Origin of the sequence: Sphingomonas sp. ERG5 (assembly GCF_000803065.1) — a bacterium.
Taxonomy (GTDB): domain Bacteria; phylum Pseudomonadota; class Alphaproteobacteria; order Sphingomonadales; family Sphingomonadaceae; genus Sphingomonas.
Genome location: NZ_JSXI01000082.1, coordinates 1 through 42,274, shown reverse-complemented (window position 1 = coordinate 42,274; position 42,274 = coordinate 1). Strand labels below are relative to the sequence as shown.

Genomic DNA, 42,274 nt, shown 5'->3' with positions numbered 1-42,274 from the left:
GGCATCGCCCATCGCTGACGGGGGCAAAGAGTCGACCGGATCTTCCATCTGTGCCTCTTGTTCGGCCGTCACTGGCAATCGGTTACATCCCGGCACCTGTATCGGCTAACGTCATCCGGTTGACCAGTAATCGAACGCGGGGAACCACATCGGGATGCCGGAGCAATATTTCTATCAGCCCGAACAGGGTCATGGCCTAGCCCATGATCCACTGAACGCGATCGTCGCGCCCCGGCCAATCGGCTGGATCAGCACGGTGAGCCCGACCGGCGTGCGCAATCTTGCGCCCTATTCCTTCTTCAACCTGTTCAGCTACCGCCCGCCGATCATCGGTTTCTCCTCGACCGGCTGGAAGGACAGCGTCGCCAATATCGAGGCGAGCGGCGAGTTCGTGTGGAATCTCGCCACCCGACCGCTGGCCGAGGCGATGAACGCCACCTCGGCGGCGGTGGCGGGTGACGAATTCGCGCTGGCCGGGCTGGAGACGGCACGGTCGCGCCTGGTCGCGCCGCCGCGCGTCGCGGCCAGCCCGGTGGCGTTCGAATGCCGCCTGACTCAGTTGTTGAGGCTCGAGAACAAGGACGGCGATGCGCTCGACCAATGGCTGGTGCTGGGTGAGGCGGTCGGGATCCATATCGATGCGGCATTGATCGACAATGGCGTCTATCAGACCGCCCGGGCACAACCGATCCTGCGCGGCGGCGGCGCGGGGGATTATTTCGAAATCACCGAAGCGCAATTGTTCCGGATGCGCCGGCCCGGCTGAACGCGGCCATAAGGCGCGCCGGTTCGATATCCACGCGGGCCGATAGGGGGAGAAAGAGGATTCACGCGGAGGCGCGGAGACGCAGAGAGTGGTTATGGTGACGTCAGGGCATTTTCGGAGAACAGCGCATCGGACGACGTGGCGTCATGATCGGCGCGAGAGCAGCGAGCATAACATCCCTGCGCCTCCACGCCTCCACGCCTCCGCGCGAACCTCGATCCTGCGCTGAGGGTAGCGATACGTGGCGGCTAGAGCGGTTTCGAGCTGGGTTGATCCACTACCCCCGTTCGCCCTGAGCCTGTCGAAGGGCACTTACAGCGCATGGGCTTCGACAGGCTCAGCCCGAACGGAGGGGGCGATTCCACCCAAGCCGAAGCCGCTCTAGCCGACCTTTGCACGCCGTCGAAGCGCACCGATTGTCCGAAAACCGAGCGCAACGAAATACACGATCGGGCAGATCATCAGCAAAAGCATTGCCGGAATAATCGCACGCGCGGACAATGGGTCCACATCCTGTTCGCCTGCCGCAAAGAGCATGAGATCAGTAGCGGCTAGAAAGATGGCGTAGATCGCCGGCGCCACGGCAAGATGCAGGATCCACCCGTGGCGCGATCGCTTTGCGAGCAGCCAGAAGGAAATGGCGCATGTCGCGGGACTGATCGTGACGACGATGTAACCGGCAAACCAGCAGGCAAACATCGATACCGATAGCCTTTCGTGGAAGAAGCCGATGATGCCGTTGGTCTGCGACCTCTCAATGAGGAGGTAGCATGCTGCTGTCGCAGCGACGCCAAGGCCGATCAGGTTCCGAGTCCGCATGCCGCCTCCCGTTGCTCGCCGACTCTCGCTACTCGGAAAAGGTCTCAACCATAAGCGCGCCAGAAGAACACGGCGGTGGTGATTGCCGTCACCAACAGAGTCCAGACCCGGATCACCGCCGGCGGCAGCACGCGCCCGAGCCGTGCGCCGAGATAACCACCAGCGACCGCACCCGCGAGCATCGGCAGGCACAGCAGCCAGCGCACCATGCCAGTGGCGACGAAGATGATCGTCGCCGCCGCATTGGCGGTGGCCAGCATCAAGGTGCGCGGCGCGGCCAGGCGATGCGGCTCCGCACCCGACAGCAATCCCCAGGTCGCGGTCATCATCAGGCCCACGCCACCACCGAAATACCCGCCATAGATGCCAAGCAATGCCTGCGCGCCGATCAGCGTCTTCGGTCCGATGCTGATCCGGTCGGCCAGCGCCGCCGCGCCGCGCTTGCCGAACGCCAGCGCGACGGTCGCGAGCAGCAACAGCCAGGGAATGACCACGTCGAACACCCGGGTCGGCGTCGCGACCAGCAACAGGCTGCCGGCGACGCCGCCGGCAAAGGTGATGCCGGTCAGCAGCCGGATCGACAGGCCCGACAACGGCTGCAGCCCGTCGCGATAGGCCCAGGCGCTGGCCATCGCGCCGGGCTGCAGCGCGACATTGCTGGTCGCATTGGCGATCGGCGAGGGCAGGCCAAGCGCGATCAGCGTCGGCATGGTCGCGAAGGTGCCGCCACCGGCGAGCGCGTTCATCGCGCCGCCGATCAGGCCGGCACCGGCGGCGAAGGCCAGGTCAGCGAGAATCACGGGTGAGCTACCCCTTCCATTCGCCCTGACCATGTCGAAGCTCGTCCTGAGCTTCGCCGAAAGGGGCGGTTCTTCTCACCAGCCTAGATAGAAAAAACCGTGCTTCGACAAGCCTGGCTCGAGCTTCGTCGAGAGGCTCGGCACGAATGGAGATGAGCTGAATCAGTTACCCGAGCGCGGCGAGCTTTTCCTCGGCCTGCCGGTCGAGTTCGGCGCGGCTCTTCTTTTCCGACGCGGTCTTGAGCTGGCCGCAGGCTGCATCGATGTCGCGTCCGCGCGGGGTGCGCACCGGCGCGGAAATGCCCGCCTCGAAGATGATGTTCGAAAAGCTTCGGATCCGCTCCGGCGTCGAACATTCGTACGGCGCGCCGGGCCAGGGATTGAACGGGATGAGATTGACCTTGGCGGGCAAGTCGTAATGCTTGATCAGCCGGACCAGCTCGCGCGCTTCGGCGTCGCTGTCATTCTTGTCCCTGAGCATGACATATTCGAACGTGATGCGCCGCGCATTGTTGGCACCGGGATAATCGGCACAGGCCTGAAGCAATTCCTCAATGCCGTATTTGCGGTTGATCGGCACGATCTCGTCGCGCACTTCCTTGGTCACGGCATGGAGCGAGACGGCGAGATTGACGCCGATCTCAGTCCCCGCGCGCGCCATCATCGGCACCACGCCCGAGGTCGACAGGGTGATGCGGCGCTTCGACAGCGCGATGCCGTCGCCGTCCATGATCAGCTTCAGCGCGTCGCGCACCGCATCGAAATTATACAGCGGCTCGCCCATGCCCATCATCACGATGTTGGTCAGCATGCGCCCCTCGGGCTGGCTTGGCCATTCGCCCAGGCCGTCGCGCGCCAGCATGACCTGGCCGACGATTTCGGCCGGGGTCAGGTTGCGCACCAACCGCATCGTGCCGGTATGGCAGAAGCGGCAATTGAGCGTGCAGCCGACCTGGCTCGACACGCACAAGGTGCCCCGATCGGCATCGGGGATGAACACCATCTCGTAATCCTGGCCATCGTCCGAGCGCAGCAGCCATTTGCGCGTGCCGTCGGTCGAGACCTGCGCCTCGACCACTTGCGGGCGGCTGATCACGAAGCGCTGCGCGAGCCAGGGCTGCATCGTCTTCGAGATATCGGTCATCAGCGCAAAGTCTGTGACGCCGCGATTATAGATCCAGTGCCACAGTTGCTTGGCGCGCAGCTTGGCCTGTTTCGGTTCGAGCTGCGACGTCTCCAGCGCCATGCGCAGGTCGAGCTTGGACAGGCCGAGCAAGTCGATTCGGCCATCGCTGCGCGGCACGAAGCTGCGCGGCACGGGCACGGGGTCGATGTGCCCGGGAATGGACATGAGGGTCGTCGCGGTGTTCGGCATGGCGGCGATGTAGTCGAAAACACCGGCAATTTCCAGCCTTGGCGCCGCTGCGCCGCAACGACCCCGCCGGGCCCTAGCGTGCGATGCAGCCCAGCGCCGTCAATGTCGCGCCCACCGCCCGGTCAAGCGGGGTGTGCGGCTCCGGCCCGATCGCCGCGATCAGGGCGGCATTGTCGAGCGCGACGGGGTGCTCCCAGAACGGCTTCATCTCGATCAGCTCGCGCATCGTCGGGTTGAACGGCGCGATCAGCGGCAACAGCATCCAGGGCAGGCGCGACGGCTTGAGGCCCGGCCGGCCCGCCGCACGGGCAATCGCCCGCGTGATCGCGGTGCCGTCGGCATCCCAGGTGCCGGCGAAATGATAGCGGGCAAGGTCGGGCAGCGACGCCTCCACGTCGAGCAGCCGGGCAAAGGCCTCGCCGACATCGGGCAGATAGGCCCAGGCATGGCCGGCACCGCGCTTGCCCGGATACAGGATCGACCGCACCGGCTGGCCCGGCTTGACCATGCCTTGCGAGAACCAGTTATTGCCGGGTCGCGGCCCGAAGAAATCGCCGGCGCGCAGGATGATCGCCCGCACACCCGATTCGGCGATACGCTGTTCCATCGCGACGCGGATCGCCCCCTTGCGGGTCGCGGCATGTTGTGGCGACTCAGGCAAGGCCACCGGCGTGGTGGCGGGATCATAATTGTAGATCGTGCCGGGCAAAGCGAGCCGTGCCCCGGTCGCCCGCGCGGCGGCGATGCTATTGTCGAGCATCGGCAGGACGAGTTTCGCCCAGTCACGATAGCCCGGCGGGTTGACCGCATGGACGATCGCGTCCGCGCCCTGCGCCGCCGCCATCACCGCGCTGGCATCGAGCGCATCGCCCTGCACCCACTCGATTCCATCGCTCGTCGCCGGCGCACGCCGGGCAAGCCCGCGCACCCGCCAGCCATGCGCCAGCAGCGCCCGTGCCGTCTCGCCGCCAACGCCACCCGTCGCACCCAGCACCAGAACAGTCTTCGTCATGATCGTCTCCATCGCGTGATGACGACGATATCGGCATGTGCATGGCTAAAATAAATTGCCTATCAATGATCATCGCCCTATCATAAAATGATGAGCATGGATTTTGCCGCCGAGGATGACTGGGAACGCCACCGCGCCTTTCTGGCAGTGCTGCGCGAAGGGAGTTTGGCGGGGGCGGCGCGATCGCTCGACCTGGCCCATCCGACCGTGCGGCGTAGAATCGCGGAGCTGGAACAGCGACTCGGCGTGACCCTGTTCACGCGCGCACCCGACGGGCTACGGCCGACCGATGTCGCACTGTCGCTACGCGATCCCGCCGAGGCAATGGCGCTCGCCGCGGCCGCCTTCACGCGCACCGCGCAAACCCGCTCCGGCGAGATTGCCGGCCTGGTCCGGGTCTCGGCCAGCGATATCATTGCGGTCGAAGTTCTGCCGCCGGTCATTGCCGAACTGCGTCGCAGCCACCCGGCGCTCAACATCGCGTTGTCGCCGAGCAACCGGAACGAGGACCTGCTGCGGCGCGAGGCCGATATCGCGGTGCGCATGGTCCGGCCGGCCCAGGATGCGCTGGTCGCGCGGTATATCGGCGCGATCGAGCTCGGCCTGCATGCGCGCGCCGAGGTGCTCGACGGGCACCGCTTTCCCGAAACGCTCGACGATGTGCGGGCGATCGGCCTGATCGGGGTCGAGACCGACAATGCGGTCCTGCGCGGCCTGCGCGCTCAGGGCATCACGCTCAGCTCGGCCGATTTCACCTTCCGCACCGACAGCGATCTGGCGCAGCTCACCGCGATTCGCGCCGGGGTCGGGATCGGCGTGTGCCAGGTGCCGCTCGCCGCGCGCCCGCCGCATCCACCCCTGATCCGCGTGCTGCCCGAGATATTCAGCGTCGATCTCGATACCTGGGTGGTGATGCATGAGGATCTGCGGACTTCGGCTCCGGTCCGCGCGGCCTTCGACGCGCTGGTCGTCGGGCTGAACGCCTATCTCGCGCAGCCGAGCGACGCGGCATCGATTGCGGTCGCCGCGCCGCGCAACGCGTAGACATCGGCGAACGGCGCGCCGCCCTTGCTCAGCGTCTCGACGCTCATGCTGCGCCCCGACCGGATCGCGGCGACCACCGCGGCATCGGTGCGCTTGTCCGGCGCCCAGGCATCGGCATTGCCGGCGACCAGCGCGAAGCGGCGCTCGCCGACCGACAGCGTCACACGCGCGCGCGGATCGCGCTCACGGCTGAGGCGGATGTGCAGTTGATTGCGCGCGCCCTGCCCCGGCCAGGTGGCGATGCTCGCAAATGGCCGCCAGCGCGCCGCACCGCCCGCCTGGACCGGCTGGGCGATGGCATAGCAGCGCCGCGGCGAGGGGTCGCTGAACGCGCCCCAGCGATCGAAGATGCCAAGCGATTCGCGCGCACCGGCCTGAGCCGGCACCGGGCCGGCCACCAATGTGAGGAGAAGCAGCGCGCGCTTCATGCCGGCGCGTGACCGGTGCCGAGATGGACGATCGTCTCGACCCCTTGCTCGATCATCGTCACCGACCCTTGCGGCAATCCCGGCAACGCCGGCGCGCCGAACCCGGCGATCCGCGCCGCGCCGGTCATCACGCCCCGCATCACCCGGCTCGAGATACCGTGCATGATCACCAGCCGGTCGCCCGGATCGCGGCTGGTTTCGTCGAGCCAGCCGCCGACTCGCGCGGCGATTTCGGGATAATGTTCGCCATCGGGCGCGGAGATCAGCAAGCCCGAAGCGCGATCGAACACCGGCCCGACCTCGGCGATGACATCGGCATAATAGCGCCCGCCCCAGCCGCCCATGCCGATCTCGACCAGGCGCGAATCGGTTCGCGCGCCGTGCCAGTCGAGTTCGAGATGCTCGGCGATCACCGCCAAGGTCTGCAGCGCACGGCCGGTCGGCGACGCCCATAAGGACAGCGCCGGCTTCGCCCCCAGTGCGGCGCGCAAGGCCCGGCCCATTTCGTCCGCCTGGGCGAATCCGGCCCGGGTCAGGGGGGTATGCGGGTGATCGCCCTGCAATCTTTGCGCGGCGTTGAACACGGTTTCGCCGTGCCGCGCGACAAAGTCGCGACCCGATCGCCGGGAGAATGGTGCTGCCTTGGAATTCATCGCCCGCCATTCAACCCCGTGTGGCGCAAAAGCAACGCTTTTCCGTGTTTATCTGAGGTTCATGCAAGTCCGAAAGAGAGCGCCTATCTGAGCACTCCCGCCCGGGTTTTTGGACGGGAAGACCAATGGAGTATGGTAATGCGTAAGTTAGTTCTCACCGCCGCCGCCAGCGCGCTGGCACTCGGTATCGCTGCCCCCGCTTTTGCTCAGGACGGGCCTGCCGAGACCTTCACCGGCCCCCGCGTCGGCGTGATCCTGGGCTATGACAAGCTTCAGCCGGGTCGCGGACCCGATTCGGACATCGACAGCAAGCACAAGGCCGACGGCCTGCTTTATGGCGGCGATATCGGTTATGACGTGGCGCTTGGCAGCCTGGTCATCGGCGCCGAAGGCGAAGTGACCGGATCGACCTCGAAGGCTTCCAACAACCCGATCAACGCGGCAGCGCTGGGTTATGGCCGGGTCAAGGCGGGTCGCGACCTGTATGCCGGCGTGCGCGTCGGTTTCCGCGCGACGCCAAGCACGCTGATCTATGCCAAGGGCGGCTACACCAACGCCCGGCTCGACCTGACCGCGAACAACGGTACGGTCACCACCGGTCAGCACTTCAACCTTGACGGTTACCGTCTGGGCGCCGGTGTCGAGCAGGCACTGACCGCCAAGACCTATGCGAAGATCGAATATCGCTATTCGAACTACAGCAAGGCGCGGTTTGAATATGCCAATGGCGCCAACACCAACAACTTCGATGTTGATACCGACCGGCATCAGATCGCAGTGGGCGTCGGCTTCCGCTTCTGAACCGGCCCGCCCGGCTTCGGGCGGTTTCCACCAAAGTCGATCAGATCGAACCCTCCCGCCCCCTCTTTTCGAGGGGGCGGGAAGAACTCAGGGAGTTCCAGTTATGCGTAAACTCGTTCTCGCTGCCGCGGCCAGTGCGCTGGCGTTCGGTATCGCTGCCCCCGCTTTGGCCCAGGACGGGCCGCCCGCCGAGGCCCCCTTCACGGGTCCGCGCGTCGAGGCGCTGGTCGGCTATGACAAAATCAATGCCGGTTCGGACATCGGATCGAGCGACGGCGTCGCCTATGGCGGCGCGATCGGGTACGATATGCAGTTCGGCCGTGCGATCGTCGGCATCGAAGGCGAGCTCACCGGCACGACCACCGATGCGCGCGCCGAAAATTTGCTTGTCGCGGGCGACCGGCTGCGGCTTGACGCGGGCCGCGATCTCTATGTCGGCGGACGCGTCGGCATCGCCATTTCGCCGCTCGCCCTCGGTTATGTGAAGGCTGGCTATACCAACGCCCGGCTCAACGCCCGCTACCGGAACGGCAATACCACGGTCGAGGACAGCGACAATCTCGACGGATATCGGCTCGGCGCCGGTCTGGAATACAAGGTCGGTCCGACCACCTATATCAAGGGCGAGTATCGCTATTCGCACTATGGCGAGCTGGCCGGCTACGACGTGGATGTCGATCGGCATCAGTTTCTGGCGGGCGTCGGCGTCCGCTTCTGAGAGTCTGTTCGAAACTCGCGAAAGAGCGCGTTTCGAAGGCGGTACCAGCCCGCGCCCCCTCCCGGCCATCCACGGCATATCCGGAATGGGTGGCCGGCAGGCAGGAGGAGCGGGCCAGTACCGCCAAAATGCGCCCCGGCGCATTTTCAAACGGACTCTGAGGAAAACGCCCTGTTTCAGGCAGTAAAAGGGGTCGGAGCGCTTGCTCCGGCCCCTTTTATCGTTAAGGAATAGACTCGGCTAATTGCCCCCGGCTCTGAACGCTCGGTGGGAAGGAAATTGGGCGGCGGCCCGGGGGATTTACGATGAAGGCGACGATCGAACGCGCGACTCTGTTGAAGGGCCTCAGCCACGTCCAGTCGGTGGTCGAGCGGCGCAACACCATTCCGATCCTGTCCAACGTCCTGATCGAGGCGACCGCCGAAGGCGGGCTCAAGCTGATGGCGACCGACCTCGACCTGCAGATCAACGAGACAGTGGCGGCGGCGGTCGATCAGCCCGGCGCGACCACCGTATCGGCGCACACCCTGTTCGACATTGCGCGCAAGCTGCCCGAAGGCAGCCAGGTCAGCCTTGCCGCCGCCGAGGGCAAGCTGACGATCATGGCGGGCCGGGCCAAATTCCAGCTCGGCACGCTGCCGCGCGACGATTTCCCGGTGATCGCCGAAGGGGAGTTGCCGGTCAGCTTCGAGCTGCCCGCCGAAACGCTGAAGCAAATCATCGACAAGACCCGCTTCGCGATCTCGACCGAGGAAACGCGTTACTATCTCAACGGCATCTTCTGGCACGTATCGGACGACCCGCTGCCGGTGCTGAAGGCGGCCGCGACCGATGGCCACCGCCTCGCCCGCGTCACCATGCCGCGCCCGGACGGCGCCGAGAGCATGCCCGACGTGATCATTCCGCGGAAGTGCATCGCCGAACTGCGCAAATTGCTCGAGGAAATCGACGGCTCGGTCGGCGTCTCGCTGTCCCCGACCAAGATTCGCTTCGACCTCGGCCAGGCGCTGCTGACGTCGAAGCTGATCGATGGCACTTTCCCCGATTACAGCCGCGTCATCCCGACCGGCAACGACAAGATCCTCAAGATCGACCCGCGCAGCTTCGAAGAAGGCGTCGATCGCGTCTCGACCATCGCGACGGAGAAGACCCGCGCGGTGAAGATGGCGCTCGACCGCGACAAGATCACCCTGTCGGTGACCAGCCCGGAAAACGGCACCGCCGCGGAAGAAGTCCCGGGCGAATATGCCGCGACCAGCTTCGAGATCGGCTTCAACAGCCGCTATCTGCTCGACATTCTCGGCCAGCTGCACGGTGACACGATCGAGGTTCACCTCGCCGACGCCGCCGCTCCCACGCTGATTCGCGAAAATGACAAGTCGTCGGCACTGTACGTATTGATGCCGATGCGGGTGTGAGTTGGTGCACAATGCCCGGCTGGCGACGATAAGGCGTTTCTGCTCGACCATTTTCCAAAGGCAGCCCCTTTCTCCGGCGGTTTCAGCCGGTGGTGCGGCAATCGTCTTTTTCCTGTTTGCGCTTGCCCTGCGCAGTCCGCAATTCGGCAATCCCGTTGTCCAGATCGACGACCAATTCTATCTGCTGGTCGGCGACCGGATCTGGCATGGCGCGGTGCCCTATCTCGACATCTGGGACCGAAAGCCGATTGGCCTGTTCCTGATCTATGCGGCGATCCGATCGCTCGGCGGCGACGGGGTTATCCAATATCAGATCGTGGCGACGCTTTTCGCGGTCGTCACCGCGATGGTCATCCGTCGCATCGCGCTGCGTATCGCAACGCCGTTCGGTGCGCTGGGGGCGGGTCTTGTCTATCTCGCGGCGCTTGGCGTGTTCGGAGGCGATGCCGGACAATCACCGGTTTTCTACAATCTGTTCGTGGCATGTGCGGCGCTTGCGACCGTCCGCGCGGTCGAACGCGGGATGATAAGCCGCTCCGCGCATATCTGTGCCGCCGCGGCGATGCTGTTGATGGGCGTCGCCATCCAGATAAAATACACCGCCTTATTTGAGGGCGGCTATTTCGGGCTCATCCTGGTCTGGGCCGCGTGGCGTGCCGGCACCGCGCCGCTTCGGCTGTTGCCGCTTGCCGTTGGCTGGATCGCGCTTGCCGTTACGCCGACCCTGGCGGTGTGGATCGCATATGCGGTTGCGGGGCATGGCGAAGCCTTTGTCTTTGCCAATTTCACCTCGGTTTTCCTGCGCCAGGGTGACCCGGCGGGCGATGTCATCAAGCGAGTGTGGAAGATCAGCATTCGCCTCCTGCCCTTGGCGGCGGCGGCAGTCATTGGTTTAAGCTGGCGCTCCCGCCCAGGCGTGGTCGAGGCAAATCCGCTGCTCATCGTCCGCGGCTGGCTGATCACCGCCATTCTCGCCTTCGCTGCCTTTGGCACCTATTTCGATCATTATGCACTCCCCATGCTCGCGCCCCTCGCCGTCGGGGCCGCGCGGCTTCTTGGACCGGCGGGGCAATCCTCGCGCAGGAAATCATGGCCCGCGCTTGCGCTTGCTTTCCTGCTGATCTTCTTCTCCGGCCTTACCTTCAGCACGATCGCCGAAAATCAATACAGGCGCGGAAACGGGCAGCAGGTGCGGCAAATGGCCGCGTCCATTGCCCCCCGGCTGGCCGGCTGCCTGTACGTTTATGACGGCGAACCGGCATTGTACTCCTTGACCGGATCCTGCCTGCCGTCGCGATGGTCCTTTCCCGACCATCTCAACAACATGCATGAGGATGGCGCGATCGGGATCGATACGCTGGCGGAAACTCAAGCCATCATGGCTCGCGCTCCACGCATCGTGGTGTCGAGCGCAGCACCGATCGTCACGACCAATATGCGCACCTGGGCCTTTCTACAGGAGAGGTTGCGGCGCGATTATCGCCGCATTGCGACCTGGCAAGTGGGACGGCAGACGCGGGTCGTTTATGAACGGCGTGGGGTCGTTGACCAATCAGCCGTGCAATCGCGCGGCGGCGCGACGAATTGACAGATGGAAACCGGCCCACCCAGGCGGTGAGCGCGACGTGTCAGTATTGACGCAGGATCGGATGAGGCATGAGCGTGAGGGATGGGGTGCCCGTTGACGAGTTCCTGGTGGCGAATCGACCAATGAAGGACGCGCTCCGCCGGGCCGAGGCGGCTATGGGGTCACCGGGCCTATGGGGCGGCATGCTGCTGCTGCTGGCGGCACTGGCGATCCGCGCCATACAATTCGGCAATCCGGTGATCGATTTCGACGAGCAATTCTATTTGCTGGTGGGCGACCGGATTCTGCACGGGGCGGTGCCATTCGTCGATATCTGGGATCGCAAGCCGGTTGGCTTGTACCTGATCTACAGCGGTGCGCGCCTGCTCGGTGGAGACGGCGTGATCGCCTATCAATTACTCGCCACCGCAGTCGCCGCCGGCACGGCATGGCTGATTGCGCGCATCGCCGGGCGGATTGCGCCTGCGCCCGGTGGCATCGTCGCCGGCCTGATCTATTTGATCTTCCTGTCCGCAAATGGCGGCGATGGCGGGCAGGCTCCGGTATTCTACAACGCATTGACCGCGCTCGCCGGGCTGGGTGTGGTGCGCGTGATTGAGCGCCCGCACTTCGATCGCTGGTCCTTCGCGACAGGATGCGCCGTCATGGCGATCCTGGGCGTCGCGATTCAAGTCAAATATACCGTGGTGTTCGAAGGCATATTCTTCGGCCTCGCGTTGATGATCACCGCTTATCGCAAGGGATGTCCGCCGGTCCTGGTCCTCGGCGCCACAGCCATATGGGTCATGCTCGCGCTTCTCCCCACCGGGACCGCATTTCTATGGTATTGGTGGCATGGCGATAGCGACGCGTTCATGTTCGCCAATTTTCAATCGGTGTTCATGCGCGTATCATCGACGGGAGATGATCTGAGCCGGAGAGTGCGGCGCATCCTCGTCCGCACGGTGCCGATGGCACTCCCGGCGATCGCCGCCTGTCTGTACGCCCGCAAGGCTCGCAACGAAAACGGCACGCAGGATGTCCAGCGTTTCGTGACGTGCTGGGTGATCGTCGCACTGGCGGCAGTGATTGGGTTCGGCACCTATCATAACCACTACGCATTGCCGCTGCTCCTGCCGCTCGCCATAGCCGGCGCGCATTTCTATTCCCGCTGGTTCTTCACCATCCGCTGGCCGAGATCGCGCCGGACGCTGGTCATCCCCGTCGCCGCGCTGGTGGCGCTGGCCGGCATTTTGCTGGCCTGGCATGATATTTCGCGCACGCGCCGGTATCGCGGCACGGCCGAGCCGACCTATGCCGCCGCCAATTTCATGAAATCGCGGATGAAGGGCTGCATCTTCGTCTTCAACGGCGACCCGATATTCTATCAGCTGACGCAAAGCTGTTTGCCGACACCTTTCGTCTTCACCACGTTGCTGAGCGAAACCCGCGACGCGGAGACGCTCGGCATCGATCCGATGCAGGAACTCAGGCGCGTGATGGCGAGCCATCCCCAGTTCGTCGTGACGCATGACGGATTTCCGTTCAGCGAAGCGAAGCCGGATGCCTGGGCTTATATGAAGACGGTACTCGATCGCGATTACCGCCTGGTGCGACGCTGGCATACCGGGTCAAAGTACCGGCTGATTTATCAGCGGCGCGATGACGGGAGTGATCCGACAGGCGCCAGACATTGAATTCGACGCCGGCAGCCGCGCCACGCCGCCGGACATTCCCGACCCGTTGCGCGAGAACATGATCGAGGCCCATCCCGACGACGCGGCAGCGCCGGGAATGTCCACTCTCCGGTACGTTACGAGCTGATGCCGTTGCGGTGGTGACGCGTCAGCCGATTCGGCGTTCGATGACCAATCGGCGCGGCGGATTGATATAGGGAAACAGCCATGGCCCCTGCAGCACCGTAACCTGCCGCCATTGTCCGGGCCCGGGCGGCTTGACGATGAAGCGAACCTGCAATGCGCCGATCGGCGTCGGAGCGCCACTGATCTGCGCCTGACGGCCGGCCAGAATGGCGGGAAACGCCATCCGCTTGGCGTCCTCGCGCGCGATGTGCAGCACGATATCAGGATGCTGCTTCAACCAGGGCAAAATCAGTTCCGCGTCCTGCGGACGATAGGGTGACAGCAGGATGGTCAGCGTGCCGGTAAAAATGCCCAGCGCGAGCATGATGCGCCGAATAAGTCGCGCCTTGCGCTCCTCCATCGGCTGCCCGGCGATCAGGGCCACCGCCAGTGTCGCGGCATAGACGGCGAACAGATAATAGCGCGGTTGCGGCCGGATCGTCAGCAGCCAGGTGACCGTGACGTAACAAGCGAGCGCAATGCCGAACAGCCAGGGCGCGGCGCGCGCCGCCAGCGTATTCGGCAACGGGCGGGTCGACCGCGCCCACCACAGCACCAGCCAGGCAAGGAACACCAGAGCGAATGTGGGCGCCGCCAGAAAGTTAAGGATCGGATCAATCGTCCAATGGATCACCACTGGCCCGACCGGCACCCAGCGCGACGCGAGATCCAGATTGAGATAGCTGCGCCCGTGATAGATGCCGCCGATCAGATGCGCGCTGTAAATGCCGGTGTGCGACTGATCGACCATCAAACGGTAGAACGGCTTACCGGTCAGTGCCCATAACCACACCGTATCGATGGCGATCACCGGCACGAAGCCGAGCGCGAAGGCGAGAATCGTCGACCGCCGCGCATGGCCGCGCAGCCAGGCATAGCCATAGACGAGCAACAGGCAGGCGGACGTCTCGCGCGTCAGCAGCGCCAGCGCGAGCGCCGCGCCGGACAGCGACATCAGCGCGACACCACGGCGCCCGCCGTCACGCCCTTCCCAGAAGGCCCATAGCGAGATCGCCCCGAACGCCAGTTCGACGATCTCCGGCCCGGCATTGGTCGCGGCGATGTGAAACACGGGCATGGTGAGCGCAATGGCCAGCCAGATCAGCGCGCTGCGCAAACCCGCGACGCGCGTGACGAACACGGTCGTGACGGCAAACAGCAAATCGCCAAACAGCCGGGGCACCAGTTGCAGCGCGTCCATCGTGATGCCGTAGTGGCGGAACGATGCGACGATCGCGATGATCAGCGGATGGCGCAACGACCAATGCGTGGTCCCGGCATGCGGGCCGTGGATGATCCATTGCAACGCCGTCTCGAGATAACGCTGTTCGTCCGACGAGCCGCCGAAATAGCCGGTCGGACGCAGCCGGAACGACAAATCGGCGAGCACGAACGCGGCCAGTGCCAAAACTGCGAGATGAGAGAGTCGCGTGACGCGGGAGTTGGAGGGCAGCAGCGTGATTTCCAGCATGGGACCGGTGGTGATTTGACCACCCGTACATTTTTTCCGGCTCCTGACTAGGCTTGGCCCGTCAGACCGGCCCTTGACAGTCGCAGTGGCAGATCTTACTAACACTCTTGTCAGTAAGGATCGAATCGATGGCAAAACTTCCTCCCTTCCCCGGCACGACCGGTCGCCGCGACTGGCGGACCGCGTTCGACGCAATCCGCAAGCTGCTTTCCAATGGAGACGACACCACTCAGGTTTTCCGCATTATGCGCGCGCTGAACGTCGGCAATGCGCCGATGAACTATGCGCGCTTCATCGCCACCGAAGAGGGTGGCCGGATGGCCTATGAGCGGATCGAACTGGCGCAGCGTTTCACCGACCAGGCGTTCGTCGCGAGCTTCGCACCGGGCACGGTCGGCGCTGCCTATCGCCATTTCCTCGAGACCACTGGCTATTCGGCCGATGGCCTGGCCGAGATCAGCAAGATCAACCGCGAAGAGGATATGCCGCACCCCTATGCCTGGTTCGGGCGGCGGGTGCGCGATACGCACGACATCTGGCACGTCCTGACCGGCTATCAGGCCGATGAAAGCCTGGGTGAAGCCGCGCTGGTGGCCTTTTCCTATGCCCAGGTCGGCGGGCTCGGCTGGGCGTTCATCGGTGGCGCCGCCGCACTCAAGAGCCTCAAGGTGACCGGCAATACGCTGTTCGCCAAGGCCGTGTGGGAAGGCTATCGCAATGGCCGCAAGGCGAAATGGATTTCCGGCGAGGATTATCTCAAGCTGCTGCACGAGCCGATCGATGCGGCGCGGGCGCGGCTCAACATCGTGACGCCGACCGCATATCTGCGCGCGCAACGCGAACTTGGCGCCGAGATGGCCTCCTATCTCAGCGCGCCGAAGACCGGCAAGCCAGTCGCCGAGCCGGAGCGGATCGCCGCCTGACGACTTGTCCGGGAAGTCGCCCTCTCACGGCTTCCCGGACAAACTCTGCTCAGAGTCTGTTTGAAAATGCGCTGAAGGCGCATTTGGCGGTGCCAGCCCGCTCCCCCTCCCGGCCACCCACAGCGTATCCTGAATGGGTGGCCGGGAGGGGGAGCGGGCTGGCACCGCCTCTAAAATTCGCTCTTTCGCGAATTTTCAAACAAACTCTCAATCGCGCTCGGGCACCGGCACGTTGAAGCCGTTGAGCGTCATCGACACCAGCGCGTAAAGGCCGACGAGATAAATCAGTTCGTTGGCGCCGTGCTGGCCGAAAGTATCGACGGCAAGCCGATAGCATGGCTCGGGCAATACCCCGCCATTGACCAGCGCGAATGCCACATCATAGGCGACGCTTTCAGTATCGCTGAGATCGACCGGCTTGATGTTGGCGCAGAGTTCTGAAAGGCGCCTGGCCGGCATCTTTTCGCGCTCGGCGACGGCGATATGCGCATAAATCTCATAGGCCGCATCGAAATGCGCACCAGTGACCAGGATCGCGACCTGTCGCGCTGTGTCGGGCAGGGTCGCCTGCATCGACATCGCCTTGGTCAGATCCCATACCGCCTTGCCGATCACCGGTTCGTGCAGCCACGGATTCCACGGGCCGATCAGCGCACCATCTGAATCCACGGTCTTGAAATCATTGAAGTTGGACGCAATTCCCGCCTTCATATCTTCGTAAAGCGGCTTTTGGGCATCGGTCAGATCGGCGGGCGGGATGAGCGGCAGGCGCATGAAAATCTCCAGCTGTTTCAGGGAAGACAGATCGCGATTCCCGCGCGATGCCGCCGGAGCGATCGACGCGGGTTTTCGTTCCATCGGTCCGCTTGCGAAAATCGCAACCGACGATTGCGTTTCGCGCTAAGGCATTGGGCGATCATGCTCGCTCGCCTCGTCCTGACCGATTTTCGCAACCATGCCGATACCGTGATCGCGCCAGGGCCGGGCTTCGTCGTGCTGACCGGCGAGAATGGCGCGGGCAAGACCAATGTGCTCGAAGCGGTATCGCTGCTCGCCCCGGGTCGCGGGCTGCGCCGCGCGCCGCTGGGTGAAATGGCGCGACAGGGCGGACCCGGCGGCTTCGGCGTTGCCGCCGATCTCCGTTCTGCCGGTGACGGCGACATCCAGATTGCGACCGGCACTCAGCCCGCCGCCCCCGAGCGCCGCATCGTTCGTGTCCAGGGCGCCCCTACTGCCGCGACGGCGCTGTCGGAGTGGCTTGCGATCCTGTGGCTGACCCCGGCGATGGATCGCCTGTTCGTCGAACCGGCGAGCGAGCGCCGCCGCTTTCTCGACCGGTTGACCCTCGCACTCAACGCCGGCCATGCAGTGCACAGCAACCGCTACGAAGCGGCGATGCGCGCGCGCAACCGACTGCTCGCCGAGGAAAGCCCGCCCGATCCCGATTGGCTGAGCGCGCTCGAAGCACAGATGGCCGAGCATGGCGCAGCGATCGATCTGGCGCGGCGCGACACCGTCGCTTTGCTTGGCATCACGCTGGCCGATCAGCCCGAGGGTCCCTTTGCGCGCGCGGGGCTCGCGCTGGAGGGCTGGACCGGCGGCGGGGACACGCTTGCCGTCGATCTCGCCCGTGGACGCGCCCGTGACGCCGCCGCCGCGCGCGCCCTTGCCGGCCCGCACCGCACCGACCTTGCCGTCACGCATCTCGGCAAAGGCCAGGCCGCCGCGCTTTGTTCGACCGGCGAGCAAAAGGCGCTGCTGCTTGGCCTGATCCTCGCGCATGCCGATCTCGTTGCCGCGCGCACCGGGCTTGCGCCGATCCTGCTGCTCGACGAAGTCGCGGCGCATCTCGATCCGGTGCGCCGTGCCGCGCTGTTCGAGCGCCTCACGGGCACGGGACAGGTGTGGATGACGGGGACCGAAGATGCGCTGTTCGCCGCGCTCGGTCCCGACGCGTTTCGCATGACGCTGGGCGGCGACGCTCGCTGAACCCAGCCTTTCGGCGCAACTCACGCGCCGTTCAAGCGCCTCCTGCCATCTGAGCCGCATCGGCGGGGGCCAGGAGACGAATGATGACCAAGTTGAACAAGCCGATAATCACCATCGCCGCTGCAGCCGTCGCGCTGATTGCCGGCGCCAGCCCTGCTTTCGCCCAGGACCGCTGGGATTGGGGCGGCGGGCGTCATGGCGACCGCGAATACCGCCTGATCGGCGCCGGCGTGCCGATCCTCTATCCCGAACTGCGCGGGACCAATCGCGGTCGCGCCTTTGTCATGCGCAATTTCGATTTCAATCGCGATGGCCGCGTCAATCCGCGCGAAGCCGAGGCCGCCAACCGCGCCTTTGCCAGCGTCGCCGGCCCACGCCGCGACCGGTTCGACTGGGATCGCCGCGACCATGTCGTGGTGATCGAGGAGCGCGGCCATTGGGACCGTGGCGCGATGCGCGGCTACGGATTCCGCCAGACCGCGCGCGGCGCGACGCTGCGATTGCAGGAAGACGTGCTGTTCAAGACCGACAGCGCGGTGCTGCGCCCGGGCGCGATCGACAAATTGCGACCGCTTGCCGATTATCTCCGCTCGGAACGCGGCGTGCGCGTCGCGATCGACGGCTATACCGATTCGCGCGGCACCGATGCGCATAACCAGGACTTGTCGGAGCGTCGCGCCGACAGCGTGCGCGCCGCGTTCGACGACATGGGCGTGACGCGTGCTCGCTTCTCGGTGGTCGGACATGGCGAGGCCGATCCGGTCGCGACCAACGCCACCCCAGCCGGCATGCGCCAGAATCGCCGGGTCGAAGTGACCCTGCTTGGCCAGCGTGCGGCCAGATTCAGCAATATCGATTAAAATCAACGAGTACCGGTTATCCGTTTTGATCGATCGGTATCCCGGCGAATTGCAACGAATCAAGTCACGGAACTTCCGCACTTCGGGGTTCGTTACGTCGTCGCATGAGAATTTCTGGAGAAGAGTTATGCGTAACTATTCGATGATGACACGCGCACTATGCATATCAGTGTTGCTACTTTCAACCGCCACGCCTGCTTTTGCTCGTGGCAAGACCGATCGCGCTCATGAAGCGATCGCCGCAGCCAAGGCGAAAGTCGATGCGGCGAACAAGCTGGGCGCGTCGGGCGAGGTGCCCCGCCTTCAGGCTCAGGCGCAAGCCGCGCTGCGCAGCGCCGAGGAAGACCTTGCCGCCAAGCGCAAGGATCAGGCGATCGCCGAGGCCAATCGCGCTTCCGAGCTTGCCGATACGGCGATCGGGCTGTCCGAGCGCAACCGCAACGAAACGGTGAATGCCGAACGCGCCGCGGCGGCCGATGCACAACAGGAGGCCGCAGCCGCCAATGCCCGCGCCCAGGCCGCGCAACAGGACGCCAATGCCGCCGCAGCGGATGCCGCTGCCGCACGCGCTGCGCCCGCGCCGACCCCGATCGTGATCGCGCCTGCGCCGCCCGCGCCGACCACCACGACGGTCACCACCGAAACGGTCAAGAGCCCCGCGGCAACGACCGTGGCACGCAAGAAAGTCACCGTACGCAAGCCCGTCCGCCACGTCGTGAAGCGCGCGGGCGCGACCGAGAAGACCACCACAACGGTGACGACCAAGACTGAATAGAAGTCTGTTTGAAAATGCGCCGAAAGCGCATTCGGCGGCCTGATCCCGCGCATCCCGGCGATGCCGGGCGCAGGCCGCCATTTTGCTTCCGTTTCCGAGAGTGAATCCCTATATACTCGGTATGGCAGAAGACCCCAACAAGAACGACTATGGCGCTGACTCGATCAAGGTCCTGAAGGGCCTCGACGCAGTGCGTAAACGCCCCGGCATGTATATCGGCGATACCGATGACGGTTCCGGCCTCCACCATATGGTGTTCGAGGTCAGCGACAATGCGATCGACGAGGCATTGGCCGGTCATTGCGACCGGATCGACATCACGCTCAACCCCGACGGATCGGTGTCGGTCGAGGATAATGGCCGCGGCATTCCGACCGGCATCCATAGCGAAGAAGGCGTGTCGGCGGCCGAGGTCATCATGACTCAGCTCCATGCCGGCGGTAAGTTCGAGAACACCTCCGACGACAATGCCTATAAGGTGTCCGGCGGACTGCACGGCGTCGGCGTGTCGGTGGTCAATGCGCTGAGCGAATGGCTCGACCTGACGATCTGGCGCGACAATGAAGAGCATTATATGCGCTTCGCCTTTGGCGATGCGGTCGCGCCGCTGAAGGTGGTCGGCTCCGCCAACGGCAAGAAGGGCACCAAGGTCACCTTCTTCCCCTCGCCAGCCACCTTCAAGATCACCGAATTCGATTTCGAGAAGCTCGAGCATCGCTATCGCGAGCTGGCCTTCCTCAATTCGGGCGTGCGCCTGTTCCTCAACGACGCGCGGCACGAGGAATTGAAGGCGGTTGAACTCTATTATGAGGGCGGCATTGCCGCGTTCGTGAAATATCTCGACCGCAACAAGGTCGCGCTGATGCCCGATCCGGTCGCCATCTCCGGCACCCGCGACGATGTCACGATCGACGTCGCGCTGGAGTGGAACGACAGCTATTACGAGAACGTCCTCGCCTTCACCAACAACATCCCGCAGCGCGACGGCGGCACGCACATGGCCGCATTCCGCGCGGCGATGACGCGCACGCTGAACAATTATGCCGAGAAATCGGGTCTCCTGAAAAAGGAGAAGGTCACGCTGACCGGCGACGATATGCGCGAAGGCCTGACCGCGATCGTCTCGGTCAAGCTGCCCGATCCGAAGTTCAGCAGCCAGACCAAGGACAAGCTCGTCTCGTCCGAAGTGCGTCAGCCGCTCGAAAGCCTGATGGCCGACAAGCTGGCCGAATGGCTCGAGGAGAATCCGGCGCACGGCAAGGCCATCGTCGCCAAGATCATCGACGCCGCGGCGGCACGCGAAGCCGCCAAGAAGGCGCGCGAGCTGACCCGGCGCAAGGGCGTGATGGACATCGCGTCGCTGCCCGGCAAGCTGGCCGATTGCCAGGAGCGTGATCCGGCCAAGTCGGAACTGTTCCTGGTCGAGGGTGACTCGGCCGGCGGCTCGGCGAAACAGGGCCGCGACCGGCATTTCCAGGCGATCCTGCCGCTTCGCGGCAAGATCCTCAACGTCGAGCGCGCGCGGTTCGACCGCATGCTGTCAAGCCGCGAAATCGGCACCTTGATCCAGGCGATGGGCACTGGCATCGGCCGCGACGATTTCAAGATCGAGAAGCTGCGCTACCACAAGATCGTCATCATGACCGACGCGGACGTGGACGGCGCGCATATCCGCACGCTGCTGCTGACCTTCTTCTACCGCCAGATGCCGGAGATCATCACCGGCGGGTACCTCTACATCGCCCAGCCGCCGCTCTACAAAGCGACGCGTGGGCGCAGCGAAGTGTACCTCAAGGACGACAACGCGCTCGACGAATATCTGGTCGAGAATGGCGTTGCCGCGACAATGCTCGACGGCGCCGCCGGCGGCACGCGCTCGGGCGCCGATCTGCGTAGCCTGGTCGATCATGCGCGGCGCATGCGCACGCTGATGCGCTATGTGCCGCGGCGTTACGACGCGACGATGGTCGAAGCGCTGGCGATGGGCGGCGCGTTCGACCCGAACGCCGCGCGCGACGACCGCCTCGCCACCGTGACCGTGGTGACGGCGGGGCTCAACGCCGCCGACCCCGAGGCACGCTGGTCAGTGCGCCTGACTGACGATGGCGGCATTCATTTCGAGCGCATCTGGCGCGGCGTGACCGACCATCACATCATCGAGGCGGCGTTCATCGGTTCAGCCGAAGCGCGCAAGCTTCATGCGCTGGCGGTCGAACAAGCCGAATCCTATGAACAGACCGCCAAGCTCGTCTCGAACAAGGCCGCAGCCGCGCAAGCCGAAGCAGAGGCCGCGAGCGAAACCGATGAGGATGACGACGCACCGCCGGCCGCGCTGGGCAAGGGCGAGACGATGGTCGCACGGCCGAGCCAGTTGCTCGATGCGATCCTGCTCGCCGGGCGCAAGGGCCTGTCGATCCAGCGCTACAAGGGCTTGGGCGAGATGAACGCCGATCAGCTGTGGGAAACCACGCTCGATCCGCAAGTCCGCTCGATGCTTCGTGTCGAAGTCGACCAGGCCGATGTCGCCGACGAGATTTTCACCCGGTTGATGGGTGACGTGGTCGAACCGCGCCGCGAATTCATCCAGGAGAATGCGCTCAGCGTCGCCAATCTCGACGTCTGAGTCTTTCGGTCAGGCGGGATCGTCGTGGGTCGCGGTGCGGCGCGCGGCGAAATGCTGCTGGATGCGCCAACCGGCGTCATCCAGCACCTCGTTGCGCCAGGTGAAGGCGTCGCGTTCGATCGCGTCGAAGGTCCAGCGCATCGCCGGCTGGTCCCCGGCGAGCGTCTCCAGCACCACCGTGTCGCCGACGCGCCGCGCGGTGAAGCGGCGAACATAATTGTGCATCGGGCCGACCCACAGCGAATGCCACACGCCAAGCGCCGCATCGAAATAGCGGAGGCTCGTGCCATATTCTCCCTCGCCGGGTCGCGTCACGCGATCGGAGCGCGGCGGCCATAGCCAGACATCCTGAATCGCACGCCCCTCCAGGACCCAGGAGAAATGCCATTCGCCACGTTCCTGCCGCACCGTCTCCCCGCCGCTGTCGAGCCAGGTGATCAGCAGATCCCAGGATCCGATCAGCGGTGCGAACAGGCGATGCTGGGGCGGTATGTCGGGATGCGGCCCGTCACTGATCAGCACGGCGGCAAAGAGCGGATCGGTCGAGACGTGAGTCATCTTATATCCCTAGACTTCGATCGGGATCGCCAGGCTCCGCTTCCCCACACCAAGCGCGACATTGGTGGTGAAGCGGCGGACATTGGGATTCTCGGCGATCAGCCGGCTCATCAGCGCGTCATAGGATTCCACATCGGGCGCGGCGACGATCAGGATGAAGTCGGCGCTGCCGGTGACATAGAAGACTTCCTGGACATGCGGGTCGGCGTTCAGCCATTGCCGCAGCCGGGCGATCAGTTCGGGGCGTTCGCGTTCGATCTCCAGCGCCACGACGAAGAAGGTCGGCTTGCCGACCCGCAGCGGGTCGATCACCGCGACATTGGCCAGGATCACCCGATCCGCCTTGAGCCGTTTGAGCCGGCGCAACACCGCCGAGGCGGACAGGCCGACCTGCTCGGCGAGAGTCTCGGTTGCCATATCGGCGTCGTGCTGAACCAGCGACAAAAGCTTGCGGTCGAACCGGTCGAGCGATGAGATTCGCGTCATGACGGCGGTTTAGCACCGAATAACGCCGTTATCGCGCAAATTTGCCGCGAACTTTGCCGAATTCCGGCATTGGGCTTCGCTATTCTCCGGGTATGGAACATCCCACCTCCGCCGGCATCATCGCGGCACTCGACACAATCGATCGCGTCTTTCTGTCGACGCCGCTGCGCCGATCGCCCGCGCTCGACGCCGTGCTTGGCGCGACGCTGATCCTGAAGGACGAAACGGCCAACCCGATCCGCTCCTTCAAAGGGCGCGGCACGAGCCATTTCGCCGCACGCCTCGCGCAAGAGGCACGACCCGCCGGCGGCCTGGTCTGCGGGTCGGCAGGCAATTTCGGCCAGGGCCTCGCCTGGGCAGCGGGACGCCATGACCTGGCGCTGACCGTCTATGCCGCAATCAATGCCGTCACCACGAAGATCGATGCGATGCGGCGGCTCGGCGCCGATGTCCGTCTGGCGGGAAAGGATTTCGACGCCGCCAAGGAAGCCGCGCAAGCCTGCGCGCAGCGCGAAGGACGCTTGCTCGTCGAGGACGGCGCCGATCGCTGGATCGCCGAAGGTGCCGGCACGCTGGCCCTGGAAGTGACACGTAACGCCGGACCGATCGACGCGATCATCGTCCCACTGGGCAATGGCGCGCTGGCGTCGGGCGTCGGCACATGGATCAAGCATGCCACGCCGCAAACCCGGGTTGTGGCAGTGGCAGCGACGGGAGCACCGGCCATGGCAGACGCGGTTCTGGGTCGCGTCTCGACCGGCACACACCGCGCCGACACCATCGCCGACGGCATCGCGGTTCGCGTGCCTATCCCCTATGCGGTCGACTGCGTCCGGGCAGTGGTCGACGATATCGTCTTTGTCGATGACGATGCGATCCGCCAGGCGATGGACCTGCTGCGCGAGCATCTCGATCTGATCGTCGAGCCCGCCGGTGCCGCCGGTCTCGCGGCGCTGATCGCCGATCCGACGCGCTGGCGCGGTCAGCGCGTCGCGGTGCCGCTGTGCGGCGGCAATGTCGACCACGCCTGACCGACCTCCTCCTCCCAGCAGGAACCAATCATGATCGACCATATCGAACTCCGGACGAGCCAGCTCGACGCATGCCTGCGCTTCTACGCCGATGCGCTCGCGCCACTTGGCTACACGCTGCGCGTCGATGGGCCGGTCAAAGGGTTCGGCGACGGTACGACGCTCGACTTTTTCGTCGGCGAAGGCGAGCCATCGGGGTCGGTGCACTTCGCCTTTGCCGTGCCGGATCGCACGACGGTCGACAGCATTTATGAGGTCGCGCGCGCATATGGCCATGGACTCGATCGGGCGCCCGCGCTCGCACCACATATCCATCCGAATTATTACGCCGGCTATTTGCGCGATCCGGACGATCGCCTGATCGAATTCGTCTGCCAGAAGGCGGAGTAGCGCGCCCCTTCCCCCGCGCGGGACGTTCGTGCCGTGACGGTGACCGTTCATGCTTTCCGATGGACGCGCGCAGGCAGGCGATTATCATCACCCCGTAACGAATGCCGTACAGGACTGCCATCGACGGCAGCGCAGCGGCCGATACAGGAGAGAGATGATGACGGCAGCGAAGCTTGCTGGTGCGGCTCTGGCCGCCCTGTTGATCGCCACCACCGGCAGCGTGCCGGCCGATGCCAAACAAGCGGCGGCGCAGGGACGCAAGGCCGGCGCCGAAGCGCAAATCGCCAAAGCGCTGGCCGATCCCGCGCGCGCCGATCAGGCGACCGATGATGCGCGGCGCAAGGCGGCCGAAGTATTGGCCTTTTCCGGAGTGAAGCCCGGTGACCGGGTGATCGATTTCCTGCCCGGCCAGGGATATTGGACGCGCATCTTCACTGGCGTGGTCGGACCCAAGGGCCATGTCCTGGCGCTGTGGCCGGCGGCGGCGGCGAAATATGCCGAGAAGCCCCTGCCCGAGCTCAAGGCGCGCAATCTCGCCAATGTCACCGCCGAGTTGCAGACCGCGGCACTGCCGACGGTCGACCAGCCGGTCGACCTGTTCTGGACCGTGCAGAATTACCATGACATCCCCAACAAGGGGGTCGGCGAAACGGGCCTGAACGCGTTCAACGCCGCGGTGTTCAAAACGCTCAAGCCCGGTGGCGTCTATATCGTGATCGACCATGCCGATGCCGCAGGCAGCGGCATGACCGGCACCGAGACGTTGCACCGCATCGATCCCGCGGTGGTCAAACAACAAGTGCTGGCGGCGGGCTTCAAGTTCGAGGGCAGTTCCAACGTGCTCGCCAACCCCGCCGACGATCACAAGGCGAAGGTCTTCGACCCGGCGATCCGCGGCAGGACCGACCAGTTCGTCTTCAAGTTCCGCAAACCGCGCTGATCCGCCGGTCACAGAAAGGGCTCTTTCGATGAAGACGATGATCCTCACCGCATTGCTCGCCGGCAGTGCGCTGGCCGGTTGCGGCCCCGCCGCCTCGCCCGCCAATGACTTGGCGGCTACATCGGCAAACGACACGGTGCCGGCCACCACGCTCCCGGCCAACATCGCCGCCGCCGCCGCCGACCCTGCACGCGGCAACATGGCCGTGACCGATGCGGCGCGGCATGGCCCGGAAATCCTCGCCTTTGCCGGGGTGAAGAGCGGCGACAAGGTGATCGACCTGATCCCCGGCGGCGGATACTGGACGAAGCTGTTCGCCAAATCGGTCGGTCCGTCGGGCCATGTCTATGGCATCTGGCCTCAACCCTATGCCGCCGAGGCACGGACCAACGTGGCCGATTACCAGAAGCTTGGCACGACGCCCGACTTCGCCAATGTCAGCGCTTCGACTCAGCCGGCGACGACGCTGACCGCAGCCGAACCGGTCGACCTGGTCTTCACCGCGCAGAATTATCATGATTATCCCGACAAGTTCATGGGCTCGCTCGATCCGTCGGTATTCAACAAACTGGCCTTTGCCGCGCTCAAGCCCGGCGGGACGCTGCTGATCATCGACCATGCCGCCGCTGCGGGATCGGCGATGCGCGATACCGACACGCTGCACCGCATCGACCCGGCGACGGTCAAGGCTCAGGTGGTCGCGGCCGGATTCGAATTCGTCGGCGAAAGCGCACTCCTCGCCAACAAGGCCGACAATCACACGCTGGCGGTGTTCGACAAGGCGGTACGCGGCAAGACCGACCAGTTCATCTACAAGTTCCGCAAGCCGGGCTGACACAACCTGGACGCTGTCGGTTGAAGGGGCCTGTACGAGGATCAAAAGCCATGATTCCCGGCGCCTCCTTTTCCAGAGGAGCACAGGCCTCTCCCCGGAGAGGCCCAAAGGCGCGGCTTGCGTAAGGATCTCTCCACGAACGATGCGCTTGACGCGCCGTTCGATCTCCAACCACCCCCTCGAAGCGGCCTATATACGTCTGTGATTCACCCGATGAGTGGCCGCTAACGATCGAGTCGTAGGCATTGCCGAATGCGCTCAGCTTGTCTGGGAACCGCCGATCGTTCACCTTCGATGGATGAGCGATGGGGAATATAATGGTGGTACGACCGCCGGAAGCAAATGGGGCTGTGCGACGGCGACAATTATCGCTGCACCGCTATTCTTTTGCCTGATGATCGCTGACGCACTCGGCGACTGCACACCGGACACAGCATGCAAGAAGGGATTTCTGCTCTTTGTTTTAGCGCCTACAATTATAACTGCCGCCGCGCTGTTCATCACCGTTCGGTTTATCGTGAACTGGCTCCGTCGATCCTCGGATGGCAGCGAATAGCGACCGCGCGGGCGACATAATATAGGGACACAATACTAATTAACCGGTGCTGCCGGACGATAGCGCCATAGGCCATGGCGCAACTCGCTCGCATCGCGATTCCCGATGTCGCACATCACATCGCGCAAAGTGCGCATCGACTACTCCGGCGGGCAGGATTGGATCGAGCGGCAAGAGTGACGACCGACCGAGTGCTGAGTCTGCGGAAACGCGAGCCGAGCCTAAAGTTTAGTATTGTGTCCCTGAAAATACGGTCGTCCCGGGCTGCTTTACGTTTGCCTGAAATCAGACATCATTTAAGGTTGAACATGTCGACTTAAATCGGGGGATGGGATTGCCTACGAGCTACGAGAGGCTTCTCATCTCCCGATTTCTGATTCCGGGTGCGGGTGGGCGCCTGGCTCTGCTCATTGCCGCGATCGGGTTCGCAGGGGTGACTATCGGTGTCGCCTCACTAGTATTGGTCGTCAGCTTCATGAACGCCGCCGAGGCCCGATTGGCTGGTCAGATCGCCTCCGTAGACGGCCACATCTTTGTCACTGGCCGAGGGCACCGGATTGAGCATCCAGCCCGGCTGGAACAGAGGCTTGCCAGGATCGATGGCGTGGAGGCGGCGACAGCGACGCTGGACAGCACAGGCTTGATTACGGCCAACGGGAGATCATTCGCCGCTGATCTGCAAGGGCTCGACCCGTCCAGGATGACGACGAGTCCGCTGTTCCAACGCAAGGCGGCAATCGTCTTCGGTAAAGCGCCTGTTCGTCCTGCGACCCTTGCGATTGGCAGCGACCTGGCGGCCCGCCTTGGCGTCGGCATCGGAGAGCATGCGGCGATCACCTCGATACGACATGATGGTGAGATTTTCACCGTCGCCAACTACGACTTCATCGTATCGGGCATAGTCAGCACAGACGTTTACACGTTCGACAGCCGGCGGGCGATCATGCCGGTCGATGACCTTAGCATGATACTCGGTACAAAGTCCGCGGCCACCAGGATCAACGTCAGGCTCACAAATCCGGACACGCAACATGTCGTAGTCAAGGCGATCCAGAATATCCTCGGTGACGGCTACAGGCTGACGACCTGGCAAAGCATGAATAGCGTGCTGTTCTCGGCTTTGAAGCAGGATCGCCTCGCCATGACCATCATCATCTCCATGGTCACGCTTATCGCCCTGTCGAACATTCTGTCTTCGATGGTCATGCTCGTCCGTTACAAAGCGCGTGAGATAGCGATACTTAGAACCATGGGCATGTCGAAAAAATCGATCGCCAGGGTTTTTGTCGGAGTGGGCGCTGCGATCGGACTTGCAGGAGAGGCCGCCGGCCTCGGCGTGGGATTGACCCTCAAAGCTGCCAAGGACCCAATCACGCAGGCGCTTCGCACGCAGATCGCGCATCCATCGGCAGAACTGGACGTCATGCTGTCCCTGCCGCTTGCGATCTCAGGAGGAGAAATCACCTGGATTGTGGCGCTGGTTTCCTCTGGCGTGCTGCTGAGCACCCTCTATCCGGCAGTTCGAGCCGCAGCGATCGATCCGGCTTCTGTGCTGAGGCACACCTAAGCCCTGGACGCTCACAAAAGTGGCAGCTCTTGATACGGGGACACAATACTAATTAGCCCAAAGTTTAGTATTGTGTCCCCGAAATGGCGACGCAAGGTGCCGGGCTGCTGACCACCGCCTCCGGACAAGGCGGCTAGATCGTCAGCGTCAGGATCGGCCGGCTCCACCTCGCCTTGATCGTCGGAGCCTTCGTGCCCGTGACGATCGCGCCCATCGCCTGATAGAAGCCGACCGATGGCGGGTGGGAAACGATCTTGATGGCAGCGATGCCCCGCCGCTTCGCTTCGCCTGTCATGTGCCGGAAAAGCATCAAGCCCAGGCCACTGCTCTGCGCGCTATCCGCTACGAACATCAGATCTAGCTCCGGCTCCCCTTCGAGGGTCAAGCTGTAGAAGCCACATGTTTCACCGTCTCGCTCGGCGACGTGGAAAACGCCCTGCTCGATCTGCGAGGGTGTGATCGCATAGCCGTCGAGGATACTCGCATAGCTTCCGCGATAGGCGGCCGAAGCGTGCATCAATTCGGTAAGTGCTTCCGCATCTTTGGGGATAGCAAGGCGGATTATCGTCACCGCCCCCGCGTATCACCACCGCCACTCTCCTACAATTAAGAGCCATGCCGGCGGCGGGCAGATCTTACCGATTGGGGATGGCGATCAGGAAACTTGCGCTGTCTGATTGGTATATTCTCGGAAAACGGGGAGCGACCCGAACGGACTTTTCAGCTCAAATCGCGAATGCGCTAGTTGAGCGCCCCGCGCAGCGTGGCGCGAACGCCGCGATGGCCAGGGTCATATTCGACGATCGTCTGCAGGCTCTGCGCCATTGCGCGGATCAGTTTGGTGCCGAGACCCGTACCCCGTGCCGGCCCGTTCTCGACCATGCCGACACCATCATCCTCGACCGCGAGCAGGAAATGCTCGCCATCGTCCCGGCTGAGCGCGATCCGCACTTCGCCGGCGCGTCCCGGATAGGCATATTTGCACGCATTGCTGACCAGTTCGGTGACGATTACGCCCAGTGACACCGCGCGGTCGGTCTTCATGCGGATCGGGTCAGCGGCAAGCGACAAGGTGCGCGGCGCGGCATTGCTCGACCAGGTTTCGCCCAGCTCCTCGACCAAAGCGCCGAGATATTCCTGCATGTCGACGCTCTCGACATCGTTCGACGTATAGAGCCGCCGATGCACCTGCGCGATCGCCGCGATGCGACGCTGCGTGTCCTCCAACGCGTCGCGCGCCGCGCCGTCGTCGAGCGCGCCAGCCTGCAGCCGTACCATTGCCGACACCAGCTGCAGGCTGTTGGCGACGCGGTGATTGACCTCGCTGAGCAAGGTTTCGAGCCGCGCATTGCTGGCGCGCAACTGCTCCTCGGCCGCTGCCTTGCCGCGCTCGAGCGCGGCGCGCTCAAGGACCTGGCCAAAGGCGGAGGCAAGCAAGTCGAAGAAATCGCTGCCGATCGTCTTCACGACATAGTCGGCCGCCCCGGCCTTCAGCGCGGCGACCGCGATCCGGCCCTCTTCCGATCCGGTGACGTAGACGACCGGAGGTGCTGCCGGGAGCGCGCGAAGCTTCTTCAGCGTCTCCAGCCCGTCCATCCCCGGCATGTAATGATCCACCGCGACCAGATCAAAGTCCTGCGCGCCGACCAGCGCCAGCCCCTCGGCACCGCCCTCCGCCAGCGTGACGGCATAACCGCGCCGCGTCAGCGACCGCGCGGCAAGCGTGCGCAAGCCAGCGTCATCGTCGATATAGAGAACCCTGACCGGTTCGGCGGTCGACACGCTGGAGGTCAAGCGTGGCCCTCGATATCCGGCACCTGAATGACCGACAGGAACAGCCCGAGCTGGCGGATCGCCTGAGCGAAGCTTTCGTAATTGACCGGTTTGGTGATGTAGACATTGCAGCCCAGATCATAGCAGCGCTGAATCTCGACCTTATCGTCCGTGGTGGTCAGCACGACCACGGGCGTACGCTTCAACGCCGGCTCGCTTTTGATCTTGGCCAGAATGTCGGTGCCGCTCATGTCCGGCAGGTTGAGGTCGAGCAGCACCAGCGCCGGGCCGTTGAGCGCCGGGCCATTGGCATCGTTGAACAGATAGTTCAGCGCGCTCGTCCCATCGGTGAAGTGGGTGATATCGTTGAGAATGCCCGCACGGCGGATGTTCTTTTCGATGAGGCGGGCATGGCCCTCATCATCCTCGATCATCACGATACTGACGGAGCGATGGTCATTCATGAGCGATTATCCTGTGGGTCGGCAAGAGTGAGCGGCAAGGTCAACCGGAAGGTCGCGCCTTTGCCAAGGTCGGAAGCAACATCGATGACCCCGCCAAGCCGGTAGGCCAAAGCGCGGACATGGGCGAGCCCGATCCCTTCGCCCGGCTGGTCCTGATGACCCGAGCGGCGAAACAGGTCGAACACGCGCTGATGATCGCCAGGCGCTATGCCGCGACCATTATCCTCGATTTCATAGCTGACGCGATGCCCGTCGCTCTTGCCGCGAACCGCGATCCAGCCGGGACGCGCGGGATCGAGATATTTGACCGCATTCTCGATCAGATTGGAGAAGATCTGCTCGACCGCCAGGCGGTCGCTGATGATTTGTGGCAATTCACCCTCCACGCTCAGCGTGGCGCCACGATCATCGATCATGTGCTTCAATGATCCGCCGATCGTCTCGACCATCGCATTCATGTCGAGCGGTTCGGGTGCTATCACGCGACGGCCTTCACGCGACAATTTCAGGATCGCATTGATCAGCCGGTCCATCTTCTGAGTCGAGGTACGGATGAACCCGATCGCTTCGGGCAGATCCTCACGCGCCGCCAATCGCGCCTCTTCGGTAACGATCTCCGGCGCGCTGGCCTCGGCGCGGTCGATCAGGTCAGTGATCGCAGCGGTCGCGGCATCGAGTTCGGCGGTGAAGCCCATCACATTGACCAGCGGGCTGCGCAAATCATGGCTGACGATGTAAGCGAAGCGCTGAATTTCCTCATTGGCGCGCGACAGATCGGCAGTGCGGTCGGCGACCAGCTCCTCGAGCGAATCCGCGAAGTCGCGCAGGACGTCGCGCGACACGCCAAGGTCGCGCATGTAGCGCAGCACGGTCAGCAGCGACGCGATCGCGACGAGCAGAAGCAGCACGCCAGCGACGATCATGGTGCCGTAGAAGGTCCGCAGACTCTCACGCTGCTCGGCGTCGCGGATGGCGAGCAGCCGGCGTTCCTCATTGCCCATCGCCGTGCCAAGCCTGCGGATGTTCAGCATGCGCCGCGCCACGGTCTCTTCGGTGAAGACGCGGTGCGCCTCGACCTGCCGTCCCTCGCTGACCAGAGCGATCGTTCGGTCGCGCTGCGCCTTCAGCTCGGCAAAGATCCGGGTCAGCTGAGCGAGATTGGCCTGCTGACGTGGATTGTCCGCGGTCAGGCGGGCGATTTGGCTCAGTGCGGCCGGTATCTTGCCCGCAACCGTTTCATAGGTGTCGAGATATGTCCGCTGCGCGGTGATCAGATAGCCGCGCCGCGACGTCTCACCCTGTTCGATCAGGATGCCGGCCCGGTCGATCGCGATCTCGACCTCATAGGTGTGATTGACCGCCCGGCTATGTTCCTCGTTGCGCATGGTCGAACGATAGGCCGCGTACCCGGCGGCGAGCAGGCTGATGAAACCGATCGCCATGAACAGGATCAATGCTCGCCCGACCAAGGATTCACGGACCCCGAGCCGTCTGACGAGCGTGCGAAACATTGTTACGCTTTATGACCGATACGGAAAGAAGGCCAGCAGCACTGTCTTGACCTCGATCAATCGGGGACGCGTCAATCCTCGAACAGTTTGCCCTGCGGCGTCTGCCGCCCGACCGCACCACCGCCACGCCGCCGCGCCAATTCGGTCTCGGCGCTGAAGCGCACATCCACATCGCGGTCGCCGAGCTGCACGGCGAGCGAATCGTCGCTGATCTCGTGCCAGCTCTTGCCGCGATCCGGCCCTTGGCGGACGGCGGGCAGCAGGCCGGGCAGATTCGACCACTCGATCAGCTGCGCCCCGCCAACCTCATTGAGCATGTCGCGCAGGTGAAAGGCGGTGACATAGGAATCGGGAAAGGCACGATGCGCGGGCAAGCCGCGTTCATGGTCCATCCCCTCGGGCTTGCGCCAATACCGCAGCACCTGGTTGGAGAAGCTCGGACTGTCGGGCCATAACCGCAGCGCGCATTTCCAGGTGCAGATCCATTGCGCATTATGCGTCAGCGCGGGCGTGCAGAACTTCATCTCATAGTCCGCGCGGTGCGCGGCGAGCGCAACCCGGCGCGGCCAGGGATCAAGCACCGCGCGCGCGACATCATGCCATAGCGGCTCGTTCGCGACCTGCTCGTCGAGAATATGGTGGATCGCCTGAGTCACTGGCGGGATCGGCCGTCCAGGATTGACCAGCCGCGCGCCACCCTCGCCCTGCAAGTCCCAGCGCCCATCGGCACCAAGCGCGACATCCTGCCAGCCAATCTCGCACACGCCATGCGCGGGCGGGGCCGGGCCGGTGGTTTCGAGATCGACGACGCGGATGATCTGGGGCGGCGGTGGCGGCATTGCACCTTCAAGTGGAGGCTGCAGCGCGGAAATGCCAGTTCATTTTGGTTCGCCGAACAAAATCGGCAAAAAGGAAAGAACTCAGGTCAACGACGAAATAGCGGGCGCCAACCGCTGCGCGAGCTTGGATCAAGCCCTTCCGTTTGTGCATCCGGCATCGAGTTATGCGCCTCAATGTTATGCGCGCGCGCCGTAAAATACTCCTTCTTCTCCACCTCGTCGAAATAGGTGTCCAGGGTCGGCTCCGAACGGAGAAGCTTCAGCGAGTCCGGCATCTGCGCTGTTTCGACGAAACGATGATGGGCACTAAGCGAGCCTTCGAAAACCCACCCCGGCGGTGTCACGATTTGTTGCTGCGTCGAAGCCTGTACAAGGAAGCATACCGAAATCGGACATGCCGGATCTCCTTCCCAATCCGTGGATCCAAACCCCACCCAGGAACAGGGCACGCAAGGTCCAGTCCGCTGATCGACGACGACAATATCGATCGTTGTTCGATCGGCATCGAGATATGTAAGTCCTTGCCGCTCCAGTAGCTCGATATAGGCCTGCACATCGTCGGGCGACATGAAGCTGACGCACGCCAGACTCCCGTCGGCGCAGAAGCACTTTACCGGCACATCGGCGATGAACGCTTTGATGCCGCCCCGGTAATGATGCGCTACGGACCCGCCACGCACGACGACGGACAATCCCTCCACCAATACTGCCATGACGCCCTCTATTCCCTCAGCGACAATGCGATCAATGCCCCGCCTGTTCTCCGCGCACCAGGCCGCTCGCCGCCAGTTGCGCGTCGATCATCGCCAGCAGCCGGTCCAGTGCGGGCTGGTCCTTCGCTTCAGCCCGCGCGACCAGCACGTCCTGCGTGTTCGACGCACGGAGCAGCCACCAGCCATCGGGCGTGTTGACGCGCGCGCCGTCAGTACGGTTCACATCCGCGCCGTCGTGCTCGAGCCGGTCAAGCACTTCCTCGACCACCGCGAACTTGCGGCTTTCATCGACCTGGAAGCGCATCTCGGGCGTGTTGACCAATGCCGGCATCGCGCCGCGGATCTCAGTCATCGACTTGCCGATCATATGCACCGCGCGGATCAGCCGGACGGCGGCATATTGCGCATCGTCGAAGCCGTAATATTCATGCGCGAAGAAGATATGGCCGCTCATCTCGCCGGCGAGTGGCGCATGCGTTTCCTTCATCTTGGTCTTGATCAGGCTGTGCCCGGTCTTCCACATCAGCGGCTCGCCACCGAGTTCCCTGACGCGGTCGAACAATGCCTGCGACGCCTTCACATCGGCGATGATCGTCGATCCGGGCAATTCCTTCAGCACCGGCTCGGCCAGGATCGAGAGCAGCTGATCGCCCCAGATCACCCGGCCCTGCCCGTCGATCGCGCCGATGCGGTCGCCATCGCCGTCGAACGCCAGCCCGAAATCGAGCTGCTTGTCGGCAACCAACTGCTTCAGGTCGGCGAGGTTCCTTTCCTCGGTCGGATCGGGATGATGGTTGGGGAAAGTGCCGTCGACCTCGGTATAGAGCAGATGATGCTCGCCGGGCAGCAATTTGGTCAGCTTCTCGATCACCGGCCCCGAGGCGCCATTGCCGGCGTCCCAGCCGATGCGGTACGCGCCACCGGCATAGCCGGCGAGCAGACGGCCGACATAATCGTCGACGATATCGGCTTCGGTGACGACGCCCTCGCCCTCTTCCCAATCGCCTGCCTCGGCCAGCTTGCCTAGGTCCTGAATGTCGGCGCCGAAGAACGGCAGATGCTGCAGCACCATCTTGAAACCATTGTAATTGCCCGGATTGTGGCTGCCGGTGATCTGGATGCCACCATCCACTTCGAGGATCGCTTCGGCATAATAAAGCTGCGGCGTCGGCCCCATGCCGGTGCGCACGACATCGACACCCGATGCGGTCAGCCCGGCAATCAGTGCCGCTTCCAGCTCAGGCGACGATGTGCGCCCGTCATAGCCGACCGCGACGCGCGTGCCACCGGCACGGCGCACGCGCGTCGCGAAACCGCGCCCGATCGCGGTCGCATCGGCCGGGCCCAGTGTCTTTCCGACGATGCCGCGAATGTCATATTCGCGCAGCGACGTGGGGTCGAAAACATGGGTCATCGGAACTCCTGTGATGATTCGCGTCTTCAATCGGCAAACGCGATGAAAGTTCAAATCGCGCGTTTCAACGCGAATGTTTCAACCCCCGCGCTTCAACAACCTGTCGCGCGCAGCGTTGACCCGGCGCGTCAGTTCGGCGGAGCCGCCATGATCCGGATGGACCGCGCTGATCAGGCGGCGATGCGCTGCGCGGATTTCGGCCTCGCTCGCTTCCGCATGCACGCCCAGCACCGCGCGCGCCGCCGCGTCGTCGCCATTCAGCGGCTCGGGCTGAATGCGCCGATGCGTTTTCTTCGGGCCCTGCCACAGCCACCAGCCGGCATAGGCAACCAGCACCGCGGTGAGGATCTTGAAGATCATGACCGCGGGCTCAAGCGAACAACGGCAATGCAGGCTCGGGCAAGGCGAGTGCGGCCATCATCTCGCGCAATTCTTGGCGTGCCGCGACATGGGCCAGGCCCATCTCGCCGAATTCGCGCGCGTCGAGCATGGTCAGCCCCTTGGGGAACAGTTCGCGATAGATCACGCGTTCGCCAAGCCCCGGAATGATGCGAAAACCGACTCGCTTGGCGAGTTGGTCGAGCGCTTCCGACACGCGCCGCATATTGCGGGCCTCGATATGCTGGACGCGATTGCGCAGTACGACCCAGTCGATGGTCGAGCCATCGGCCTTGGCCCGCGCCTTGCGCGCGTCCCAGATCAGCTCGGCATAAAAGCTGGGACGCGTTACCTTATAAGTGACCGGATCGACCTGACCGATCAGGTCGAAATCGACGAAGCTGTCGTTCATCGGCGTGACCAGCGTGTCAGCGCGCTGCGCCGCCATGCGCGCGAAGCGATCGTCGCGCCCCGGCGTGTCGATGACCAGGAAATCGCTGTCCTGGGACAAGGCTTCGAGCGTCTCGGTGTAACGCGCCAGGCTTTCCCCGTCATGCGTCGCATGGCGCGGGATCGGCAATTCGCGCCCGGTACGCTTGCCGGTTTCCATGCGGTTATCGAGATAACGCCCCATGGTACGCTGACGGTGATCGAGGTCGAACGCGGCAACGCGCGCGCCACGCGCCTCGAGCGCGATCGCGACATGGACCGCGGTGGTGGATTTTCCGGTACCGCCTTTTTCATTGGCGAATACGATAACGTGCGGTCTTTGCACGTGTGGCTTTTGCGCAACCGTCGACACAGTCCTTGATTTCCCCTGGTTGCCTGGCTGGGCCGCCCCCCATAGAAGGCCCGCCCGTCCTTATCGAAGGCTAGTAGCGCGTGCAAACCATCCGTCAGACCGAGTCCCTGCGTGAGGCAGTCGCGGCGTTCCGCGCCGACGGGGCCCGAATCGCGCTGGTACCGACCATGGGTGCGCTCCATGCCGGACATATGGCGCTGATCGAAGCGGCGAAGCGGCCCGGCATTCGCGTGATCGCATCGATCTTCGTCAATCCGAAGCAATTCGGCGCGGGCGAGGATTTGTCGCGTTATCCGCGCAAGGAAACCGCCGACACGCGGATGCTGAAAGAGGCGGGCTGCGACCTGCTATGGATGCCGTCGGTCGACATCATGTATCCGGAGGGCTTTGCCACCAATATCTCGGTCGCCGGCATCAGCGACGGCCTGGACGGTGCGGCGCGGCCGCAGCATTTCGACGGCGTCGCGACCGTGGTCGCGAAATTGTTCAACCAGGTCCGGCCCGATACCGCCTATTTCGGCGAGAAGGATTTCCAGCAACTCGCGGTGATTCGCCGCATGGTCACCGACCTCGACCTGGATATCGAGATCATCGGCGTGCCGACACAGCGCGAGGATGACGGCCTCGCCTTGTCGTCGCGCAACATCTATCTCGACGCGGACCAGCGCGCGCGCGCCGTCGCCCTGCCTCGCGCACTGGGCGTCGCAGCCAGGGCGATCGGCCGCGGCGACGATGCCCAGGCGGCACTCGACACCGCGCGGGAATCGCTCAAAGCCGCCGGTTTCGAGGTCGATTATGTCGAACTGGTCGATGCCGAAACGCTTGCCGCCGACAACGATTCCAGCCGTCCGCGCCGGCTGCTCGCCGCCGCGCGGATCGGTACGACGCGATTGATCGACAATCTTGCGATCGAGTTAGGGTCGGCTTAACCAGCGCCCCCGTACAGGGGCGCGCAAACGTCCCTAATGTCCGTTAACCATTTGTTGACCCCCACCCGGCAGAGTCATGCCGGTAGGAATGGTTAACAGGGGTTAGTGACATGGGCAGCAGCCTGAAGAGCGCACAGTTTCTGATCGACAGCCGATTGGCTGACGCCGCGCGTGGCGATGCGGATGCGTGCTACGAACTCGGCATGGTTTATTCGAGCGGTGCCGCGGGCATCGACGTCGACCTGATCGAAGCGCATAAATGGTTCAACCTCGCCGCGGTCGCGGGCAGCGAAGCGGCGCAATTCTGCCGCAGCGAGATTTCCGAAGATATGAGCGCACGCGACATCGCCATCGCGCAAAAGGCCGCTCGTGCCTGGCTGCAGATGACGACCCCGCGCGCCGCCTGACTGGGCATCTCTCTCCAATCGGCGTAGCATCGCCTCCGTAACGAAAAACGGAGGGGTTGATGCACTTGATGATCACCGCGCTCACCACGGCCGCGCTTGCGCTGCTGCTGGTCTTTCTGTCGGTCACCACGATCCGCATGCGGATCAAATATGAAGCGTCATTCGGCGACGCCGGCCAGCATGGCCTGACCTCCGCCATCCGTGCGCATGGCAACCTCACCGAATATGCGCCGATCGGCATCATCCTGATCGGCTTGCTCGAGAATTACGGCGCGCCCCATCTGGCGCTCGGCATCGTCGCCGCCGTCTTCGTCATTTGCCGCGCGCTCAATGCGATCGGCCTGTTCAACCCGCCGGGACCGCCCACCGCGACGCGCTCGATCGGGATCGTCGGCACGCTGCTGGTGCTGCTGGGCATGGCGCTGTGGCTGCTCGTACTGGTGCATTCCCCGCTGCCGGGCTGAGGCACCGAGCCCCCTCACGCGTCGAGCGGCAATTCCATATCGACCCGGTGCATGCCGGATCCCCAGCCGTCCTCGATACGGCTCAGTATATGGGCGCCATGCCGGGCAAAGAACGGCGCCGAATGCTGGCTCGCCGCGATATCGACGATCGCGGCGCCCAGCTTTGCCGCGCGGTCGCGTGCCGCCGTCATCATCGCCGTGCCGATGCCACCACCCTGCGCCGCCGGATCGACCAGGATCCAGTTGAGATGCGCGCGACCCGGCGTGCCCGGCGCGACCGCGAAACCCGCCACCACCGTCCCCGCGCCCTCTGCTTCCGCCCCCTCTGGGCCGTCGCGCACGCACACCGCATAAAGCCCGGCATGGCGATCGAGATAGGCGATGAAATCCGTCCGCTCATTGACCGCGAAAAAGGCCGGCGTGTTGGCGTCGAAGATCGCCAACATGCGCGCGCGGTCGGACCCGGCAAAAGGACGGATCGTCACCGTCATTCGGCGGCGGCCACTGCTTTCGCCTTGGCCGCCGGTTTTTTTGCGGCGGTTTTCTTGGCCGGGGCCTTTTTGGCGGCGGCTTTCTTCGCCGGCGCTTTCTTCTTGCCCTTCTTCGACGGCCCCGCCGCCGCGCGCGCATCGAGCAGCTGCGCCGCTTCTTCCAGCGTCAGCGCATCCTTTTCGATCGACTTGGGCAAAGTCGCATTGGTCTCACCGTCAGTGACATAAGGGCCGTAGCGCCCCTCCATCAGCTTGATCTCCGCCTCGGTACGCGGATGCTTGCCGAGAATCTTGAGCGGCGCTTGCGCCCCGCGTTGCGGACGCCCGGCCCCTGCCGCGGCCTCGGCCAGCTTGACCACCGCCGCGTTCATGCCGGTTTCGAACACGTCGGCGGTCGAGGTCAGCCGGGCATATTTGCCCGCATGGGCCAGATAGGGCCCATAGCGCCCGATCGACGCGGTGATCGGCTCGCCACTTTCCGGATGCGTACCGACGGTGCGCGGCAGGCTGAGCAGCTTCAGCGCCCATTCCAGATCAAGTTCGGGAATATCCTTCGGAATCGACGACCGCTTCGCCTCCTTGCCCTCGCCGAGCTGGATATAGGGACCGAAGCGTCCCGCCTTGCGCTCGATCGGCAAGCCGGTTTCGGGATCATTGCCAAGCGTTTCGGGACCGGCATCGCCCCCCTCATCGCCGCCGCCCTGGCCGAAACGGCGGGTATATTTGCATTCGGGATAGTTGGAGCAGGCCACGAACGCGCCGAACTTGCCGCCGCGCAGCGCAAGACGGCCCTGGCCGCAATTCGGGCAGAGCCGCGGATCGCCGCCATCGGCCTTGGCCGGGAAGAGATAAGGTTCGAGGAACAGGTCGAGCGCCGCGGTCACTTCCGACGGCTTCTGCTCCATCACTTCATTGGTGCGCGGCTTGAAGTCTTTCCAGAACGCTTCGAGCACCGACTGCCACTGCGCGCGCCCGCCCGACACTTCGTCGAGTTCATCCTCGAGGCCCGCGGTGAAGTCATAACCGACATATTTCTCGAAAAAGCGTTCGAGGAATGCCGTCACCAGTCGCCCGCTCTCCTCGGCGAAGAAGCGGTTCTTCTCGACCCGCACATAGGCGCGGTCCTTCAACGTCTTGATGATCGAGGCATAGGTCGAGGGCCGGCCGATGCCGAGCTCTTCGAGCCGCTTGACCAGCGACGCTTCGGAGAAGCGCGGCGGCGGCTGGGTGAAATGCTGCTCGGCGGTGACGCTCTTCTTGGCCGGCGCATCGCCCTCGCGCATGCGTGGTAGGCGGCGGCTTTCCTCATCGGCGCTGTCGTCCGAACCCTCTTCATAAAGGGCGAGATAGCCGGGGAAGAGCACCACCTGTCCCGTCGCGCGCAGGCCGGTCTGGCCCGAGCCGTCGAGCAATTCGACCGTGGTGCGCTCCATCCGCGCGGACGCCATCTGCGACGCGAGCGCGCGCTTCCAGATCAGATCGTAAAGCCGGGCATGATCGCCGCCGCCGACCTTGTCCTTGCCGAAATCGGTCGGACGGATCGCCTCATGCGCTTCCTGCGCATTCTTCGCCTTGGTCTGATACTGGCGCGGGCTGTCGGGGACATAGCTCGCGTCATAGCGGTCGGCCACGGCTTTGCGCGCCGCGGAGATGGCCGAACCGTCCATCTGCACGCCGTCGGTCCGCATATAGGTGATCGCGCCATCCTCGTAGAGACCTTGCGCGATGCGCATCGTATGATCGGCGGAGAAACCGAGCTTGCGCGATGCTTCCTGCTGCAGGGTCGAGGTGGTGAAGGGCGGCGGCGGGTTGCGCGTGGCCGGCTTGACCTCGACCGTCTGGACGCTGAAGCGCCCCTCCTCGACCGCCTGTTTGGCGCGCTTCGCGGTGCCTTCCTCGCCGATCGACAGCCGGTCGAGCTTCTTGCCCTCGAACGTGACGAGCCGCGCCTGGAACGGTGTGCCGTCCTGCTCCATGTCGGCGACGACCGACCAATATTCCTGCGCCTTGAAGGCCTCGATCTCGCGTTCGCGCTGGACGATCAGGCGCAGCGCGACCGACTGCACCCGACCGGCCGACTTGGCGCCGGGCAGCTTGCGCCACAGCACCGGCGACAAAGTGAAGCCGACCAGATAGTCGAGCGCACGGCGTGCGCGATACGCATCGATCAGGTCGGTATCGAGCTCGCGCGGGTGCTTCATCGCCTCGGTCACCGTTGCCTTGGTGATCGCGTTGAAGGTCACGCGCTGCACGTCCTTGGGCAGCGCCTTGCGGTTGCGGAGCACTTCCTGGACATGCCATGAAATCGCCTCACCCTCGCGATCCGGATCGGTCGCGAGGATCAATCGGTCGGCGCCCTTGGCCAGATCGGCGATCGCCTTCAGCTGCTTCGCCTTGTCGGCGTAGTTTTCCCATTCCATCGCGAAGCCGTCATCTGGATTCACCGAGCCGTCCTTGGGCGGCAGATCGCGGACATGGCCGTAGCTCGCGAGAACGCGATAGTCGGAGCCCAGATATTTCTCGATGGTTTTCGCCTTGGCGGGCGATTCGACGATGACAAGCTGCATGGAGGTTCGATGTGTCCTTACGTGTACGCGCGAGGGTGGAAAGGTTCGGGGCCGCCCGTCAAGAGGCCTTGCCCCGATGCCCGTCAGCTTTTGTTAGGGAATGCGGTCGCAATAATGTGAGCGCGGCGGGACGAATTTCAATCGAGTCGCGATGGAATGGTCGATTACGAAACCCTCATGCAAGAGCATGATATGCTGGTCGTGCTGGCGACCCGGCTGGCCGGGTCGGTCGAGCCGACCGGTCCCACGCCGCTCCCGGCGATCGCGGCGCGCGACGCGCTGTCCGATGCGCTGATCCACCATCTCCATACCGAGGACAGCATGATCTACCCCTTGCTGATCGGCGGCAATGACGCCTCGGCAGCGGCGGCGGCCCATGATGTCGTCACCGAATTCAAGGATCTGATCGGCGACTGGACGGACTATATGGCGACATGGCCGGCGCGGCGGATCGAGACCGAATGGCCGGCCTTCACGGCGGTCACGCTTGACCTGATGCGCCGGCTGACCGGTCGCGTCCGGCGCGAGAACGAGTTGCTTTACCCGCTCGCGCTTGCCGCGGCACATATTCCGCTGCGGGCAAAGCAGGCCAGCTGACGCCCCGCGAGACTGTCGGACAAGAGGGCGAACAAGAGGGCGAACAAGAAGACGGACCGTCAGGGGCGAGGCTCCGCCGCCGGCTGCTGGTCGATCTCCCACTCATGATCCTCGACCAGGATCGACCGCACCGGCCGGCCGCGCGCATCGCGCGACGGTTCGAAGCGGAAGCGTTGCTCGATCAGGCGGCAGGTCGTCACATCGAGCAATTCGTTGCCGCTCGAATGGGTGATGAAACAACCGGTCGCGCGACCATTGGTCTCGACCGTGTAGCGCACCGACACGGTGCCGCCGATGCCCGCCGCGCCAACCGCGCCGGGATAGTCCGAATCCTTCAGCCGCCCGCTGCGCCGGCGCGGCGGGCTTTCATAGCCGCCGTCGCCGTCACCATTGCCATAACCGCCGCTACCCAGCCCATTGCCCACGCCGCCGGCGCCGGTGCCCGGCCCGCGTATGTCGGCCGCGCCGGCCGATGCCTGAGTGCCGGGTCCGGCGACCGGCGCGGCGATCACCGGCGGCGGCACGGTGGTCGGAACGATCGGTAGCGGCGCGACGACCTCGGTCGGCCTGGCGCGCAGATTGGGCGGTGACGCCGCACCCTCGGCCCGGCTCGCCTTGCGGTGGGGAAGCTTCTTTTCAGGCGGCGGGGGCGGTGGGC

The 42,274-nt window shown here is 64.2% G+C and carries 44 protein-coding genes; 22 read left to right on the top strand and 22 right to left on the bottom strand.

What is annotated here, in order from left to right:
• Window positions 1-154 precede the first annotated feature (154 nt).
• The gene (locus OO12_RS25955; RefSeq protein ID WP_034161600.1) at window positions 155-766 is read left to right on the top strand and encodes a flavin reductase family protein; all 612 of its coding nucleotides are present in this window, start codon (window positions 155-157) and stop codon (window positions 764-766) included.
• Between the two features lie 381 nt (window positions 767-1,147).
• Here OO12_RS25955 and OO12_RS25950 read toward each other — a convergent pair whose 3' ends face one another.
• From OO12_RS25950 to OO12_RS25935, 4 genes are all read right to left on the bottom strand, one after another.
• Window positions 1,148-1,585 carry a hypothetical protein gene (locus OO12_RS25950; protein ID WP_034161599.1) on the bottom strand — a complete coding sequence of 146 codons (438 nt, stop codon included), beginning with the start codon at window positions 1,583-1,585 and terminating at the stop codon, window positions 1,148-1,150.
• A gap of 44 nt (window positions 1,586-1,629) precedes the next feature.
• Complete coding sequence (locus tag OO12_RS25945; RefSeq protein ID WP_034161598.1) at window positions 1,630-2,385, bottom strand: sulfite exporter TauE/SafE family protein; 756 nt, start codon at window positions 2,383-2,385, stop codon at window positions 1,630-1,632.
• A gap of 166 nt (window positions 2,386-2,551) precedes the next feature.
• On the bottom strand, window positions 2,552-3,760 hold the full coding sequence (gene rlmN, locus OO12_RS25940) for a 23S rRNA (adenine(2503)-C(2))-methyltransferase RlmN (RefSeq protein ID WP_034161597.1): 1,209 nt from the start codon (window positions 3,758-3,760) through the stop codon (window positions 2,552-2,554).
• Window positions 3,761-3,833: 73 nt separating this feature from the next.
• On the bottom strand, window positions 3,834-4,772 hold the full coding sequence (locus OO12_RS25935; RefSeq protein WP_235365019.1) for an NAD-dependent epimerase/dehydratase family protein: 939 nt from the start codon (window positions 4,770-4,772) through the stop codon (window positions 3,834-3,836).
• A gap of 90 nt (window positions 4,773-4,862) precedes the next feature.
• Here OO12_RS25935 and OO12_RS25930 point away from each other — a divergent pair, with 90 nt between their 5' ends.
• Window positions 4,863-5,816 carry a LysR family transcriptional regulator gene (locus tag OO12_RS25930; RefSeq protein WP_034161608.1) on the top strand — a complete coding sequence of 318 codons (954 nt, stop codon included), beginning with the start codon at window positions 4,863-4,865 and terminating at the stop codon, window positions 5,814-5,816.
• Here the strand turns inward: OO12_RS25930 and OO12_RS25925 are convergent.
• Both OO12_RS25925 and OO12_RS25920 read right to left on the bottom strand, forming a co-directional pair.
• Window positions 5,756-6,244 carry a hypothetical protein gene (locus OO12_RS25925; RefSeq protein ID WP_034161595.1) on the bottom strand — a complete coding sequence of 163 codons (489 nt, stop codon included), beginning with the start codon at window positions 6,242-6,244 and terminating at the stop codon, window positions 5,756-5,758. The two genes, OO12_RS25930 and OO12_RS25925, sit on opposite strands and share 61 nt — an antisense overlap.
• Window positions 6,241-6,897 (bottom strand): histidine phosphatase family protein, encoded by a 657-nt coding sequence (locus OO12_RS25920; RefSeq protein WP_034161594.1) that lies wholly within the window; start codon window positions 6,895-6,897, stop codon window positions 6,241-6,243. Before OO12_RS25920 ends, OO12_RS25925 begins: the two co-directional genes overlap by 4 nt.
• 138 nt (window positions 6,898-7,035) lie before the next feature.
• Here OO12_RS25920 and OO12_RS25915 point away from each other — a divergent pair, with 138 nt between their 5' ends.
• The 5 genes from OO12_RS25915 to OO12_RS25895 all read left to right on the top strand — a co-directional run bounded on the left by OO12_RS25915 (window position 7,036) and on the right by OO12_RS25895 (window position 13,098).
• Window positions 7,036-7,698 carry an outer membrane protein gene (locus OO12_RS25915; RefSeq protein ID WP_034161593.1) on the top strand — a complete coding sequence of 221 codons (663 nt, stop codon included), beginning with the start codon at window positions 7,036-7,038 and terminating at the stop codon, window positions 7,696-7,698.
• Between the two features lie 103 nt (window positions 7,699-7,801).
• The gene (locus OO12_RS25910; RefSeq protein ID WP_034161592.1) at window positions 7,802-8,416 is read left to right on the top strand and encodes an outer membrane protein; all 615 of its coding nucleotides are present in this window, start codon (window positions 7,802-7,804) and stop codon (window positions 8,414-8,416) included.
• Between the two features lie 305 nt (window positions 8,417-8,721).
• Entirely contained in the window at window positions 8,722-9,834 is a 1,113-nt protein-coding gene (gene dnaN / locus OO12_RS25905; protein WP_034161591.1) for a DNA polymerase III subunit beta, read from the top strand.
• Window positions 9,835-9,838: 4 nt separating this feature from the next.
• Complete coding sequence (locus tag OO12_RS25900) at window positions 9,839-11,422, top strand: ArnT family glycosyltransferase (protein ID WP_152616675.1); 1,584 nt, start codon at window positions 9,839-9,841, stop codon at window positions 11,420-11,422.
• A gap of 122 nt (window positions 11,423-11,544) precedes the next feature.
• Complete coding sequence (locus OO12_RS25895) at window positions 11,545-13,098, top strand: glycosyltransferase family 39 protein (RefSeq protein WP_034161590.1); 1,554 nt, start codon at window positions 11,545-11,547, stop codon at window positions 13,096-13,098.
• A 148-nt stretch (window positions 13,099-13,246) separates the two neighbouring features.
• On the opposite strand, the gene OO12_RS25890 is transcribed toward OO12_RS25895, so the two are convergent.
• Window positions 13,247-14,734: a glycosyltransferase family 39 protein gene (locus OO12_RS25890; RefSeq protein ID WP_034161589.1), complete on the bottom strand. Its 1,488-nt coding sequence runs from the start codon at window positions 14,732-14,734 to the stop codon at window positions 13,247-13,249.
• Between the two features lie 128 nt (window positions 14,735-14,862).
• Between OO12_RS25890 and OO12_RS25885 the strand changes: the two genes are divergently transcribed.
• Entirely contained in the window at window positions 14,863-15,657 is a 795-nt protein-coding gene (locus OO12_RS25885; protein ID WP_034161588.1) for a Coq4 family protein, read from the top strand.
• A gap of 207 nt (window positions 15,658-15,864) precedes the next feature.
• Here OO12_RS25885 and OO12_RS25880 read toward each other — a convergent pair whose 3' ends face one another.
• Window positions 15,865-16,431, bottom strand: a complete 567-nt coding sequence (locus OO12_RS25880) for a carboxymuconolactone decarboxylase family protein (protein ID WP_034161606.1) — start codon at window positions 16,429-16,431, stop codon at window positions 15,865-15,867.
• Window positions 16,432-16,575: 144 nt separating this feature from the next.
• Between OO12_RS25880 and recF the strand changes: the two genes are divergently transcribed.
• From recF to gyrB, 4 genes are all read left to right on the top strand, one after another.
• Window positions 16,576-17,646: a DNA replication/repair protein RecF gene (gene recF / locus OO12_RS25875; protein WP_034161587.1), complete on the top strand. Its 1,071-nt coding sequence runs from the start codon at window positions 16,576-16,578 to the stop codon at window positions 17,644-17,646.
• 83 nt (window positions 17,647-17,729) lie between these two features.
• Window positions 17,730-18,506 (top strand): OmpA family protein, encoded by a 777-nt coding sequence (locus tag OO12_RS25870; RefSeq protein WP_034161605.1) that lies wholly within the window; start codon window positions 17,730-17,732, stop codon window positions 18,504-18,506.
• A gap of 127 nt (window positions 18,507-18,633) precedes the next feature.
• Window positions 18,634-19,281, top strand: a complete 648-nt coding sequence (locus OO12_RS25865; RefSeq protein WP_034161586.1) for a hypothetical protein — start codon at window positions 18,634-18,636, stop codon at window positions 19,279-19,281.
• A gap of 121 nt (window positions 19,282-19,402) precedes the next feature.
• The gene (gene gyrB / locus OO12_RS25860; protein WP_034161585.1) at window positions 19,403-21,904 is read left to right on the top strand and encodes a DNA topoisomerase (ATP-hydrolyzing) subunit B; all 2,502 of its coding nucleotides are present in this window, start codon (window positions 19,403-19,405) and stop codon (window positions 21,902-21,904) included.
• A gap of 9 nt (window positions 21,905-21,913) precedes the next feature.
• Here the strand turns inward: gyrB and OO12_RS25855 are convergent, their stop codons facing one another.
• Window positions 21,914-22,462, bottom strand: coding sequence for a hypothetical protein (locus OO12_RS25855; RefSeq protein ID WP_034161584.1), 549 nt, complete (start codon window positions 22,460-22,462; stop codon window positions 21,914-21,916).
• Window positions 22,463-22,471: 9 nt separating this feature from the next.
• Window positions 22,472-22,948: an Lrp/AsnC family transcriptional regulator gene (locus OO12_RS25850; RefSeq protein WP_034161583.1), complete on the bottom strand. Its 477-nt coding sequence runs from the start codon at window positions 22,946-22,948 to the stop codon at window positions 22,472-22,474.
• A 92-nt stretch (window positions 22,949-23,040) separates the two neighbouring features.
• On the opposite strand from OO12_RS25850, the gene OO12_RS25845 reads away from it, so the two are divergent.
• The 6 genes from OO12_RS25845 to OO12_RS25825 all read left to right on the top strand — a co-directional run bounded on the left by OO12_RS25845 (window position 23,041) and on the right by OO12_RS25825 (window position 28,267).
• Window positions 23,041-23,979 (top strand): threonine ammonia-lyase, encoded by a 939-nt coding sequence (locus OO12_RS25845; protein ID WP_052216281.1) that lies wholly within the window; start codon window positions 23,041-23,043, stop codon window positions 23,977-23,979.
• Between the two features lie 30 nt (window positions 23,980-24,009).
• Window positions 24,010-24,369 (top strand): VOC family protein, encoded by a 360-nt coding sequence (locus tag OO12_RS25840; RefSeq protein WP_034161582.1) that lies wholly within the window; start codon window positions 24,010-24,012, stop codon window positions 24,367-24,369.
• A 157-nt stretch (window positions 24,370-24,526) separates the two neighbouring features.
• Window positions 24,527-25,309, top strand: a complete 783-nt coding sequence (locus tag OO12_RS25835) for a class I SAM-dependent methyltransferase (RefSeq protein ID WP_034161603.1) — start codon at window positions 24,527-24,529, stop codon at window positions 25,307-25,309.
• A 28-nt stretch (window positions 25,310-25,337) separates the two neighbouring features.
• Window positions 25,338-26,144, top strand: a complete 807-nt coding sequence (locus tag OO12_RS25830) for a class I SAM-dependent methyltransferase (RefSeq protein WP_034161581.1) — start codon at window positions 25,338-25,340, stop codon at window positions 26,142-26,144.
• Between the two features lie 298 nt (window positions 26,145-26,442).
• The gene (locus OO12_RS29235) at window positions 26,443-26,700 is read left to right on the top strand and encodes a hypothetical protein (protein WP_235365018.1); all 258 of its coding nucleotides are present in this window, start codon (window positions 26,443-26,445) and stop codon (window positions 26,698-26,700) included.
• Window positions 26,701-27,028: 328 nt separating this feature from the next.
• Window positions 27,029-28,267 (top strand): ABC transporter permease, encoded by a 1,239-nt coding sequence (locus tag OO12_RS25825; protein WP_034161580.1) that lies wholly within the window; start codon window positions 27,029-27,031, stop codon window positions 28,265-28,267.
• 133 nt (window positions 28,268-28,400) lie between these two features.
• Here the strand turns inward: OO12_RS25825 and OO12_RS25820 are convergent, their stop codons facing one another.
• From OO12_RS25820 to OO12_RS25780, 9 genes are all read right to left on the bottom strand, one after another.
• Complete coding sequence (locus tag OO12_RS25820) at window positions 28,401-28,838, bottom strand: GNAT family N-acetyltransferase (RefSeq protein WP_152616673.1); 438 nt, start codon at window positions 28,836-28,838, stop codon at window positions 28,401-28,403.
• Window positions 28,839-29,008: 170 nt separating this feature from the next.
• A complete protein-coding gene (locus OO12_RS25815; protein ID WP_200887566.1) occupies window positions 29,009-30,049 on the bottom strand; it encodes a sensor histidine kinase in 1,041 nt (346 codons plus the stop codon).
• 8 nt (window positions 30,050-30,057) lie between these two features.
• Complete coding sequence (locus OO12_RS25810; protein WP_034161578.1) at window positions 30,058-30,504, bottom strand: response regulator; 447 nt, start codon at window positions 30,502-30,504, stop codon at window positions 30,058-30,060.
• Window positions 30,501-32,015, bottom strand: a complete 1,515-nt coding sequence (locus tag OO12_RS25805; protein WP_034161577.1) for a sensor histidine kinase — start codon at window positions 32,013-32,015, stop codon at window positions 30,501-30,503. Before OO12_RS25805 ends, OO12_RS25810 begins: the two co-directional genes overlap by 4 nt.
• A 71-nt stretch (window positions 32,016-32,086) precedes the next feature.
• Window positions 32,087-32,854, bottom strand: coding sequence for a 3'-5' exonuclease (locus OO12_RS25800; RefSeq protein ID WP_034161576.1), 768 nt, complete (start codon window positions 32,852-32,854; stop codon window positions 32,087-32,089).
• 86 nt (window positions 32,855-32,940) lie between these two features.
• On the bottom strand, window positions 32,941-33,567 hold the full coding sequence (locus OO12_RS25795) for a hypothetical protein (RefSeq protein ID WP_034161575.1): 627 nt from the start codon (window positions 33,565-33,567) through the stop codon (window positions 32,941-32,943).
• A 31-nt stretch (window positions 33,568-33,598) separates the two neighbouring features.
• Entirely contained in the window at window positions 33,599-34,981 is a 1,383-nt protein-coding gene (gene pgmG / locus OO12_RS25790) for a phosphoglucomutase/phosphomannomutase PgmG (RefSeq protein WP_034161574.1), read from the bottom strand.
• Between the two features lie 78 nt (window positions 34,982-35,059).
• Entirely contained in the window at window positions 35,060-35,341 is a 282-nt protein-coding gene (locus tag OO12_RS25785; protein WP_152616672.1) for a J domain-containing protein, read from the bottom strand.
• Window positions 35,342-35,351: 10 nt separating this feature from the next.
• Entirely contained in the window at window positions 35,352-36,134 is a 783-nt protein-coding gene (locus OO12_RS25780; protein ID WP_034161573.1) for a division plane positioning ATPase MipZ, read from the bottom strand.
• 107 nt (window positions 36,135-36,241) lie between these two features.
• Between OO12_RS25780 and panC the strand changes: the two genes are divergently transcribed.
• The 3 genes from panC to OO12_RS25765 all read left to right on the top strand — a co-directional run bounded on the left by panC (window position 36,242) and on the right by OO12_RS25765 (window position 37,961).
• Window positions 36,242-37,090, top strand: coding sequence for a pantoate--beta-alanine ligase (panC, locus tag OO12_RS25775; RefSeq protein WP_034161572.1), 849 nt, complete (start codon window positions 36,242-36,244; stop codon window positions 37,088-37,090).
• A 110-nt stretch (window positions 37,091-37,200) separates the two neighbouring features.
• Window positions 37,201-37,497 (top strand): SEL1-like repeat protein, encoded by a 297-nt coding sequence (locus OO12_RS25770; RefSeq protein WP_034161571.1) that lies wholly within the window; start codon window positions 37,201-37,203, stop codon window positions 37,495-37,497.
• Between the two features lie 59 nt (window positions 37,498-37,556).
• Window positions 37,557-37,961, top strand: coding sequence for an MAPEG family protein (locus tag OO12_RS25765; RefSeq protein WP_034161570.1), 405 nt, complete (start codon window positions 37,557-37,559; stop codon window positions 37,959-37,961).
• Window positions 37,962-37,975: 14 nt separating this feature from the next.
• Here OO12_RS25765 and OO12_RS25760 read toward each other — a convergent pair whose 3' ends face one another.
• Together OO12_RS25760 and topA are read right to left on the bottom strand one after the other, a co-directional pair.
• Window positions 37,976-38,446 carry a GNAT family N-acetyltransferase gene (locus OO12_RS25760; protein ID WP_052216280.1) on the bottom strand — a complete coding sequence of 157 codons (471 nt, stop codon included), beginning with the start codon at window positions 38,444-38,446 and terminating at the stop codon, window positions 37,976-37,978.
• Window positions 38,447-38,448: 2 nt separating this feature from the next.
• A complete protein-coding gene (gene topA, locus OO12_RS25755) occupies window positions 38,449-41,019 on the bottom strand; it encodes a type I DNA topoisomerase (RefSeq protein ID WP_034161568.1) in 2,571 nt (856 codons plus the stop codon).
• Between the two features lie 177 nt (window positions 41,020-41,196).
• Between topA and OO12_RS25750 the strand changes: the two genes are divergently transcribed.
• The gene (locus OO12_RS25750; protein WP_160296919.1) at window positions 41,197-41,616 is read left to right on the top strand and encodes a hemerythrin domain-containing protein; all 420 of its coding nucleotides are present in this window, start codon (window positions 41,197-41,199) and stop codon (window positions 41,614-41,616) included.
• Between the two features lie 59 nt (window positions 41,617-41,675).
• Here OO12_RS25750 and OO12_RS25745 read toward each other — a convergent pair.
• Window positions 41,676-42,274, bottom strand: a 599-nt coding sequence (locus OO12_RS25745; protein ID WP_034161566.1) for an energy transducer TonB, incomplete at its 5' end; no start/stop codon positions are given.

What these genes read in the sequence shown, in the direction of transcription:
- OO12_RS25805 (WP_034161577.1), bottom strand. Translation starts at nt 32,015, where the DNA reads ATGTTTCGCACGCTCGTCAGACGGCTCGGGGTCCGTGAATCCTTGGTC.
- OO12_RS25785 (WP_152616672.1), bottom strand. Translation starts at nt 35,341, where the DNA reads ATGATCTTCAAGATCCTCACCGCGGTGCTGGTTGCCTATGCCGGCTGG.
- OO12_RS25835 (WP_034161603.1), top strand. Translation starts at nt 24,527, where the DNA reads ATGACGGCAGCGAAGCTTGCTGGTGCGGCTCTGGCCGCCCTGTTGATC.
- OO12_RS25845 (WP_052216281.1), top strand. Translation starts at nt 23,041, where the DNA reads ATGGAACATCCCACCTCCGCCGGCATCATCGCGGCACTCGACACAATC.
- OO12_RS25925 (WP_034161595.1), bottom strand. Translation starts at nt 6,244, where the DNA reads ATGAAGCGCGCGCTGCTTCTCCTCACATTGGTGGCCGGCCCGGTGCCG.
- OO12_RS25830 (WP_034161581.1), top strand. Translation starts at nt 25,338, where the DNA reads ATGAAGACGATGATCCTCACCGCATTGCTCGCCGGCAGTGCGCTGGCC.
- topA (WP_034161568.1), bottom strand. Translation starts at nt 41,019, where the DNA reads ATGCAGCTTGTCATCGTCGAATCGCCCGCCAAGGCGAAAACCATCGAG.
- OO12_RS25825 (WP_034161580.1), top strand. Translation starts at nt 27,029, where the DNA reads ATGGGATTGCCTACGAGCTACGAGAGGCTTCTCATCTCCCGATTTCTG.
- rlmN (WP_034161597.1), bottom strand. Translation starts at nt 3,760, where the DNA reads ATGCCGAACACCGCGACGACCCTCATGTCCATTCCCGGGCACATCGAC.
- OO12_RS25795 (WP_034161575.1), bottom strand. Translation starts at nt 33,567, where the DNA reads ATGGCAGTATTGGTGGAGGGATTGTCCGTCGTCGTGCGTGGCGGGTCC.
- pgmG (WP_034161574.1), bottom strand. Translation starts at nt 34,981, where the DNA reads ATGACCCATGTTTTCGACCCCACGTCGCTGCGCGAATATGACATTCGC.
- OO12_RS25810 (WP_034161578.1), bottom strand. Translation starts at nt 30,504, where the DNA reads ATGAATGACCATCGCTCCGTCAGTATCGTGATGATCGAGGATGATGAG.
- OO12_RS25910 (WP_034161592.1), top strand. Translation starts at nt 7,802, where the DNA reads ATGCGTAAACTCGTTCTCGCTGCCGCGGCCAGTGCGCTGGCGTTCGGT.
- OO12_RS25750 (WP_160296919.1), top strand. Translation starts at nt 41,197, where the DNA reads ATGCAAGAGCATGATATGCTGGTCGTGCTGGCGACCCGGCTGGCCGGG.
- gyrB (WP_034161585.1), top strand. Translation starts at nt 19,403, where the DNA reads ATGGCAGAAGACCCCAACAAGAACGACTATGGCGCTGACTCGATCAAG.
- OO12_RS25840 (WP_034161582.1), top strand. Translation starts at nt 24,010, where the DNA reads ATGATCGACCATATCGAACTCCGGACGAGCCAGCTCGACGCATGCCTG.
- dnaN (WP_034161591.1), top strand. Translation starts at nt 8,722, where the DNA reads ATGAAGGCGACGATCGAACGCGCGACTCTGTTGAAGGGCCTCAGCCAC.
- OO12_RS25920 (WP_034161594.1), bottom strand. Translation starts at nt 6,897, where the DNA reads ATGAATTCCAAGGCAGCACCATTCTCCCGGCGATCGGGTCGCGACTTT.
- OO12_RS25850 (WP_034161583.1), bottom strand. Translation starts at nt 22,948, where the DNA reads ATGACGCGAATCTCATCGCTCGACCGGTTCGACCGCAAGCTTTTGTCG.
- OO12_RS25855 (WP_034161584.1), bottom strand. Translation starts at nt 22,462, where the DNA reads ATGACTCACGTCTCGACCGATCCGCTCTTTGCCGCCGTGCTGATCAGT.
- OO12_RS25895 (WP_034161590.1), top strand. Translation starts at nt 11,545, where the DNA reads ATGAAGGACGCGCTCCGCCGGGCCGAGGCGGCTATGGGGTCACCGGGC.
- recF (WP_034161587.1), top strand. Translation starts at nt 16,576, where the DNA reads ATGCTCGCTCGCCTCGTCCTGACCGATTTTCGCAACCATGCCGATACC.
- OO12_RS25765 (WP_034161570.1), top strand. Translation starts at nt 37,557, where the DNA reads ATGCACTTGATGATCACCGCGCTCACCACGGCCGCGCTTGCGCTGCTG.
- OO12_RS25885 (WP_034161588.1), top strand. Translation starts at nt 14,863, where the DNA reads ATGGCAAAACTTCCTCCCTTCCCCGGCACGACCGGTCGCCGCGACTGG.
- OO12_RS25865 (WP_034161586.1), top strand. Translation starts at nt 18,634, where the DNA reads ATGCGTAACTATTCGATGATGACACGCGCACTATGCATATCAGTGTTG.
- OO12_RS25955 (WP_034161600.1), top strand. Translation starts at nt 155, where the DNA reads ATGCCGGAGCAATATTTCTATCAGCCCGAACAGGGTCATGGCCTAGCC.
- OO12_RS25800 (WP_034161576.1), bottom strand. Translation starts at nt 32,854, where the DNA reads ATGCCGCCACCGCCGCCCCAGATCATCCGCGTCGTCGATCTCGAAACC.
- OO12_RS25950 (WP_034161599.1), bottom strand. Translation starts at nt 1,585, where the DNA reads ATGCGGACTCGGAACCTGATCGGCCTTGGCGTCGCTGCGACAGCAGCA.
- OO12_RS25890 (WP_034161589.1), bottom strand. Translation starts at nt 14,734, where the DNA reads ATGCTGGAAATCACGCTGCTGCCCTCCAACTCCCGCGTCACGCGACTC.
- OO12_RS29235 (WP_235365018.1), top strand. Translation starts at nt 26,443, where the DNA reads ATGAGCGATGGGGAATATAATGGTGGTACGACCGCCGGAAGCAAATGG.
- OO12_RS25880 (WP_034161606.1), bottom strand. Translation starts at nt 16,431, where the DNA reads ATGCGCCTGCCGCTCATCCCGCCCGCCGATCTGACCGATGCCCAAAAG.
- OO12_RS25935 (WP_235365019.1), bottom strand. Translation starts at nt 4,772, where the DNA reads ATGACGAAGACTGTTCTGGTGCTGGGTGCGACGGGTGGCGTTGGCGGC.
- OO12_RS25770 (WP_034161571.1), top strand. Translation starts at nt 37,201, where the DNA reads ATGGGCAGCAGCCTGAAGAGCGCACAGTTTCTGATCGACAGCCGATTG.
- OO12_RS25930 (WP_034161608.1), top strand. Translation starts at nt 4,863, where the DNA reads ATGAGCATGGATTTTGCCGCCGAGGATGACTGGGAACGCCACCGCGCC.
- OO12_RS25870 (WP_034161605.1), top strand. Translation starts at nt 17,730, where the DNA reads ATGACCAAGTTGAACAAGCCGATAATCACCATCGCCGCTGCAGCCGTC.
- OO12_RS25915 (WP_034161593.1), top strand. Translation starts at nt 7,036, where the DNA reads ATGCGTAAGTTAGTTCTCACCGCCGCCGCCAGCGCGCTGGCACTCGGT.